Source organism: Saccharopolyspora rhizosphaerae (genome assembly GCF_003931915.1).
In the GTDB taxonomy this organism is placed as follows: domain Bacteria; phylum Actinomycetota; class Actinomycetes; order Mycobacteriales; family Pseudonocardiaceae; genus Saccharopolyspora; species Saccharopolyspora rhizosphaerae.
Genome location: NZ_RSAA01000009.1, coordinates 115344 through 173014, shown reverse-complemented (window position 1 = coordinate 173014; position 57671 = coordinate 115344). Strand labels below are relative to the sequence as shown.

The following is a 57671-nucleotide window of genomic DNA, read 5'->3' as shown; positions in this document are numbered from 1 at the left end:
TGGAACGCCGTGCGCTGCGGTGGCAGCCCTCGCAGGCGTCGGCGGACCAAGTTGTCGGAGGCTGACCAATGACCCGAACGAACACGATGCTGGACGTCTCCGGACTCGGTCACCGCTACGGCGGGGCGAACGGGCACCAGGCCATCTCTGACCTCACCTTCGAGGTCCGCACCGGTGAGCTCGCGTGCATCGTCGGTCCCTCCGGCTGCGGCAAGTCGACCATGCTCCGGGGCATCTCCGGCCTGATCAAGCCGACCAGCGGTGACGTGAAGCTGCACGGCGAGCCGGTCGACGGCGTGCCCAGCGACCTGGCCGTGGTGTTCCAGGACTACAGCCGCTCGCTGTTCCCGTGGAAGTCGGTCCGCGCCAACGTCGAGTTCCCGCTGCAAGCACGCGGCATCGGCCGCACCGAGCGCCGGGAGCGCGCCGACGAGGTGCTGGAGTGGGTCGGCCTGGCAGCCGCGGCGAAGAAGTACCCGTGGCAGCTCTCCGGCGGCATGCAGCAGCGGGTCTCGATCGCCCGAGCGCTGGCCTGCCGCCCAGCGCTGCTGCTGATGGACGAGCCGTTCGCCTCGGTCGACGCCCAGACCCGCTTCGAGCTCGAAGACCTGCTGCTGCGGGTGCGCAAGCAGTTCGAGAGCACGGTCCTGCTGGTCACCCACGACATCGACGAGAGCATCTACCTCGCCGACCGGGTCTTCGTGCTGTCGAAGTCCCCGGCGACGATCGTCAAGGACCTGGAGATCCCGCTGGGCCGCGACCGCGACCAGATCACCACCCGCGAGTCGAAGACGTTCGTGCACCTGCGCAGCGAGGTGGCCCGCCTCCTCGACGTCAAGAGCGCGAACCCCGCTCCCGCCTCAGCAGCGGAAACCACCCAGATCCTCTGATCTGACACCACGAAGGAGGGCGGCCCCGGAAAACCTCCGGAGCCGCCCTCCTTCGTGTTCACGCACCCATGCAGCCCCCGCCACCCGCCGCGCCAAGCAAGGTGCGTCGAGAACCCGTGTCCAGCGCCAACGGCGAAGCCGCGAGCTGGGAGCACCAGCATCGCAGCCGGAACCGCCGCGGGTTCGCAGACGACGTCTGGCGAGAACGCCGCGACGTGCATCGGCACACAGCAGGAGCCGCGCCCGGAGCCAGGCGGCTGAGGTTCCGCCACCCGCACCGCCCAGCAGGAAGGATCAGTACAAGAACCTCTGCCCAGGGTCGACCTTGACGTGGAGGAGACTGGGTCCCTGCTTCCCGGCGAACTCCTCCGGCAGGGCCTCGGAGAGCTCCTCCGGGGTCTGGATGAGCTTGGCCGGGCAGCCGAGGCTGGACGCCAGCGCCACGAAGTCGATGCCGCCGAGGTCCACGCCGGGCAGCTTGCTGCCGCCGGCGGCCTCGCCGAGCACCGCCACCGCCGCGTAGCGCGAGTTGTCCATGATCACGAAGGTGACCGGGGTCTGCTCGCGCACCGCCGTCCACAGCGACTGGATCCCGTACATGCTGGACCCGTCACCGAGCAGCGCCACCGTGCGCCGCGTCGGGTCGGCCATGCCGACCCCGACCGCGGCACCGACGCCGTAGCCCAGCGCGCCGGAGAAGCCGGTGAAGAACCCGCCGTCGGTGGAGCGGACGGGGAAGAACTCGTGCAGGTCGTTGCGGTGGCTCGGCGCCTCCTCGACGACCGCGGCGTCCGCGGGGAGCTGATCGACGATGGTGTCGAAGACGTAGGAGGCGGTCATCGGCGTGCTCGCGGCGGGCTTCTCCGGCCGCACCATCGTCGTCGGAGCCTGCCGCTCCACGTCCTCCAGCTGCGCGTTGACCTGGGGAACCGCGTGCGCCATCGTGCTCATCACGCCGCGCCCGGAACGGGCCCGCGCCAGCACGTCGGGGTCGTCGTTGACCAGGAACAACTCCGGCAGCGAGGCTTCCGCCTCACCCCGGTAGACGTGGAAGGTGAACGCCGGGGCGCCCCACACCACGACCAGGTCGTAGCCGGAGAGCTCCTGGCTGAGCAGCCGCTGCTCGGGCTGCAGGAACCCGGCGAAGCACGGGTGGTCCTCCGGGAAGGAGCAGCGCGGCGACATCGGCGGCGCGTACACGGCCGCCTTGGTCTTCTCCGCGAGCCGCACCATCTCGTCCACGACGCCGTCGGCGTCGACCGCCGGGCCGGCGACGAACGCCGGACGTGCACAGCCGCGCAGCGCTTCGGCGAGATCAGCGACCGCTTCCGGGTCGGGCGCGAAGCCCGGGGTGCGCGGGCGCGCGGGGACCTCGACGCCGGGCTCGTCCCAGTCGTCAGCCGGGATGGACACGAACACCGGACCGTACGGCGGGGTCGTCGCCATCTGGTAGGCGCGCACCAGCGCGGCCGGGACGTCCGCGGCGCGGGCCGGCTCGTAGCTCCACTTCACGTACGGCTTCGGGAAGTTCGCCGCCTCGGTGGCGCCGAGGAACGGCTCGCCGAACATCAAGCTGCGGGTCTGCTGACCAGCGGTGATGATCATCGGCGTGCGGTTGCGGTAGGCGGTGAACACCGCGCCCAGCGCGTGCCCGACCCCACCGGCCGAGTGCAGGTTGACCAGCACCGGCTGGCGGCGGGACTGCGCGTAGCCGTCGGCCATCGCGACCACCACGGACTCCTGCAGCCCGAGGACGTAGTGGAAGTCGTCGGGCCACCCCGTCAGGAACGGGACCTCGGTGGTGCCCGGGTTGCCGAACACCGTGGTCAGCCCGAGCTCACGCATCAGGCCCCGGGTGATGTCACGGACGGTGCGCTCGTCGCTAGCCATGTCGTAGTGCCTCCTCGCCGCCATGTCGGGTCCCATCACAGCAGACCGACTTCGTTAGCGGTAGTAATGATCAGGTGCCCTGGACGTCCCCGAAGCAGACGGTCTTGCGGCTGAAGACGTAGTAGCCCTCGTTCTCCTCGCAGGCCGCTCCCGGGTCCTGGCCGCCGACGACCCTGCTGACCTGGTCCTCCGACTTCGCGCACTCGATCTTCAGCGGCAGCACCGATTCGTCCTGCTGGAAGGGCGTCAGGCAGTCGCCCGCCTGGACGTCGAGCACGATGCAGTAGGTGGTGCCGTCGGCGTAGTTGACGTAGTCGTCGCCGCAGCCGGCGAGGTTGCGGCCCTCCTGGACGTCGACGACCTCGTAGTCGGACTCGGGCGTACCGCAGTCGGCGGCGGCCATCGGGCCGCCGCGCTCGTCGCGCAACGACATGCAGCCGCCCGCCTCGATCCGGTTGCTCGCGATCACGGCCAGCGAGATCGCGACGATGCCACCGACCAGCACCAGCGCGGCGCCCAGGGTGATGCCGATGATCAGGCCGGTGCGCTTCTTCTGCGGCGGGGGTGGCGGTGGCTGGTTGCTCGCGACCTGGCGCCAGAACGCGTCCGAACCCTGCTGCGGGTACTGGTAGTCCTGGGGACCGTGCACGCCACCGGTGCCCCAGCCTCCCGGGTACGGGCCGGACTGCGCACCGTGGGGATCCGGTCGCGGTGGGTAGGTCACTGGTCCTCCGTGGTCGAGTTCGCCTTGAGCAATCTACCCAGAGCGGGAAAACACCTGGTTAGGCGGCATCGCGGCGGAGGACGAACAGGAACGGCGCGTCGAGCCCCCGCAAGTCCATCGCGCACAGCAGGGTGTGGTCGTCGACCTTGCGGAACGGGTCGTAGATCGGCAGCGCGTCGTAGACCATCGCCGCCGAGGACACGCCCCGGTACTCGACCACCCGCAGTCGCGCGCGTGGCTTGTTCGTGGTCACCACGGGCACCAGCCGCCGGAACAGGGCCGCCACCACCGGGCTCTTCACCTTGTCGGCGACGCTGAGCAGGGTGCCGACCGGCATGAACGCCGGGTTGACGCTCACCACCCGGCCGCCGCTGGTCGAGAACAGCAGCGGGTGCGCGTCCTCCGGGCCGCCGAACCGCTTGCCGTACCAGCCGAAGCGCTCCAGCAGTCCGTCCAACGGGTTCCCGGTGTGGATGCCGTTCCCCCGCCAGGTCCCCACCAGCTCCTCGACCCGCACGGCGGGCAGCGAGTCGAAGAGTGCGAGCACTGCTTCAGGGGAAGCCCCGGCCTCCAACAGCCGCAGCCTCTCGCCTGCGTCCTGCGCGGTCATCGAACCTCCCCACACCCGACGAGATCACCAGCGAAAACGCTCCCACCGGACCCGCACCACCACAATCCCCCAAGCGCCCCACTCCGCACGGCGTCGTCACTCGTCAGCGCCTCGCGCGACCTGGTGATCGGTGGGCACGCGGGCGATGTGGGTCACTTCGGGCGCTTCCACGGCCCGCACCCGGCCGGGGCGGTTCCGGCTGGGTGGAATACTGGGCCGGGAGTCCGGCTGGTGACCACGAATCGTGCCGATCACCTGCGCAAACGCCGCCCGAACCCCGAGGGAGCGCTCACCTTGACCGACGGACCTCTCATCGTCCAGTCCGACAAGACGTTGCTGCTCGAGGTCGACCACGACCTCGCCGACGACGCGCGCACCGCCATCGCACCCTTCGCCGAGCTGGAGCGCGCGCCGGAGCACGTGCACACCTACCGGATCACGCCGCTGGCGCTGTGGAACGCCCGCGCCGCCGGGCACGACGCAGAGCAGGTGGTCGACGGGCTGGTCCGCTACTCCCGCTTCCCGGTGCCGCAGCCGCTGCTGGTCGACATCGTGGAGACGATGGGCCGGTTCGGCCGGCTGCAACTGGTCAACGACCCCGCGCACGGCCTCGTGCTCAACTCGGTGGACCGGGCAGTGCTGGAGGAGGTCCTGCGCAACAAGAAGATCGCCCCCATGCTGGGCGCCCGCATCGACGACGACACCGTCGTGGTGCACCCCAGCGAGCGCGGGCGGCTCAAGCAGGTGCTGCTGAAGGTCGGCTGGCCTGCTGAGGACCTCGCCGGCTACGTCGACGGCGAGGCCCACCCGATCGAGCTGGAGCAGGACGGCTGGAGCCTGCGCGACTACCAGCGCCAGGCCGTGCAGTCGTTCTGGGCCGGCGGTTCGGGCGTGGTCGTGCTGCCCTGCGGCGCGGGCAAGACCCTGGTCGGTGCGGCGGCCATGGCCGAGGCCGCGGCCACCACGTTGATCCTGGTCACCAACACCGTCGCGGGCCGGCAGTGGAAGCGGGAGCTGATCGAGCGGACCTCGCTGACCGAGGAGGAGATCGGCGAGTACTCCGGTGAGAAGAAGGAGATCCGGCCGGTCACCATCGCGACCTACCAGGTGATCACCCGCAAGTCCAAGGGCGAGTACAAGCACCTGGAGCTGTTCGACTCCCGCGACTGGGGTCTGGTCGTCTACGACGAGGTGCACCTGCTGCCCGCGCCGGTGTTCCGGATGACCGCCGACCTGCAGTCCCGCCGTCGCCTCGGGCTGACCGCCACGCTGGTCCGCGAGGACGGCCGGGAGGGCGACGTGTTCTCGCTGATCGGCCCGAAGCGCTACGACGCCCCGTGGAAGGACATCGAGTCGCAGGGCTGGATCGCCCCGGCCGAGTGCGTCGAGGTGCGGGTGACGCTCACCGACAACGAGCGCCTGCAGTACGCCACCTCCGAAGCCGAGGACCGCTACAAGCTCTGCGCGACCGCGCGCACCAAGGCTCCGGTGGTCAAGGCGATCCTCGACCAGCACCCGGACGAACCCGCCCTGGTCATCGGCGCCTACCTGGAGCAGCTGCACGAGCTCGGCGAGGCGTTGGACGCGCCGATCGTGGAGGGCTCGACGAAGAACAAGGAGCGCGAGGAGCTCTTCGACGCGTTCCGGCGGGGCGAGATCAACCGCCTCGTCGTGTCCAAAGTCGCCAACTTCTCGATCGACCTGCCGGAAGCCTCGGTAGCCGTGCAGGTTTCCGGTACTTTCGGGTCTCGGCAGGAGGAGGCGCAGCGGCTCGGCAGGCTGCTGCGGCCCAAGGCGGAACGCAAGCAGGCGCACTTCTACTCGGTGGTCTCGCGCGACACCTTGGACACCGACTACGCCGCACACCGTCAGCGGTTCCTCGCGGAGCAGGGGTACGCGTACCGGATCGTGGACGCCGACGACCTGCTTGGCCCGGCCCTGCCTGACGCTGGGTGAGGAGGAACTCCGGGTGATACCCGGACGGATGTCACTCAAAAGGGGTCCGCGTTCGGCTGCTCCACGGCTACCGTTGCGATGAACGAACGCAGCGTCCGGGCTGCAAGACACTGGAGATCGGATGGAAACCGAGCACGAACGGCCGGCGATGGGCGGTGCGCACCGCTTCGTCGGCCTCGCGGAGAACCTGGAACGCTACGCCGGCACGCCCACGGGCGCCGAGCCGCCCAACGTGCACGGCAGCAACCGCGGCTACGGTCTGGTGTTCTTCTACCTCGAGGAACTCCATCTGACGACGGTGATCAGCAGCGGCCTGCGGTTCCAGCCGCTGGGCGCGGAACCGGCCCAGGAGCTGGCCTGCACGGTCTACAAGGAGCAGGCCGAGGCGGCTCGCCACCTGGTGGACATGACCTCGGAACTGCTCGTGCAGCAGCGGACCTACCTGGTGCCCGACCAGATCATCCCGAACGAGCAGCCGCTGCTACCGGGCACGGAGTTCCACGGCGTCCTGGCCAGCGGTCACCCCATCTTCCCCTCGGAGTTCACCCGCTTCACCGACCCGGAGGGCAACGAGCAGCTCCAGGTCTACACCCTGCTCCCGGTGACCTTGGGCGAGCTCAACTACATCCTCGACCACGGCGTGACGTCGCTGCGCCAGCAGTGGGCCCGCTTCGAGGTCGACGTCTTCGACCTCGGCCGCCCCAGCATCGCCTGACGCACCCGGAACCCCCGCGGCACCGGTGACCGCACCGGCGCCCACCCCGCCACGCCCCACCCACGGGCGCCGGCGAACCACGCCCGCACCCAGCGCCCGGCCGCCCGACCACGCCTCCCGGCGCGACGACAGCCACGGCCACCGCTCCCGGCCCAGCGCACGACCACCCCTCCGGCAACCCCCTCCACGGCGAGGTCCCGCTCGCCGGCTGCTCACCCCAGACCTCACGAGAGCACCCGACTCGCCCGCACGGCCCTTGCGTGGACACCCGGACATTTCGCGCGACATGTCTCCTCCCCACGCGATCCCGACTACGAGCCGCGGCTCGCCCCGTGAGGTTGGTGGCCGGATCGCCGCGGTGAGCCGGGTCCGATCACGCCGAGGCTCTCCCATTCTGATCGCGGGTGAGCCCAGTTCCGATCACCGCGGCTTTCCGGGGTTCGGTCGCCCGGTCGTGGGGTGCGGGGCGCTGGCGGGGTGGGGTCGGCAGCGGCCCGTGGGGTGTGGTCACCCGGGGCGCGGGTGGTGGTCCGGGCTGAAAGGATTGGGGCATGGCGAGCTTCGATCCTGCGGCGTTGGACGCGGTCCGGGTCTACGCACTGCCGATGCGCAACCGCTTCCGCGGGATCACCGTGCGACGCGGCGTGCTGCTGTCGGGGCCCGCCGGCTGGGGGGAGTTCTGCCCGTTCGAGGACTACGACGACGCCGCGGCCGTGCCGTGGTTGCAGGCGGCGTTCGAGGCGTGCGAGGAAGGCTGGCCCGAGCCGGTGCGGGACCGGATCCCCGTCAACTGCACCGTGCCGGCGGTCCCGGCCGAGACGGCGGCGCAGATCGTGGCGAGGTCGGGCTGCCGGACCGCGAAGGTCAAGATCGCCGAGCCGGGCCAGTCGGCCGCCGACGACCTGGCACGGGTCGAGGCGGTGCGCGACGCGCTCGGACCCGGCGGCGCGATCCGGGTGGACGCCAACGCGGCGTGGGACGTCGACACCGCCGTGAGCCGCCTCCGCGAGCTCGACGGGGCGGCTGGAGGTCTGGAGTACGCCGAGCAGCCGTGCCCGAGCATCGAGGAGCTGGCGGCCGTGCGGCGCAGGGTCGAGGTGCGCATCGCCGCCGACGAGAGCATCCGCCGCGCCGAGGACCCGATGCGCGTGGCGGTGGCCGGCGCAGCCGACGTGGCGATCATCAAGGCGACCCCGCTGGGCGGGGTCCGCCGGGCGCTGCAGGTCGCGGAGGCCTCCGGGCTGCCGTGCGTGGTGTCCTCGGCGGTGGAGACGAGCGTGGGGCTGTCCGCCCAGCTGGCGCTGGCCGGTGCCCTGCCGGAACTGCCGTTCGCCTGCGGCCTGGGCACGGTGGCGCTGCTCGAGGGCGATGTCGTCGCGGAACCGCTGTTGCCCGAGCAGGGATTCCTGCCCGTGCCCTCGACGCCGCCGGAGCCCGACCCGGCGCGCGTCGCGGCCGCCACACCACCCGCCGACGTGCAGCGCTGGTGGCTCGACCGCATGGCCCGGGTCGGGAAGCTCCTGCGGCCCCGAGGTCCCTGGCTCCGTGCGCCGCGGTAGGACCGCGGCGCACCCGGAGGGAGGGTCAGCCGCGCTTGCGGGCGCGACGCTTCTTGAAGCGGCGCAGCACGATGAACGCCACCAGCAGGCCGATCGCGGCCGGTGCCGCGCGCTTGAGGACCGGGGTGCCCGCGGTGCCCAGCAGGTCGATGGCCTCGTCGTTGGCGGAAGGCTGAGCGACCGAGGGGCTGCTCGGCGTGTCCGCGCCGGCCGGGGTGACCCGCCAGCTGGTGTCCTTGCGCGCCGACCCCACGGTGGCGCCGCTCGCCGACGTGCCCGCCGCGGCGGCGGTGCCGTTGCCGGTGGAACCGCTCGCGGTCTCGGTGCTCGAGGACTCGGCCGCCGGCTTCGACTCCTGCGCGGCCGGGGCCTCCTGCTCGGACTCCAGCTTCTTGGCGAGGTTGTCGGCGAACTGGTTCAGGATCTTGCCGCCGACCTCGGAGATCAGCCCGCGGCCCAGCTGAGCGGGCTTGCCGGTGACCTTGAGGTCGGTGTCAACGGTGCCCGAGGTCGTGCCGCCCTCGTCCTTCAGGTTCACCACGACGGTCGCGGCAGCGGTGCCGCTGCCCCGCGAGTCCTTGCCGCTGGCATCGATGACCAGGCGGCGGTTCTTCTCGTCGACGTCCTTGAAGACACCGGTTCCCTTGTACAGCAGCGTCACTGGGCCGAGCTTCACCTTCACCGAGCCGGCGAACTCGTTGCCCTCGGCCTTGGTGAGCGTGGCGCCGGGCATGCACGGAGCGACCCGTTCGGGGTCGATCATCGCCTTCCAGGCCGCATCGATCGGCACCGGAACGCTGAACGTGTGCTGCATCTCCACTGGAAGGTCCTCCTGGTTGACCGTGCTCGGCTCAGGCGCAGAGCCGTCGTTGAGTCTGAAGCTATAACGCAGTCCGCCCACCAGCCTCCCAGGCCGGACGGCGCGCCGGTAGCCCGATCGGCTCAGCGTGGACGGGAACTCCTGCCCAACGAGAACGATTCGGGTCTGGTGGCGATTCCGGAGGAACGCCACCAGACCCGAACCAGACGAGCGCGATCAGGCTCCTGCTGCCGCCAGGACCGCCCGACCCGTCAGCACTTCGGCGAGGTGTTCGCGGTAGTCGACGTCCGCGCTGGCATCGCCGGCCGGGCTGGTGCCTTCGGTGGCGTGCCGGGCCGCCGCTCGGACGGCCTCGGCGGTGGCCTGCTGGCCGACCAGCGCCTGCTCGACTCCCGTGGCGCGGATGGGCGTGGCGCCCATGTTGGTCAGCGCGATGCGCGCTTCGGCGATCGCGCCGCCGGAGACCCGCACCGCCGCGGCGACGCCGACGATCGACCAGGCCTGGGCCACCCGGTTGAACTTCTCGTAGTGGGCGTTCCACCCGGTCCACTTCGGCATCCGCACCTCGACCAGCAGATCGGAAGGTTCCAGCGCGGTGGTGAAGTAGTCGACGAAGAACTCCGAGGCCGGGACCGTCCGCCTGCCCGAGGGGCCGGCGATGACCATCTCCGCGTCCAGCGCGAGCGCCGGGGCCGGCAGGTCACCGGCCGGGTCGGCGTGCGCCAGCGAGCCGCCGAAGGTGCCCCGGTGGCGCACCTGCGGGTCGGCCACGGTGCGGGTAGCCAGCGAGAGCAGCTCGGCGTGCTGCCGGATCAGCGGGTCCCGCTGCACCTCGTGGTGGGTGGTCATGGCACCGATGACGAGCTGGTCGCCGTCCTCGCGCACGCCCCGCATCTCGGGGATGCGGCCGACGTCGACGATCGTGCTCGGATCGGCCATCCGCATCCGCAGCACGGGCAGCAGGCTCTGCCCGCCGCCGAGCACCTTGGCGTCCTCGCCTGCCGACGCGAGCGCGGAGACCGCTTCGTCGACGCTCGACGGCGCGACGTACTCGAACTGGGCCGGGATCACTGGGCACCTCCCTCGGGCTTCATCGAACCGAGTCCGCCGCCTGCCTCCGGCGCGGTCTGACCGGACGCTCGGGCGCCGGTCATCGCCCGCCACACGCGCTGCGGCGAGCAGGGCATCTCGACGTCGTTGACGCCCATCGGCCGCAACGCGTCGACGATCGCGTTCACCACCGCCGGCGTGGAGGCGATGGTCCCCGCCTCGCCCACGCCCTTGACGCCCAACGCGTTCGAGGTCGCGCGGGTCTCGGTGCGGTCGGTCGTGAACTCGGGCAGGTCGGCGGCCGACGGCACCAGGTAGTCGGCGAGCGTGCCCGTGGTGAGCGTGCCGGTCTCGTCGTAGACGGCCTCCTCGAAGAGCGCTTGAGCGATGCCCTGCGCGAGCCCGCCGTGCACCTGGCCCTCGACGATCAGCGGGTTGATCACCGAGCCGATGTCGTCCACGCACACGTACTTGCGGATCTTGACCTCGCCGGTCTCGGTGTCCACCTCGGTCGCGCAGAGGTGGGTGCCGTGCGGGAAGGAGAAGTTCTCCGGGTCGAACGTGGCGTCGGAGTCGAGGTTCGGCTCGACCCCGTCGGGCAGGTCGTGCGCGGCGAAGACCGCGAGCGAGACCTCGGTGATGCCCACGCCCCGGTCGGTGCCGCGGACGCTGAACCGCCCGGAGGCGAACTCCAGGTCCTCCTCGGAGCACTCGAGCATGTGCGCGGCGACGGGCCGGGCCTTGTCGACGACCTTGTCGGCAGCCGCGACGACGGCCATGCCACCGACCGCCAGCGACCGGGACCCGTAGGTGTCCATGCCGCGCGGTGAGATCTGCGTGTCGCCGTGCAGCACTTCGACGTCCTCGAACGGGACGCCGAGCCGGTCGGCCACGATCTGGCTCCACGCCGTCACGTGCCCCTGGCCGTGCGGGGACGAGCCCGTGACGACCTCGACCTTGCCGGTGGGCAGCATCCGGATCGACGCGTGCTCCCAGCCGCCCGCGCCGTAGGACAGCGACCCCAGCACCCGCGAGGGCGCGAGCCCGCACATCTCGGTGAAGGTGGAGATGCCGATGCCCAGCTGGACCGGGTCGTTCTCGCGACGGCGGCGTTCCTGCTCCTCGCGCAGCGCGGTGTAGCCGAACAGGTCCACCGCCTTGTCGGTCGCCGCCTCGTAGTTGCCCGAGTCGTAGGTCAGTCCCGCCACCGTGGTGTACGGGAACTCGTCGTGGGCGATCCAGTTCTTCCGCCGCACCTCCATCGGGTCCACGCCCAGCTCGGCGGCCAGCTCGTCCATCATCCGCTCGATGGCGAAGGTGGCCTCCGGACGCCCGGCGCCGCGGTAGGCGTCGGTCGGCGTCTTGTTGGTGAACACGTTGGTGCAGCTGAAGTGGTACGCCGGGATCTTGTAGATCGAGTTGAACATCAGCGCGCCCAGGATCGGCACGCCCGGCGTGACCAGCCGCAGGTAGGCACCCATGTCCGCGAGCAGTTCGACCTTGAGCCCGGTGATCCGCCCGTCGCGGGTGGCCGCCAGCGACAGCTTCTGGATCTGGTCGCGGCCGTGGTGGCCGGACACCATCGTCTCCGAACGGGTCTCGGTCCACTTGACCGGACGCCCGAGCCGCTGCGCCATCAGGAAGGTGAGCACTTCCTCCGGCGTGACCTGCAGCTTGCCGCCGAAACCGCCGCCGACGTCGGGTGCGATGACCCGGATCTTGCTCTCGGACACGCCCAGCGTCATGGCGAGCATGACGCGCAGGATGTGCGGGACCTGGGTGGCCGACCAGACGGTGATCTGCTCACCGGTCGGGTCGACGACCACCGAGCGGGGCTCCATGAACGCCGGGATCAGCCGCTGCTGCCGGAAGGTCCGGTCGACGCGCACCTCCGCGTCGGCCAGCGCCTGCTCGACGTGCCCACCGGTGCCCGCTTCGGCCGAGTCGAAGGTCCACACCGCGTTGGTGTTGGTGCCGAGGTCCTGGTGGACCAGCGGTGATCCGTCCTCGATCGCCGAGGGCATGTCCAGCACGACCGGCAGGTCCTCGTAGTCGACGTCGATGGCGTCCATCGCGTCGCGCGCCTCGGCCGCCGAGCGGGCGGCGACCATCGCGACGGCCTCGCCGGCGAAGTGCACCTCGTCGACGGCCATCGGTGGCGCCGGCGGGGACTTCATGTCCTCGGTGATCGGCCACGCGCACGGCAGGCTGCCCTGGACGTCGGCGATGTCGCGGCCGGTGACGACCGCGATAACTCCCGGCATCTCCTCGGCCGCTCCGGTGTCGATCGAGGTGATCCGGGCGTGGGCCATGGGCGAGCGCAAGACCGCCATGTGGACCGTCCCGCTCGGGGCGAGGTTGTCGGTCCACCGCGTGCGGCCGGTGACCAGCCGCGCGTCCTCCTTGCGCTTGCGGGAACGCCCGAGTTCCGGTTCTGCCACTGCCGTCATGACTGGCGACCTCCCGTGGCCTCGGCGCCGGCCCGCTCGTCAGCCGGCATGCGCTGCATGGGCGTGTCCTCGGTGTGCTCGGCCGCGGGCCCGGCGCCCGGTTCCATGCGCTGGGCCGCGTCGCGCACCGCTCGGACGATGTTCTGGTAGCCGGTGCACCGGCAGAGGTTGCCCTCCATGCCTTCGCGCACCGCCTGCTCATCCGGTTCGGGATCGTCGGCGAGCAGGTCGAGCGCTTGCATGATCATGCCGGGCGTGCAGAAACCGCACTGCAACGCGTGGTTGTCGTGGAAGGCCTGCTGCAACGGGTGCAGCTTGCCGTCCTGGGCCAGACCTTCGATCGTGGTCACGTCGTGGCCGTCGGCCTGCACTGCCAGGACCGAACACGACTTGACGCTGTGCCCGTCCATGTGGACGGTGCAGGCACCGCAGTTGCTGGTGTCGCAACCCACGACGGTGCCCGTCTTGCCGAGCTGCTCGCGCAAGTACTGCACGAGCAGCGTCCTCGGTTCCACTTCGTCGGTGTACTTCGTGCCGTCTACGTTGACGGTGATGCGGGGCATGGAACGGCCTCCTCGCCAGGAGCGCGATCGTTCGGGAACACGACTCTCCGCCGAGTGACGGGTGTCACTCCGCTAGAGGGTCCTACTCCGTCCCGGCGAGAGCAAGAGCAACTCAGTCGTGGTGGTGGATCGGACCCTCCACATCGGAAAGCCTCACACCACGGCCGCCCCAGCGCAGCGCGATCAGCTCGGCCGCGATCGACACGGCGGTCTCCTCGGGAGTGCGGGCACCCAGGTCCAGGCCGATCGGCGAGGACACGCGGGCCAGCTCCTCCTCGGTGACGCCCTCCTCGCGCAGCCGGTCCAGGCGGTTCTCGTGCGTGCGCCGCGAGCCCATCGCACCGATGTAGCCGACGTCCATGCGCAGGGCTTCCTTGAGCACCGGGACGTCGAACTTCGGGTCGTGGGTGAGCACCATGACCGCGGTGCGCTCGTCGATCCGCCCCTGCTCCGCCTCGTTGGCGAGGTAGCGGTGCGGCCAGTCCACGACCACGTCGTCGACGCCGGGGAAGCGGCTGTTGGTCGCGAACACCGGGCGGGCGTCGCAGACCGTCACCCGGTAGCCCAGGAACGCACCCATCCGGGCCATCGCGGCGGCGAAGTCGATCGCGCCGAAGACCAGCATGCGGGGTGGCGGCTCGAAGGAGTTGACGAACACCCGCATGCCCTCGCCGCGGCGCTGGCCCTCCGGGCCGTACTCGATGACCCCGCTGCGGCCGCTGGCGAGCATGCCGCGCGCGTCGTCGACCACCGCGTCGTCCACCCGCGAGGCGCCGAGCGAGCCGCGCACCCGCTCGCGCCAGATCAGCAGGTGGGTGCCGACCTTCGCCGGGTCCGGGTGCTCGACGACGGTGGCCACCGCGACCGGCTCCTCGGCGCGCACCGAGGCCGCCACCTCGTCGAGGTCCGGGAAGGTCTCCCGGTCGATCCGCTCGACGAAGACGTCGAGGATGCCGCCGCAGGTCAGGCCCACCGCGAAGGCGTCGTCGTCGCTGACTCCGTACCGCCGCAGCACCGGCTCGGAGCCCTGCAGGACCGCCGTGCCCTCCTCGTAGACAGCGCCTTCCACGCAGCCGCCGGAGACGCTGCCGACAGCTTCACCCTCTTGGGTGACGAGCATCGAGGCGCCCGCCGGGCGGGGAGCGGAGCGGAAGGTGGCCACCACGGTGCCCAGTCCGACGGACTCGCCGGCCTCCCAGCGCTTGGTCAAGTCGTCCAACACGTCACGCACAGCGCACCTCCACGGGCCGTACCGGCCCTCCAAGCATCCACCAGGGCCGGTGTCAGGCGAAACCGACCGGTACGCCGGGGAGCTGCTCCCCGGACTGCGACAGCCTGCGAACCCATGACCAGATGTCCTCGAGCGACCTCAGACTGTGACCGGCCACCATCCGGTCAACGTGCGGGAGGGCCGCGATGATTCCGGATTGCACGGGTTGGTATCCGTCGTGCCCCGCGTGCGGGTTCGCCCAGATCACGCCGCGCGACAGGCGGTGCAGCCGGCGCATCTGGTCGGCCAGCTCGGAGGCGTCGCCGCGCTCCCACCCGTCGGAGAAGAGCACCACGACGGAACCGCGCGCCATGCCGCGCTGTCCCCACCTGTCCAAGAACACCCGGAGAGTGTCACCCAACCGGGTGCCTCCGGAGAAGTCGGGGACCGCTCGGGAGGCCGCCTGCAGCGCGCTCTCCGGGTCGCGCTGGCGCAACTGCCTGCTCACCCGCGTCATCCGGGTCCCGAGGGTGAAGACCTCGGTGCTCGCCGGAGCGCGGCGGACCACGACGTGCGCGAAGCGCAGCAGCGCGTCGGAGTACGGGCTCATCGAGCCCGAGACGTCGATCAGCAGCACCACGCGGCGGGCCCGCCGGGAGCGGTGCTGCCGCGGCAACCGCACCGGCTCTCCCCCGGAGCGCAGCATCGACCGCAGCGTCGCGCGGGGGCTCAGCGCCCCGCGCCTGCCCGGCTCGCGGCGCAGCGCCGGCCGCGTCGGCGGCTCCGGGCGCAGCACCGCCAGCATCCGGCGGAGGTGCTCGCGTTCAGCGGCGCTGAGCTCGGTGACGTCGCGGTTCCGCAGCACCTCCGCGTCGCTGGCGGCGGCCGCGAGCGGGTCGTCGCCCTCCCCGTCGCCCTCGCCGTCGGAGGCGTCGGCGCTGAGCGCCGCGATCCGCGCCGGACGCGACACCGGCCCGGCCGGCTGCTCCACCCGCATCGGCTCCGCGCTGAACCAGGTCTCGAAGGCCGCGTCGTACCGGGCGACGTCGTCCGGCTCGGAGCAGAGGGTCAACCGCCCTGCCCAGTACACGCCCTCGCGCTCGTCGAGCCCCACCTGCTCCACGGCCGCCAGGAAGCTCTGCACCCGGTTCGGTCCCACGGCCATCCCGGAGTGCCGCAACGCCCGCGCGAACCCCACGAGCCCGGTCACCGTCTCCGCCATCGCCGCACCTCCCTCCTGGTCACCTCGGGTCCGCCCGATCACTGCGCTTCCGTCCCCGGGTCGCCGTCATGGGGTGGCGATGCCTGCTGATTGGACTCGTTCGGCGTCCTCGCGGTACTTGAGGACGGCGCCGAGGGTGGTGGCCGCCGACTCGGTGTCCAGCGACGTCGCGCCCAGGGCCTGCAGGGCCTGGGTCCAGTCGATGGCTTCAGCCACGCCCGGGGGCTTGAGCAGCTCCATCTGGCGCATCCGCTGCAGAGCCGCCGCGACCTGCTCGGCCAGGCGGACGTCGACGCCCGGGAGCCGCCGGCGGAGGATGGCGACCTCGCGCTCCAGGCCCGGGTGCTCCAGCCAGTGGTAGAGGCAGCGCCGCTTCAGGGCGTCGTGGACCTCGCGGGTGCGGTTGGAGGTGAGGATGACGATCGGCGGCTCCTGAGCGCGGACCTCGCCGTACTCGGGAATGCTCACCGCGTACTCCGAGAGCACCTCCAGCAGGAAGGCCTCGAACTCGTCGTCGGCGCGGTCGACCTCGTCGACCAGCAGCACGCACGGCGCTTCCTGCAACGCCCGCAGCAGCGGCCTGGCCAGCAGGAACCGCGGGGTGTAGAGCGAGGACTCGGCGGCGTCGGCGTCGAGCTCACCGCCGGAGACGGCCTCCAGGGTGCGCAGGTGCAGGAGCTGGCGCGGGAAGTCCCAGTCGTAGAGCGCCTGCGCGGCGTCGATCCCCTCGTGGCACTGCAGGCGGATCAGGTCCACCCCGAGCGCCGAGGCCAAGGCCTGGGCGAGCGCGGTCTTGCCGGTGCCCGGTTCGCCTTCGGTCAGCAACGGGCGTCGCATCCGCATCGCCAGGAACGCTGCGGTCGCGATCCCGTCGTCGGGCAGGTAACCGGTCTCGTCCAGCGCCGCCGCGACCTCGGCCGGTGATTTCATCTCGGGAGCGTCAGCCACACCCCGAGCCTATTCGACCGCACGCCGTGACCCCATAGGATGCGCGTCGGTCGATCCAGAGGTGGGGCATGAGCAGGTTCCAGGGGTTCCCGGCGCACGTCGAGAAGCACGTCGGGAGGGTGCGGGGTGCCGACAGCCGCAGCGCGGGCGGACGGGAGCGGGCGTACAACCTCGTCTACTGCGATCACGCGGACGACGCGCACGTGACGGTGCTGACCAGCGGTCTCCGCGAGCACACGGCCGGGGCGCCGCTGCCGCAAGAGCTGCTGTGCACGCTGCGCAAGGAGCAGGAGGTCTACGCCAAGCACCTGGTCGGCGTGATCGCCGAGCTGCTCACCGAGTCGCAGGCGCGGGTCGGCTACGGCGCGCTGATCATGAACGACCGCGTCCTGCTGCCCGACACCGCGATCGCCGGTGCCCTGGCGGCGCCGCACCCCTACCTCGGCGACGAGTTCGACGTGCTGCTCGACGACGGGCAGCCGGTGCTGCAGCTGATCACGCTCGTCCCGATCACCCGCGCGGAGTCGCAGCTGGTCGCCCGGTACGGACGCGACGCGCTCTACGACCGGTGGGAGGCCCGGGAAACCGACCTCGTCGACATCTTCCGCGACGACGTCGGCGTCGAGCAGTCCTCCTGAGCCGTCACCGCATGCCGGGGGCCTGGGCGAGGAAGGTGTCGAGGACGCCGTCCGCCACCAGGACCTGGCCCGCCGGGCGGACCTCGGCGGTGGTGGAGCGGATCCGCTTCGCCGCGTCGACCGCCCAGCGCGCCTCGTCGAACCGCGCCCGGGCCAGGCTCTCGTCGCCCGCGGCGCGGGCCTCCAGTCCTGCGGTGGTGGCGAGCAGCGCTTGCCCCCACTGGTCCGTCGCGGCCAGCCAGTGGCTCGTGTCGGTGACGAAGTCCTGCGGCGCCCCGGAACGGATGCGCTCCGGCGCGTCGGCGATCAGCTGCGCGTAGGCGCGCAGGTCGCGGGCCGCCGCCTGGCGGTCGCCACCCGCCCAGGCCGCGTGGAACGCGTCCAGGCGACGGGAGAGCTCGGGGGCCGGTGGCAGCCAGGCCGAGCCGTTGGCGACCGGTGCCATGTGCTCCAGGTCGAAGAACACCAGCAGCGCTTCGACGGTCGCCGGATCGGCCTGCAGCCCCGGTTCGTCACCCGCGAGCCGCTCGCCGGCCAGGTACTCGGCGGCGGCCCGCCACGCCCGCTGCGGGTCGAAGTCCTCGTCGTTCCAGGCGAAGTCGGCCGCGCCGATCTCCACGACCTTGCTCGCCGCCGCCTGGTTCATCGGGTTGACCACGTCGCCGGCCAGCTGGTCGCTGAGCCCGCGCTCACGCTTGTCGTAGGAGCCGAGCATGATCCGCCCGCGTGACCCGTTGAAGTCGTTGACCGGGTAGTTGTCCCACAGGAAGACCTCACGACCCCACACCGCTGCGGCCTTCTGCGCGTCGGCCTTGGTGATCTGGCGCGGGATCACGCCGTCGCCGGTCCACATCACCAGCACGCGCGGGTCCAGCACCTCGCGGATCGCCGACTTGTACGCGGAGTCGTCGACGTCGGAGTACTCGGTCGGCACGAACTGCAGCGGCGCCACACCGGGGTGGGTGTCGACGAACTCGCGCTGCACCCGGTTGAGCAGGTCGGCCTGCGCACGCCCGGCCGCGCCCTCCGACGGGCGGCCGTAGACGCGCTCGTCGCCCGCGCAGTTCCAGCGGGTGTAGGAGATGTCGTCCAGAGGCAGCGAGAAGTCGCGGACGCCCTCGTCGTACATGGCCTGCAACTTCGCCTGCACCGCCTGGAAGTCGCGCGGATCGCTGTAGCAGATGGAGCCGCCCGGCGAGAGCGCGAAGGTGAACTTGACGTGGTGCGCACCGGCTTGGCGGATCAGGTCGCGCACCTCGCCGAGCTCCTGCTCCGGGTAGGGCTCGCGCCACTTCTCCCGGTGGTACGGGTCGTCCTTGGGCGCGTAGACGTAGGTGTTGAGCTTGACGTCGCCGTAGAAGGCCAGCTGGTCCATCCGCTCCTGGTGCGTCCACGGTGGACCGTAGAAGCCCTCGATCGCGCCGCGCAGCGGCATCGCGGGGCGGTCCAGCACGCCGACACCGGCGACGCGGCCGGGAGTGATCAGCTGCCGCAGCGTCTGCACGCCGTAGTAGGCCCCTGCCGGGTCGGAGGCACCGATGAACACCTCCGCGTCGGCGTCCGGCCGGACCGCGAGAACGTAGGCCTCGCGCTCCATCGGCACCGGGGCGCCCATGCGCGCCTCCTGCAGGCCCTTGACCACGGTCGGGGACGTGCGTTCGCCGATCCGCACGCGCAGCGCGGCGTCCCCGGCGGGCGCACCGGGCGGGCGGACGACGACCTCGTCGGCTCCGGCGAGGTCGAACACCCGCCTGGCCAGGTCCTGGGTCTGGCGGTCCACCAGCGGGTCCACCACGACCTCGACCTTGCCGCGCACCGCGACGTCGTCGCCGAGCCGGGTGATGTCCTCGGGCTGCGGGACCACGGACGGCACGCCCTCGCCGGCCAACGCGTCGGAGCTCTCCGGTGCGGGCTGCTGCGGCGCGGGTGCGGAGTTCGTGCAGCCGGCCAAGGCCATCACCCCGGCCACGAACACCACCAACGACCTGGCTGAACCGCGCATCGAGCTCCCCATCCCATCGACCGGTGACACCCCAGTCCAACACATCCGGGCGTGACCCGACCGGGGCACCTGCCGCCTGGCGCGAAGACGAAGGGCCGCCCCCGGGATCGGGAGCGGCCCTCGTCAGCTGCGGGTGGGACTCAGAAGCCCATGCCACCCATGCCACCGGTCGGGTCGGCCGCGGCAGCCGCGTCCCCACCCTTCTCCGGCTTGTCCGCGACCACGGCTTCGGTGGTCAGGAACAGAGCGGCGATCGACGCGGCGTTCTGCAGCGCCGAGCGGGTGACCTTGGCCGGGTCGATGACGCCGGCCTCGATCAGGTCCTCGTACTCGCCGGTCGCAGCGTTGAGGCCGTTGCCCGGGGTCAGGTTCTTGACCTTCTCCGCGACGACACCACCCTCGAGACCGGCGTTGACCGCGATCTGCTTGAGCGGAGCCTCGACGGCCAGCTTGACGCTGTTGGCACCGGTCGCCTCGTCGCCCTCGAGCTTGAGGCCGTCGAAGGCGATCTGCGCCGCCTGCAGCAGAGCCACGCCACCACCGGCGACGATGCCCTCCTCGACGGCGGCCTTGGCGTTGCGGACCGCGTCCTCGATGCGGTGCTTGCGCTCCTTGAGCTCGACCTCGGTGGCCGCACCCGCCTTGATGACGGCGACGCCACCGGCCAGCTTGGCCAGGCGCTCCTGCAGCTTCTCGCGGTCGTAGTCGGAGTCCGAACGCTCGATCTCAGCGCGGATCTCGTTGACCCGGCCGGCGATCTGCTCGTCGTCGCCGGCGCCCTCGACGATGGTGGTCTCGTCCTTGGTCACGACGACCTTGCGGGCCTGGCCCAGCAGGTTCAGGTCGGCGTTCTCCAGCTTGAGGCCGACCTCTTCGCTGATGACCTGACCACCGGTGAGGATGGCCATGTCCTGCAGCATCGCCTTGCGGCGGTCGCCGAAACCGGGGGCCTTGACCGCGACGGACTTGAAGGTGCCGCGGATCTTGTTGACCACCAGGGTGGACAGGGCCTCGCCCTCGACGTCCTCGGCGATGATCAGCAGCGGCTTGTTGGCCTGCATGACCTTCTCCAGCAGCGGGAGGAGGTCCTTGACGTTGGACACCTTGCCGCTCAGCAGCAGGATGTACGGGTCGTCGAGAACGGCCTCCATGCGCTCCGTGTCGGTCACGAAGTACATCGAGACGAGTCCCTTGTCGAAGCGCATGCCCTCGGTGAGCTCGAGCTCGAGCCCGAAGGTGTTGCTCTCCTCGACGGTGATGACGCCTTCCTTGCCGACCTTGTCCATCGCCTCGGCGATGAGCTCGCCGATCTGGCGGTCGCCGGCGGAGATCGCGGCCGTGGCGGCGATCTGGTCCTTGGTCTCGATTTCCTTGGCGTTCTTGAGCAGCTGCTCGGCGATCGCCTCGGTGGCCTTCTCGATGCCCCGCTTCAGGGCGATCGGGGAGGCGCCGGCCGCGACGTTGCGCAGGCCCTCGCGAACCAGGGCCTGGGCGAGCACGGTGGCGGTGGTGGTGCCGTCACCCGCGACGTCGTCGGTCTTCTTCGCGACCTCCTTGACCAGCTCGGCCCCGATCTTCTCCCACGGGTCTTCGAGCTCGATCTCCTTGGCGATCGAGACGCCGTCGTTGGTGATGGTCGGCGCGCCCCACTTCTTCTCGAGCACGACGTTGCGGCCCTTGGGGCCGAGCGTCACCTTGACGGCGTCGGCGAGGGTGTTCATGCCGCGCTCAAGACCGCGGCGGGCGTCCTCGTCGAACGCGATCATCTTGGCCATTGCGGTGTGGTCCTCCACCTATCAGGACGCCGCCGGTGCACGAGATGAGTGCATCGACGGCAGGACTCTGCTCGGCCAGGCTCGGTGCCCGCGACGGACGATCGTGCGACGACGCCGTCATGTGGCGCCGCCGGAACGACCTCACCGTCCCGACCTGGCACTCAACCTTGATGAGTGCCAGTACCGTGTTTAGCACTCACAGGTGGGGAGTGCAAGCAGCACCCACGCGGGTCACCCCGTCGGCGACCGGGCCGGGCGGCGCGGGAGCCCCTAGCTCCCCCCGGCCGAGGCCATCGCCACGAAGAGCAGCACGATCACCAGCAGCGCCACACCGATCAGCACCGGCACGATCCACTTCGCGGCACCGCCCGAGGACGTCCTCGCGAACGAGGAGGACCCGGCCGGCACCGGCGGCCGCAGCCGCACCGGCTGCTGGTGCCCGGCGTAGTTCTGAGCGTAGGGGCTCGGCGGCTGCGGCACCTGCTGCGGGAGGACCTGGGGCGGGGTGTGCGGGGCGACGGGCTGCTGCGCGAGCCGCGGCGGCGCGGGGGCCTCCCCCGCGGCCGGGCCGAGCGCGGCGCGGGCCGCGGCGATCAGGCCCTGGCAGCTCGCGTAGCGCTGGTCGGCGCGCTTGGCCATCCCCCGGCGCAGCACGTCGTCGATCGGGGGCGGCAGCAGCACCAGCGAGCCAGGCGCCGGCGGTTCGGCGGCCAGGTGCCCCTGGATGACCTCCTGCACCGAACCGCCGAACGGCGGGCGGCCGGTGAGGCAGGCGAAGAGCATGCAGGCCAGCGCGTACTGGTCGGTGCGGCCGTCCACCGGCTCACCGCGCAGGTGCTCGGGAGCCGCGTAGGTCGGCGATCCCAGGAAGTCTCCGGAGGACGTGCGGTGGCCGGTCGCCCCGCGCCGGGTCAGCCCGAAGTCGGCGAGGTAGACGTGCTCGTGCGCCGACTCGCGGGAGGTGACGAGCACGTTCGCCGGCTTGAGGTCGAGGTGGACCAGGCCCCGCTCGTGCAGCATGTCCAGCGCCTCGGCGATCTGCCCGAGCAGTTCCAGGGAGCGCTTCGGCGAGATCGGCCCCTCGGAGATCAGACCCGCCAGGTCGCTGCCCTCGACCAGCCGCATGGCGATGTAGAGCATGCCGTCGACCTCGCCGAAGTCGTACAGCGGCACGATGTTGGCGTGGTCGATGGCCGAGGTGTTGCGGGCCTCGTCGACGAAGCGCTCGCGGAACTCGGTGTCGCCGGTGATGTGCTCCCCCATCACCTTCAACGCGACCTTGCGGCCGAGCCGGACGTCGGTGGCGCGGTACATCACGCTCATCCCACCGCGACCGAGCACGCCGTCGATCTTGTAGTGGCCGAGCTTCCGACCGGTCAAGTCATCCGACACAGGGCGCAGCCTAACCGTCGCAGGTCGTGCTCGGGCGCAGGTTTCGACGACTCCGCGCGCTGCGGCCCGGCCCCCCGCAGCGGGAGGACCGGGCCGCACGACGACCTGGTGCGAAAGTTCTCTCAGACTTTGCGAACGCCGTCGGCTTGAGTTCGGCCGTCTCGGCCGGCTTTCACCTCGAATTCGACCCGATCTCCCTCGGAAAGGGTTCGGAAACCGGACATGTTGATCGCGGAGTAATGGACGAACACATCGGACCCACCATCCGTCGCGATGAATCCGTAGCCCTTCTCCGAGTTGAACCACTTGACCGTGCCGACCGCCACGGCGTCCTCCTCAAGAAACTGTGATGCACGGCGCGAGCGCCGCTGGAGCATCGGCCACACTACTCCGGAAAATCGGGCACGTCGCCGGTTCGGCAATACGACTTTCCCGTTAAACGCTGGGCCGAACGGGTGGCCGGCGCCGCCACGTTGCGTTATCAGCGCGACCTAATTCCCCCGAGTGTCGCAATCGAATTCCACTCCCCGCGGAAAACATCGGGAAGCCTCACCTCATGAAGGGCCGAACTGCATCGAACAAGTCCGAACAAGGTGCCCGAACTCCATTCACGCCATTCCGGAGAAGCGGCATCAGGAACGCGCACCGAGACCGTTCGCGCGCAACCAGCCGACCAAGCCGCGCGGGTTCCGGGTCTGGGTCAGCACCTGTCCGGGACCGGCGAAGTCGAAGACCAGCCCCTCGCCGCTCTTCAGCGACTGGGCCACGCCCGGGTTCATCTGCCGCAGCTGGCTCTGCACCGTGTCGGCGTAGGCGACCACGTGACCGGTGTCGATCGTGACGTACTCGCCGGGCTGCAGCGTCACCACGTCCAGCGCGCCGTAGCAGGCCACCACGGCCGCGCCCTGCCCGCTGAGCCGGGTGAGGAACCCGCCCTCACCGCCGAAGAGGTTCTGGAAGCCGCCCCACTGCGTCTCCACCTGCACCGTGCTCGCCGAAGCCAGCCAGCAGCCCTTGGTCACGCACCAACCGACCCGGCCGTCGAGCTCCAGGACGTTGAGATCACCGGGCAGCGTCGGGGCCACGTCGACCCAGCCGCCCTGCTGCGGAGCCGTGTAGGTCGAGACGTAGAACGACTCCCCGCCCAGCGCCGACCGGGCCAGCGACTTGAGGAACCCGCCCTGCGCGCGCGATTCGACGGTCACGCCGTAGCTGGTGGCCAGCATCGCCCCGGACTCCACCCGCACCGGCTCACCCGGTGCCAACACCAGCCGGGCGACCCCGTACGACGGCGTGTGTCGTGCACGGACCTGCACAGCAACCCCCTTCGCGCCCGCCGATCTGCTCGGGCACGGCGATTCTACGAAGACCCGGCCTCGCCGGCGGCGGGTCCGCGCCCCGCGGGGGCGGGGCATTGTGCCATCCGCTCGCGCGCGAACGATCCCGTGCCGATGGCGACACGGCGGGTGCCGATGACCGATGATGCGTGACGTGTCGTCCCACAACCCGCAACACGAGCTGACGTCGGTCGCCGACCACCGCGCGAAGGTCGCCTCGCTGCTGACCCGCACGCCGGTCGAGTCGCGGCCGCTGGAGAACTGCCTGGGCTTGGCGCTGGCCACCGACCTGGTCGCCCCGATCTCGTTGCCGCCGTTCAGCAACTCCGCGATGGACGGCTACGCGGTCCGCTCGGTCGACCTGACCGAGGCGACGCAGGAGGAGCCGGTCAAGCTCCCGGTGTCCGAGGACATCCCGGCCGGACGGGTCGACGTGCCGCCGCTGCAGCCGGGCACCGCGCACCGCATCATGACCGGCGCGCAGCTGCCGCCCGGAGCCGACGCGGTGGTCCCGGTGGAGCGCACCGACGGCGGCACCGGCACGGTGGCGCTGTTCAGCTCCGCGCAGCCGGGCGCCCACGTGCGCCGCGCCGGCGAGGACGTGACCGAGGGGACCGTGGTGCTCACCACGGGAACCCGGCTCGGCGCCGCACAGCTGGGCGTGGCCGCCGCCGTCGGCGTCGCCGAGCTGCCCGTGCACCGCCCGGTGCGCGTGCTGGTGCTGTCCACCGGGTCGGAGCTGGTCGAGCCCGGCCAGGAGCTGCGGCGCGGGCAGATCTACGAGTCGAACGGACTGATGCTGGCCGCCGCGGTCCGCGAGGCCGGGGGCGAGCCGACGCTGCTGCGGTTCGTGCCCGACGACGTCGACGCCTTCCACGCCGCCCTGCAGGAGCACTTGGACTCCGCCGACCTGCTGCTGACGTCGGGCGGGGTCAGCGCCGGGGCGTACGAGGTGGTCAAGGACGCCTTGGCCGGCAACGGCGTGGAGTTCACCAAGGTCGCGATGCAGCCGGGCATGCCGCAGGGCTGCGGCCGCTACCGGGACGCGTTCGCGGTGGTCACGCTGCCCGGCAACCCGGTGAGCTCGATGGTCTCCTTCGAGGTCTTCGTGCGCCCGGCGATGCTGGCCGCCGCCGGGCACGCCACGACCTCGCGGCACGTGCGCCAAGCCGTGCTCGCGGGGGAGCTGACCGCGCCGACGGGCAAGCGGCAGTTCCGGCGCGGCGTGTTCGACCCGGCGACCGGGGAGGTCACCCTGCAGGGAGCACCGGGCTCTCACCTGCTGGGCAGCCTGGCGAAGGCGAACTGCTTGCTGGCCATCCCGGAAGACGTGACGGACCTGCCCGCTGGGTCCACAGTGGACGTGGTGTTGCTGGACTAGATCGACTCGATATCGCTTGTCACACCGCCGTTGACTGTTCGACTCGCGGTCGCGAAGACTGCGAGCTCGACCTTCCACTTCCACTCCGGAGTTCTGCACGTGCGTGGCCCCTGGCGCGCCGCCTTGGCGCTGGCGTTGCACATAGGTTTCTTCGTCGTGTCGCTCGGCGTGATCGCCGGCCTGCTGCTGATGGCCGGCATGACGTTCCGACGCGACACCGTCGGAGGTTTGAAGGTCGCCTTCGCCGCGATCGTCGTCGGCGCGGTCTTGGTCATCGGATTGCGCGCGGTGCTGCGCAACCGGGTCCGGCCGCGCGGCGTCCCGGTCGACCGGGTGAACCAGCCCAACCTCTGGCGCACCGTCGACCAGCTCGTCGACGCCACCGACTCACCGCTGCCCGACGAGGTCCGCATCACCTCCGAGCCACGCGTCGACGTCCGCGAGGACACCGCGCTGCTCGGCCTGCGCACCCGCACCCGCTACCTGGAGATCGGGTTGCCGATGCTGGCGGCGCTGACCACTGCCGAGCTGGGCGCGACGCTCGCGCACTCCGTCGGCAGGCTCACCGGCCGCAGCAAGCTGACCGTGACCGCGCACCGGGTGCTGGCCAGCGTCCAGCGCACCGTCGACGGGCTCACGACCGGCCCGGTGCGGTGGCTGTTCGCCGGGTACGCGCGGGTGTTCACCGCGATCGCCGTGACCACCACCAAGGAGCTGGTGCTCGCCGGTGACGCGGCCGCGGCGCGCGTCGCCGGCAAGCGGGCGGCGGTGATGGCGTTGCGCAAGTCCGTCGCGGTGGAGCTGGCCTGGCGGGACTACACGGAGCAGTACCTGAGCCTGGCCGCCGACATCGGCCACGCGCCCGACGTGCTGCTGGGCTTCCGCAGCTTCGTGGACCACCCGGCGCGCAAGCCCGAGCTGGCCGAGCGCGCCAAGCAGGCCATCGCCGAGGAACGCGGCGAACTGCCGGTCCGCACCCGGGTCGAGCTGATGAAGCGGATCAAGGCCGGTGACAAGGAGGCCGACGACCGCCCGGCCTTCGCGGTCCTGCGCAAGCCGCGCAGCGCCGTGCCCGAGCTGGAGGACCGGCTGCTGGTCGACTCCCTCGGCCCGCGCATGCCGTGGCCGGAGGTCGTCCGGCTGGCCGGGGCCGCGCAGGTGGCGGAGAAGGCCGGGCGGCTCAGCGCCGCGGCCCACCAGTGCGGGCTGGGCGTGGACCCGACCATCCAGGGCGTCCTCGCCGCGATCCACCGCGGGTACGGCCGCGACCTGGTCAACCCGGTGCTCAACCCGGGACTGCACCCCTCGACGCTCGACCAGGCCGCCGAGGACACCCTCACCGAGCTGCTCGGGTGCACCGTTGTCGACGCGCTGATCTGCGCCGGCCGCGCCCACCACGAGCTGGACTGGGGCGGTCCGCCCGCGGTGCGGCTGGCCAACGGCCGCCCGCTGGACCCGGACCGGCTGGTGCGGCCGGCCGTCGCCGACCCGCGGCTGATCCCCGGCCTGCACCGGGTGCTGGTGGACCTCGGCGTCCCGCTGCACCACACCCGCGAGCCCGCCGAGGAGCCCGAGCCCACGCTGGCCGGCATCGTCAGCCCCGTGCAGTGCTCCGGCGAGGCCTACGACCTGCTGGTCACCGACCGCGGCCTGCTCCTGCTGCCCAGCGACGCCAGCGCGGCGAAGCGGCTGCTCGCGGGCACCTTGGCGATGCTCCGCGAAGCCGAGGAGGAGCAGCTCAGCGAGCTGGCTTCGCGCCCGGTCCTCGAACTGCGGGAGCGCTCCGGCGCGCAGTGGGTGGACAGCCGCGACATCGCCAGCGCCCGGCTCGACCAGGACAAGGCCGGGTGGTCGCTGGAGGTGGACCTCTACCTCGACGAGTACGCGATGTCGACGCTCGACGACCTGCGCGTGGTCACCGGCGGCCACGAGGGCGTCTCGGTGCTCACCCTGCGCAGCACGGCCGACGGCGTCGAGCACGGCGAGCCCTACAACGGGCTGGCGGAGCTGATGGGGGCGCGCATGGAGCTCGACGAGCCCGCGCTGTCCCTGGGCTGAACCGGAAGGCGAAGAGGCCGTTCGGCGCCTCCCCGTAGGCGCCGAACGGCCTCTTCGATATCGGGTCCGTGCGCCCCCCGACGGCGCACGGCCCTCTTCCCGCGGTCCGCGGCGCCTGGCAAGCGAAGGCGCCTCTGTGCGGACACGAAGGAGATGGACTGATCAACGGTTCGTGACGCGGTTTCTAGTGTAATTGAGTTCACAGCCTGGCCGTAGCCGCTATCGGAGGACGTTGGCAACGCATTTGGTGACTCCCAGTCAGCAAAACCGCTGTTCGCGCCACGGCAGGCTGCCGGTCACCACGACGACGCCGTCCGGGTGCGGGGAGGCGGAGGGAGACCCACCGCTTGCTCACCCGTACGGGTGACTCCCGGCTTTTCGAGCTGTAGCATCTCGGCGCGAGATACGTGCAGGTCAGGCAGGGTGTTCTTGATCGACTGCGGCCCCTGGCCACAGCGGAGATGGAGCGTCCGCGATGCTGTACGTCGGCGGCGCAGGCAGGGACTCCCGCGCCGCGCAGACATGACCTCCGACGCAGGGGCGCGACAACCTCCATGAGCAGCACCCACGAGAGCCCGCTGGCGCACCTGATCGCGCTGGCCAAGGACACCGTTCCGCCGATGCACCCGGCAGGCAGGCCGTTCGTCATCGGCGCCGCCGTCGCCACGCTGGTGCTGCGCCGCACCTGGCGCCCGCTCGGCGTGGTCGGTGCCGTCCTCACCGCCTGGTGCGCGTGGTTCTTCCGCGAGCCGGCGCGCACCACCCCCACCCGCAGTGACCTGGCCGTGGCCCCGGCCGACGGCGCCGTCGCGCACGTGGAAAGCGCCGTCCCACCGGCCGAGCTGGGCCTCGGCGAGCAGCCGATGACGCGCATCAGCACCTTCCTGACCATCTTCGACGTGCACGTCCAGCGCGTGCCCGTCAGCGGCACGGTCGAGAAGGTCGTCTACCGGCCCGGCAAGTTCCTCTCCGCCGACCTGGACAAGGCGAGCGAGGACAACGAGCGCAACTCGATGACCCTCCGCACCGACGACGGCACCCGCGTCGCGGTCGTGCAGATCGCCGGGCTCGTCGCCCGCCGCATCGTGTGCGAGGTCGCCGAGGGCGACACCACCTCCGCCGGGAGCACCTACGGCCTGATCCGGTTCGGGTCTCGCGTGGACCTGTACGTCCCCGCGGAGAGCCAGGTCCTCGTCGAACCGGGCCAGCGCACCATCGGCGGCGAAACGCCGCTGGCCGAACTGCCCAGGGGGAAGCGCGACCGATGAGCATGCGGACCACCCCCGGCGTCCGGTTGCTGCCCAACGCGATCACCGTGCTGGCGATGTGCGCCGGCCTGTCGGCGATCCAGTTCGCCCTCAACGGGCAGCTGGACTTCGCGATCGGGTCCGTCGCCGCCGCCGCGGTGCTCGACGGCCTCGACGGCCGGATCGCCCGCCTGCTCGACGCGACCTCCAAGATGGGCGCCGAGCTGGACTCGCTGGCCGACGCGATGTCCTTCGGCGTTGCGCCGGCGTTGACCCTCTACGCCTGGCACATGCAGGACAACCGGGCCGGCTGGGTGGTGTCGCTGATCTTCGCGGTCGCCATGGTGCTGCGGCTCGCGCGGTTCAACACGCTGCTCGAGGACGCCGAGCAGCCGCCGTTCGCCAAGGAGTTCTTCGTCGGCGTGCCCGCGCCCGCCGCTGGTCTGCTGGCGTTGCTGCCGCTCGCGCTGACCGCCCACTTCGAGTACCCGGGCTGGTGGGCGCAGCAGCCGGTGGTGATGCTGTGGATGGTGCTCATCGCCGCGCTGGCCGTCAGCCGGGTGCCCACGCTGTCGCTCAAGACCGTCAAGGTGCCGCCGAAGGTCGTGGCGCCGCTGCTGGTGGGCGTGGCGCTGCTGGCCGCGCTGGTGGTGGTGTTCCCGCTGCTCTCGCTGGTCATCGCGATGGTGCTCTACCTGCTGCACATCCCCTACGCGGTCTACCGCTACGAGTGGCTGTCGAAGCACCCCGAGGCCTGGCTCGCCGCGCCTCGCGAGCGCCGCGCCATCCGCCGCCGCAACCGGCGCCTGGGCATCCGCCCGCCGCTGCGGCGCAGCATGGCCGGCGCCGCGCGCCGGGTGCGGCTGCCGCGCCGGCCCACCACGCCCGGACATCCCCGGCGCAGCTGGCGCCGCCTGGAGCTGCGCCGCAACCGCGACGACTTCTGAGATCCGTCTCGTCGGCCCGGGTACGGCGGTGTTCACCGCCGTGCCCGGGCCGCAGCGGCTAAGGTCGGCGAGGTGGCTTCGATCAGCTTGACCGCGCGCGTGTCCACCTCCGCTCGGGACACCCGCCGCGGGGTCGTGCGGCTGCACCCGGAGGTGCTCGACGCGCTGGACCTGCGGCCGTGGAGCGCGGTGCGGCTCACCGGCGCGCGGGAGACGGTCGCGCTGGCAGCCGCCGCCGAGCGGACCTCCCCGACCGGGTTCCTGCTGCTCGACGACGTGGCGCTGCTCAACCTCGGGGTGAGCGAGGGCTCCTCCGTAGCGGTCGCCGCAGCGCAGGTGGAGGTCGCCAAGCGGGTCGGGGTCACCGGTTCGCGGATGGCGCGGGCGACGGTCTCGACCGACACCCTGCGGCTGGCGCTGACCGGCAAGGTCTTCTCCCGCGGTGACGCGGTGTCGCTGCTGCCGCAGGACCTCTCCCCCGCTTCCTCCTCGCGCGCCGGCGAGGTGCGGCGGCAGATGTCCGCCGCGATCGGCCTGACCTGGACCAACGAGCTCATCACCATCGCCGCCACCGAGCCCGGCGGAGCCGTGGCCGTCCAACCGTCCACAGTGGTCGAGTGGCAGGACTCCGCACCCGCGCCGGAGACCCCTCCCGCACCAGCGGCCCCCGCGTCCGTGGCGCCCGCCGTCGAGCAGCACCCCGAGGTGCCGGTCGCCGACCTGGTGGGCTCCCGCGACACCGCCCGGCGGCTGACGGAGTGGCTGCGCCTGGCTTTCGACCAACCCGACCTGCTGCGCAGGCTCGGCGCCGAACCGCGCCTCGGCGCGCTCATCAGCGGCCCGCCGGGCGTGGGCAAGGCGACGTTGGTGCGGGCGGTGTGCGCCGAGGTCGGCGCCGAGCTCGTCGAGGTCGCCGCCCCGAGCCTCGCCGCGCTGGAGGCCCGCACCGCCGCGTCCCGGCTGCAGCAGGCCGTCGACCGCGCCACGGCCTCTTCCGGCAACCGGGTCCTGCTGATCACCGACGTCGAAGCGCTGCTGCCGGAGTCCGACCCCCCGCCGCTGGCCACCGTCGCGCTCGACGCGATCCGCGACGCCGTCGGCCAGGAACGCCTGGCGGTGGTCGTCACCAGCGCGAACCCGCAGTCGGTCGACCCGCGGCTGCGCGAACCGGGGCTGGTCGACCGCGAGCTCACCCTCGGCCTGCCCGACGACACCACCCGCGCCGACCTGCTCGGCGTGCTGCTGCGCGGAGCCCCGCTCGACGACGACGTCCGGCTCGCCGAGATCGCCGAGCGCACACCCGGGTTCGTCGTCGCCGACCTGCTCGCGCTGTGCCGGGAGGCCGCGCTCGGCGCCGCGCTGCGGCACCACGACGACCCCACCGACCCGCGGATCCGGCGGCAGGACCTGCTCGACGCCCTCTCGTCGGTCCGCCCGATCTCGATGTCCACTTCGGACAACCTGCAGACCGGCGGGCTCAGCCTCGACGACGTGGGCGACATGACCGAGGTCAAGCAGGCCCTCACCGAGACGGTGCTGTGGCCGCTGCAGTACCCGGACTCGTTCACCCGCCTGGGAGTCGACCCGCCGCGCGGCGTGCTGCTCTACGGCCCTCCCGGTTGCGGCAAGACCTACCTGGTGCGCGCGCTCGCCGGGAGCGGACGGCTCAACGTGCTCACGGTCAAAGGCGCCGAGCTGATGGACAAGTGGGTCGGTGAGTCCGAGCGCGCGGTCCGGGAGCTGTTCCTGCGAGCGAGGGGCGCTGCGCCTGCGCTGGTGTTCCTCGACGAGGTGGACGCGCTGGCGCCGCGGCGCGGCCAGTCGTCCGACTCCGGTGTCGCCGACCGCGTGGTGGCGGCCCTGCTCACCGAGCTGGACGGCGTCGAGCCGATGCGCGACGTGGTCGTGCTCGCCGCGACGAACCGGCCGGAGCTCATCGACCCGGCCCTGCTGCGTCCCGGTCGGCTGGAACGGCTGGTGTACGTCCCGCCGCCGGACGCGGAGGCCCGCCGGGCGATCCTCGAAGCGGCGGCGCAGAACACCCCGCTCGCCGACGACGTCGACCTCGCGGTCCTCGCCGGGTCCCTCGACGGCTTCTCCGCCGCGGACTGCACGGCGCTGGTCCGGGAGGCGGCGCTCACGGCCATGCGGGAATCGCTCACCGCAGCGGAAGTCACCGCCGACCACCTCGCGACCGCGCGGAAGTCGGTGCGCCCGTCACTGGACCCGGCGCAGCTCGAGACCCTCGCCGCCTACGCCGAGAACCACCGGCCCTGAGTCACTTGCCGACCGAGGGACCCTTGTAGTCGTTGGTGATGATGGCGATCAACCCGGGCGTGGCGTCCTGTATCCCGTCGAAGCGGGCCTCGGCGCGGGCGCCGATCCGCGCGGCGAGCTGCCTGGCCTGCCGCTCCTCGTCGGTCCCGGGGCGGAAGAAGACCGTGGTGGTCGGGATCTTGCCCGCGGAGTAGTTGCCGACCTCCGGTACCTGGTACCCGGCCTTGCGGAGGTCCTCAGCAGCGCGGTGCGCCAGCCCGGAGATCGTCGAGTTGTTGTAGACCCGCACGATGATCTGCTCGGTGCCCTTGCCGGAACCGACCGGGACGTCCTGACCCTGACCGGGGCCGGGGGCAGGCTCCGAACCCGGGGCTGGCTGGGTGGTCTGCGGCGGCACCGGGGGCGGCGGCAGGACCGCCGAGGGCTGCTCCGCGGGCGGCTGCTCGGGCGGGAGGACCGGCGGCGGTGCGGGTTCCGGCGGCGACTGGACCTGCGAGGTGGGGTCCGGCGGCAGCGGCTGGGCGGTGTCCGTGGACTCGTCGGACATCAGGGTCACGGACCCGAACACGGCCGCGAGCACGCCGACCCCGATCAGGCCCAGACCGATCAGCTTGGCCCCGCCAGGCCCGCCGGACGGTTCCCCAACACTCATCAGTGCAACTCGATTCCCAGTCGTTGAGCGGCCCTCGCGCGCTGCCGTGCCGCCCGTGCCTTGCGCAGTCTCTTGATCAGCATAGGGTCCGCGCGGAACGCGGCGGGAGAGTCCAGCAGAGTGTTCAGCAGTTGGTAGTACCGCGACGCGGACATGTCGAAGAGTTCCCGGATCGCGACGTCCTTCTTGCCCGAGCGCTTCCACCACTGCGCCTCGAAGGCGAGGATGCTGCGTTCGCGATCGGTCAACTCGCGATCGACGGGGGCCGGTTCTTCGTCCGCCTCCTCCGGCGGGTCGACGACCCGCTCGATGGGCTCGGTGATCGGATCGGCCAGGTGCAACCGGCGGCGCTCCGGCGCCTGGTCCTGCCCGTGCGTGCGCGCGAGTTGTTCGCACTGACGGGCGATCTCCTGCGCGGTCAGCATCTGGGCGGCGTCCATCCGGCTCCTCGCCTCGCGATCGGTCGCGGAGAATCACACGGCTGTCATTCCCGGACCAATTGAACCACGTCCCGATCTAGGCGGTGAGCGGATCACACGCCGTGTTCCACGCGCAAGAGCGCACCCGAGTGGCTGACCTGGGGAACCGATAGAGTCCGCGCATGGTTGTTCACCCCATCCGCGTCTACGGCGATCCCGTGCTGCACCACCCGACCCGACGGGTGGAGCACTTCGACGAGGAGCTGCGAACCCTCGTCGGGGACATGTTCGAGACGATGGCCGCGGCGAACGGGGTGGGTCTGGCGGCCAACCAGATCGGTGTCGACCTGCGGCTGTTCGTCTACGACTGCCCGGACGACGAAGGCGTGCAGCACCGCGGCGTGGTGATCAACCCGGAGCTGACCACCTCGGAGGTCCCGGAGACGATGCCGGACCCCGACGAGGACTGGGAAGGCTGCCTGTCCGTCCCGGGTGAGTCGTACCCGACCGGGCGCGCGAGCTGGGCGAAGGTCATCGGGTCCGATGTGGACGGCAAGCCGCTGGAGGTCGAGGGCACCGGGTTCTTCGCGCGCTGCCTGCAGCACGAGACCGACCACCTCGACGGCTACGTCTACCTGGACCGGCTCATCGGCAGGCACTCCCGTGCGGCGAAGAAGATGGTCAAGCGCAACGGCTGGGGCGTTCCCGGCCTGAGCTGGGACCCGGCCGAACTGGGTGACCCCTTCGCCGAGTGAGCCGCGGTGCGCCGTGCGGAGGACATCCCGTCCGCACTGTTGTCCTCCGCCGCGCCGACGCCGTAGCCTCGGCCACTGCACCAATCGAATCCGCGGGAGCTCGCACCGACAGCGGGCTGAGAGGGCGGCTGGAGAACTCCGGGGCCGCCGACCGCACGAACCTGACCGGGTAATGCCGGCGTAGGGAGTGAACGGCAGTGGCCGACGTGTGTCCGAAGAACGCTTCCGGGATCACCACGGGACCCGTTGAAGGGTCCCGGAAAGTTTACAGCAGCACCGGATCCGGGCTGCGCGTACCGTTCCGCCGCATCGAGCTGACCAACGGTGAGCACCTCGACGTCTACGACACCTCGGGGCCGTACACCGATGACGATGCCACTGTGGACGTCCACAGTGGCCTTCCTCGAACGCGCGCGGGATGGCGTGGCGATCGCGAGCACCGCACCCAGCTGGGCTGGGCGAGGTCGGGCGTGATCACCCCCGAGGTGGAGTACGTCGCCCACCGCGAGGGGGTTTCCGCGGAGTTCGTCCGCGCCGAGGTCGCCTCCGGGCGAGCGGTGATCCCCGCGAACCGGTGCCACCCGGAGAGCGAGCCGATGATCATCGGGAAGAACTTCCTGGTCAAGGTCAACGCCAACATCGGCAATTCCGCGGTCACCTCTTCGATCGAGGAGGAGGTGGAGAAGATGGTGTGGGCGACCCGCTGGGGCGCCGACACCGTGATGGACCTGTCCACCGGCAAGCGGATCCACGAGACCCGCGAGCGCATCCTGCGCAACTCGCCGGTGCCCATCGGCACCGTCCCGATCTACCAGGCGCTGGAGAAGGTCGACGGCGACCCGGCCTCGCTGACCTGGGAGATCTACCGCGACACCGTGATCGAGCAGTGCGAGCAGGGCGTGGACTACATGACCGTGCACGCCGGCGTGCTGCTGCGGTACGTGCCGCTGACCGCCCAGCGCGTCACCGGCATCGTCTCGCGCGGCGGGTCGATCATGGCCGCCTGGTGCCTGGCGCACCACCGGGAGAGCTTCCTGTACACGCACTTCGGCGAGCTGTGCGAGATCCTGCGCGCCTACGACGTGACCTTCTCGCTGGGCGACGGCCTGCGGCCGGGATCGATCGCCGACGCCAACGACCGCGCCCAGTTCGCCGAGCTGGAAACGCTCGGCGAGCTCACGCACATCGCCCGCGAGCACGCCGTGCAGGTGATGATCGAGGGGCCGGGCCACGTGCCCCTGGACAAGGTCGTGGAGAACGTGCGGCGGGAGGAGGAGCTGTGCGGTGAGGCCCCGTTCTACACGCTCGGCCCGCTGACCACCGACATCGCGCCCGCCTACGACCACATCACCTCCGGCATCGGCGCGGCGGTGATCGCCCAGGCCGGGACCGCGATGCTCTGCTACGTCACCCCGAAGGAACACCTCGGCCTGCCGAACCGGGACGACGTCAAGACCGGCGTGATCACCTACAAGATCGCCGCCCACGCCGCCGACCTGGCCAAGGGGCACCCGCGTGCGCAGGAGCGCGACGACGCGCTGTCGCGCGCCCGCTTCGAGTTCCGCTGGACCGACCAGTTCACCCTGTCGCTGGACCCCGACACGGCCCGCGCCTTCCACGACGAGACGCTGCCGGCCGAGCCGGCCAAGACGGCCCACTTCTGCTCCATGTGCGGCCCGAAGTTCTGCTCGATGAAGATCACCCAGGACGTCCGCGCGTACGCCGAAGAGCACGGCCTGACCAGCGTCGAAGCCATCGAAGCCGGCATGGCCGAGAAGGCCGAGGAGTTCACCCGCGCAGGAGGCGAGGTCTACCTCCCCCTCACGACCAAGCCCTGGTGAGACGTTCCTCCGCGTGGCGGTGCGGTGGCAGGACCTGAGCGGCTTCGTGGACTCCGTGCACCGCTGCTCGAGCACTCGAGCACACAGCGTCCCGGCGTGCTCGCCACGAAGCCGCTCAGCGCCTGCGGCGGTGCCAGCTGAGTCCCACACCTGAAGACTGCGGCTCCGCCGCATCGGCGTGGGGGCGGTTCGATCGGAGTCGCCCCCAGCGGCTTCAGAAGTCGTTGAGGGGAGGGTTCAGGGTGAACGGCTCCGGGAGGTCGACCGGCTTGCCGAAGGGGAAGCCGTTCGCGGACCCGGTAGGAGCCGTCCTCCGGCTTGGAGTGCCAGGAGGGCGCCGGGCCCTCTTCGGCGCACCGGTACATCAGCAGGTACAGCGGGACTCGGTGGGCGCGTACGCCCACTGCTTCTGCCTGCGGTCGACCTGGCCGTTCCGCTCCGAGGTGACCTCGGCGACGAGCAGCGCGCGCTCAGCCGGGACGGGCTCGTCGTCGCTCGGCGGCTCGTCGAACCGGAGCACCGCGATGTCCGGGACGCGCACCGACCTCCGCGCGGGTATCGCCACGCTCGTGGCGTGCAGGGCTCCTCGTGCTTCCGGGAACACCCGCTCCAGTGCGCGCTGCACGTGGTCGACGATGGCGTGGTGCGCGGTCTCCGGTGGAGGGGTCATGGTGATCGACTCCTCGACGACCTCCACGCGCCACGCCGTGCTCGGCGGGCTCAGCTTCCGCCACGTCCGCACCAACTCCTCCCAGCTGGTGCGCGGCGGCGCCGGGACTGCGGTCAGGTGCGATCGCCTCTTGTCACAACGCCGTCGCGCACGGTGCTCATCGGCACCGACAACCCGACGAACCCGCTGGTCACGGGCAACCTCCGCGGCCAGCGGTCAGGCGGTTCAGGCCCGTCGGGGGCACGTAGCATCTGGGGAATGCACGACAGCACTGCTCCGCCCACCGCGCTGACCATCGCCGGTTCGGATTCCGGTGGGAGCGCCGGGTTGCACGCGGACCTGCGGACCTTCTTCGCGTGCGGAGTGCACGGCACGACCGCGGTGACGGCGGTGACCGTGCAGAACACCACGGGCGTGTCCGGCGTCGTGGAGGTCCCGCCGGAGACCGTCGCCGCGCAGGTCGACGCGGTGGCCTCGGACATCGGGGTGGGCGCGGCCAAGACCGGCATGCTGGCCTCGGCTGCCACCATCGACGCCGTCCTCGACGCCTGCGACCGGCACGGCATCGGCCGAGGTGGGACGACGCCGTTCGTCGTCGACCCGGTCGCCGCGGCGCGCAGCGGAGAACCGCTGCTGCACCCCGACGCGCTGGACGCGCTGCGCCACCGCGCCTTCCCGCGGGCCACGCTGGTGACCCCGAACCTCGACGAAGTCCGGTTGCTCACCGGCATCGACGCGCGCACCCGCGACGACCTGCTCGACGCGGCCAAAGCCGTCTACGACTTCGGCCCGCAGTGGGTGCTGATCAAGAGCGGTCACCTGCCCGACGACGCGGAGTGCGTGGACCTGCTCTTCGACGGCACCGAAGCGGTGCAGCTCCCCGGACCGCGCTACGCGACCGAGCACACCCACGGCGCCGGCGACGTGTTCGCCTCGGCGATCACCGCGGCGCTGGCCAAGGGAGCCTCGATGCCGGACGCGGTGCGCGGCGGCAAGCGGTTCGTCACCCGGAGCGTCGCCGACGCCTATCCGCTCGGCTCCGGCGTCGGCCCGGTCTCGACGTTCTGGCGGATCAGCCCTCGGTCCTACTGACCAGATCAATCGGGTGATCCTCACCCCCAACCTGTAACCCGATAGGTGCTGCTCGTCGACATAGTGTCGAGAGAGGCGTAATCCCAGGGCGCGGAAACCTGGATCGCGGCGAGGGACGACAGGGTGCGAGAGCGTGGCTAGAGCGGTGTTGACACGGGCGCGGAGTTGGATGGCCACCGAAGCGGGAGCGCCGGACCCCCGGCAACGCCAGTACGTGACGCTGGTGGTGCTCGCCGTCCTCGCCGGGACCGTCGCGGCCTGGTTCTTCGAGTTGCAGACGCCCGTGCTGCTGGGCGCGCTGACCACCGTGCTCGCGCTGATCGCCACCAGCGGTCAAGCCCTGCGCTCGGACCTGCGCCGGTTCATGTGGATGGCGCCCGCGCTGGTGCTGATGATGGCCATCGGGCCGATGTTGACCAAGGTCCCGGTGCTGGCCGGGCTGGCCGTCGCGATCGTGGTGTTCGGCACCGGCATGCTGCCCGCGCTCGGTGAGCACTACCGGGTCGGCGGGCAGATCTTCGCGGCCGCGACGCTGGTCACCACGACTACCGGCATCGGCAACGACCAGCCCTTCCTGGTCCTGCTCGCCTCCACGACCGCGGGCGGCCTCTTCGCGTTGCTGCTGCGGGTGATCGTCGGGGTCGGCGACCCCGGCCACGCGACCCGCGTCGCCGTCGCGCGCACGCTGCTCGTCCCGGGGCCGGGAGTGCTGGAGTCGGCCGCCGCCGCGTGGCGGGCCGACGGTTCGAGCACCTGGCTGGGTCAAGTGCTGGCGGGTGTGGCCCGGTTCCGGGCCGCCCGCGAGACGCTGCTCGCGCAGGCCCAGCAAGGCGACCGGATCGAGGCCGAACGGCTCCGCGAGATCGTCGTCGAGGCCGATGCGGTCGCCGCCGAGCTCGCCCGCGCGATCCGCTCCCGCGCCTGCACCGGACTGCCGGTGGCGGCCCGCCGCGACCCGGCTCAGATGGTCGTCGCCCGGGGCGGCCGGCAGGACCTGCCCGACGCCGTCGACGGCGTGAACCAGGGCTTGGACCGGATCCGCGCGGCCGTGGTCAACCGCGACGAGACCCCCGTCCCGCCCGCCGAGGACGGGGCGCTGGAGGAACGGCTGAGGGGCGCGGTGCGCGCGCACCTGTCGTTCCGGTCGTCGCTGTTCCGGCACGCGCTGCGCTGCACGCTCGCCGTCGCGGTCGGCATGGTGATCGTGCTGCTGCTGCGCGACCCGTCGGCGTCGAGCCTGCTGCTCGGGCTCTACGTGGTGCTCGCCCCCGCCGCGCGCGACAGCATGACCGGCGCCTTGGAGCGCACCGGTGGTGCCGTGCTCGGCGTGACGGGGCTGGCCATCCTGATCACCCTGCTGCCGGGGGCGTACCTGCTGGTTCCGCTGGTCATCGGCGGGATGTTGCTGAACATGCCGCGGCTGCGCGCCGAGTACCAGGCGGTGCTGGGCTGCCTGATCGTGATCACCGTCGTGGACCAGGCGATGGCGCTGGACCGGCCGCTGGTCAACGTCGGCATCAGCTTCGCCGCCAACACCGCGGTGGGCGCGGCGATCGCGCTGATCGTCGGCTACGTGAGCTACCTGGTGCTGCCGAGCAGCATCCTCCCGGACGTGCGCGGCGCGGTCCGCTCCACGGTGTGGGCGGTTTCGGAGCTGCTGCGCAGCGTCCGCGCCACCGGCCAGGGCGCCGACCTGCCGAAGGCCCTGGAGGCCGCCAACGTCCTGGCGCTGCGCCGCACCCAGGACCTGCTGGGCATGCCCGCGCTGCTGGACGGCACCGGCGAGGAGACCGACGACAACCACGCCACCCGCGCCGCGGCGATCGCCCTGGACGCGCTGCGCCAGGACGTCTCCACGCTGGCCTTCCGCCCCGCGGAGGAGCGCAAGGTCGCGGTCCCGGCGCTGCGTGCGGTGGACGACCTGCTCGGCGGCAAGGCGACGGCCAAGATCCCGGACATCCCGGCCGGCGGCGCACCTGCCTCCGAGCTGCTGGCGAGCTCGCTGGTCGAGAACGCCCTGCACGCCCGCCAGGCGATCGACCGCACCTTCGGCTACGACAACCCGTGGAAGAGCTACACGATCAGCTTCGTCCGCCCAGAACGCCTCCACATCCGCTGACCCGGCGAGCTCGACGCTGGGCGGAGCTGCGCGAGGCCGGCGCGGACCCGCAGAGCCCCCGGAGCACGGAACACCGCCGCGACACGCTCCCGGCCGCCCCCACGGTCCGGAGTCGAGGTCGCGCGGGTGCTCACCACCTGATCAGCCACCGGCGGAGCCACCCTCCCAGGCCACCCCACCAAGCAGCCCCCGTCGAACTTCGCGCGAAATCCGACGTGGGACTTCCGCCGACACACTTCGCGCGATGGTCGACCAGCAACCCTCCGACCAGGCGCAACACGCGGAAGCGCCCGAAACACCCGCGCACGTCGGGCCGAGGCACCACAACCCTTCGCAGCGAAAAGACACGCAGCCCGTCAGTTCCTCCGCGCGAAGCTGCACCCGACGTCTGTTCCAATTTCGCGCGAAGTTCGACCAGCAACCCTCTGAGCAGCTCAGACACACCGGGGCTCCCGCAGCTCCCCCACGTGTCGGGCTGAGGAAGTCAGGAACTCCTCGCGCCGAACTGCACCAGATCCCCGGTCGACATTCGCGCGAAGTTCGAAATGCAGCCAGCTGAGCAGCTCAGACACGTCGAAGCTCACGCAGCGCCCCCGTGTCGGGCGTGGAGGAAGTGATGACCTCCTCGCGCCACGCCTCACCCGGCCCCCCGTTCGAAGTTCGCGCGAAGTGTGAACGGGGGACCCGGCTGGTAGCGCGCTGCGGGTTCTGAGTGGCTGCTCGGCGGGTACGCCGCGGCGCCGCGTTCGACAGGGTCGAGGTGCGGCGCACCGGGCTGCGGAGCCGGTCGGGTTCTGCTGCCGGCAGCGGCTGGTGAGGTGACCAGAACCGGACCTCAGCCCATGGGGGTTCCTGGGCTTGAGGCTTGGGCCCAGAACCGCTGCGGGATCCTGCCCGCCTGGGAGGCCAGGCGGCCGGCTTCGACGGCGGATCGCATCGCGGTGGCCATGCGTTCCGGGTCCTGCGCCTTGGTCACGGCGGTGGCCAGCAGGACCGCGGAACAGCCGAGCTCCATCGCCAGAGCGGCGTCGGAGGCCGTGCCGATGCCCGCGTCGAGGACGATCGGAACCGTGGCGCGGGAAACGATCATCTCGATGTTGTGCGGGTTGCGGATGCCGAGTCCGGTGCCGATCGGCGAACCCAGCGGCATGACCGCCGCGCAGCCGACCTCCTCCAGCTTCAACGCCAGCACCGGGTCGTCGTTGGTGTAGGCGAGGACGACGAAGCCCTGGTCCACCAGTTGCTCGGCCGCGTCCAAGAGCTCGACCGGGTCGGGCAGCAGGGTGTCCTCGTCGGCCACCACTTCGAGCTTGACCCAGTTCGTCCCCAGGGCCTCGCGGGCCAGTTGCGCGGTGAGCACCGCTTCGGCCGCGGTGCGGCAGCCCGCGGTGTTGGGCAGGGCTTCGATGCCGAGCTTGCCCAGCAGGTCGAGCACGCCGGTCCCGCCGCCTGCGTCGGCCCGGCGCATCGCGACGGTGGTCAACTCGGTGCCGGACGCGATCAGCGCGCGTTCCAGGACCGAGAGGTTGGTCGCCCCTCCGGTCCCGGTGATCAGACGCGAACCGAACTCGCGACCGGCGATCACCAGTGGATCGTCCACGGTCACCCTCCTTGGACTGCGGTGAGGACTTCGATGGTGGCGTCGGCGTGCAGCGCCGTGCCCTGCCACGACACGCGCGGCACCACTGCGCCGTCCACGGCCACGGCGACGCCTCGTTCCGGCACGCCGAAGTCGTCCACCACCGACGCCAGCGTGGCGCCGGTGGCGACTTCGCGCGCCTCCCCGTTGATCATGACGTTCATTGCTGTCCTCCCAAGCGGCTCGGGTCGGTGGCCTTGATGAGCGCCTCGGGTTGCTCGCGGCGCAGCAACGCCAGCACCGCGTCGGCGGTGATCGGCGTGAGCAGGAACCCGCCTCGGTGGTGGCCGGTGGCCGCGAGCACGCCCGGTTCCAACCAGCCGATGACCGGCAGGTTGTCGGCGGTGCTCGGGCGCAGCCCGGCGGTGGCTTCGAGCAGGGTGTACTCGGCGATGCCGGGCATCACGGTCTCGGCGTCGGCGAGCAGGTCGCGTACGCCGGCGACGGTGACCTCGGTGTCGAAGCCGACCTCGTGCTGGGTGGCGCCGAGCACCACTCCCCCGTCGTCGCGCGGCACCAGGTAGCAAGGCCTGCCGTGCACCGGGCCGCGCACGGTGCGGGTCGGCGGCGGCAGCGCGGTGGCGCGCTTGCGCAGCCGCAGGATCTCGCCCTTGACCGGACGGATCTTCTGGGCCAGGGCCGGGTGCAGCGAACCGGAGTGCGCGCCCGCCGAGATCACCACGACATCGCAGGACACAGTGGACCCGGCGAGCTCCACGGCACCCGGCCGGACCTGCTCGGCCCGCTCCGCGACGAACTCCACGCCCGCGGCCTCCGCGGCAGCGCGCAGCGCGACCAGCGCCTTCCGGTTGTCCACCGCGAGGTCGCCCGGGACTTCCAGCCCGCCGCGCACCGACGGGCCCAGCGCGGGTTCCAGCTTGCGGAGCTCCCGGCCGGTCAGCCGGGTCACGGTGCGGCCGAGGCGGGCCAGGTGGCCGGCGACGTTGTCGAGCTCTTCGCGGTCGGCGCCGTCGACGCCGATCACCAGCGTGCCCTCGGTGCGCAGCCCGGACGGCGACCCGGACGCCTGGCTGAGCTCCTCGGCGAACTCGGGCCAGCGGCCCAGCGACGCCGAGCCCAGCTCCAGCAGCTCCTCCTCGCCGGGCCACGCCTCGGCGAGCGGTGCGAGCATCCCGCCCGCGACGTGCGAGGCCCCGGAGGCGGGTGCGGGGTCGACCAGGCTCACCCGGTACCCGGACGCAGCAGCCCGCCAGGCCACCGACAGGCCGACGACTCCGCCGCCCACGACGACCACGTGTTCAGTGCGTTCTTCAGACAACTCCACGCTCCCTGCGCCGGCATGACCCGGATCAGGTTCGACGGTCGGAGCCCTGTGCTCCCTCTCAGCCCGGTCTGCCGGGCTCCCGTGCTCACCACGCTCCACCGTACCCGTCCGCAGATCACGACGTCAGCGGTTGGTCGACCGAACTCCGGACTAGTCTGGAGACATGCCTGGATTGGACGGCTTCGGCATTCGCGCCCGGCTCGCCGAGGCGAAGTTGTACCTGTGCACCGACGCCCGGAGTGAGCGAGGTGACCTCGCGGAGTTCGCCGACGCCGCCCTCGACGGCGGAGTCGACATCATCCAGCTGCGCGACAAGAGCCCGCACGGCGCTCCGCTGGAGGCCCGCCACGAGCTCGCCGCGCTGGAGGTGCTGGCCGAGGCGTGCGTGCGGCACGGGGCCCTGCTGGCGGTCAACGACCGCGCGGACGTCGCACTGGCGGCCGATGCCGACGTGCTGCACCTCGGCCAGGACGACCTGCCGGTGGAGGACGCCCGCCGCGTCCTCGGTGACCAGGTGGTGATCGGTCGCTCCACGCACGACGTCGCGCAGGCCGACGCGGCCGCCACCGAACCGGGCGTCGACTACTTCTGCACCGGGCCGGTGTGGACCACGCCGACCAAGCCCGGTCGTGCGGCTGCGGGCTTGGAGCTGGTCGAGCACGCCGCCGAGCACCGCGGCCACGGGCGTCCGTGGTTCGCCATCGGTGGCATCGGGGTGGACAACGTCGACGAGGCCGTCAAGGCCGGTGCCGAGCGGATCGTGGTGGTCCGCGCGATCACCGATGCCGAGGACCCCGCGGCGGCGGCCCGCGAGCTGCGCTCCCGGCTGCCCTGACCTGGAACGCGAACGTCCCCCGGGAACAGGTCCCGGGGGACGTCGCGCGGTGCGGCCGGAGCCGTCAGCTGCCGGTCACTGGGTCAGCAGGGAGACACCGTAGGCGGACAGCGCTTCACCGACGGGCTGGAAGTAGGTCGTGCCACCGCTGGAGCAGTCGCCCGAACCACCCGAGGTCATGCCCTGGGCCTGGTCACCGGAGATGAACGAGCCACCGGAGTCACCCGGCTCGGCGCAGACGTCGGTGCGGGTCAAGCCCTCGACCGTGCCCTCCTGGTACTGCACGGTCTGGTTCTTGGCCTCGACCGTGCCGCAGTGCCACCCGGTGGTGGAGCCGGAGCGGCAGATCGACGCGCCCTCGGAGGCCTCGGAGGAACCGGCCACCGCCTGGGTGCCACCGCTGTAGTCGTTCACCGCGGGCTTCGGGGTGTCGTCGGAACCGACGGAGATGTACGAGTAGTCGTCACCGGGGAAGGACGAGCCCTCGAAGGTGCCGCTGGGCTCGCTCGTGCTGTCACCGGCGTTGCCGCAGTGGCCGGCCGAGACGAACCCGCCGTCGACGGCGAAGCCGACGGAGCAGCGGGCACCGCTGCCGATGTAGTAGGCGTTGCCGCCGATGACGTCCATCAGCGTCTTGGGCTGCTCCTGCGACTCGACGACCCGCACCGCGTCGGTGAGCGCACCGGCGGCCTGCGCGAACTGCGCGGCTTCGGCGGCGGCACCGGGCTTGACGGTGACGACGACGGCGTTCTGCTTGCTGCTGGCGTACCAGCCGGTGACGCCCTCAGGCGCCAACGCCTTGCCCGCGTTGAGACCGTCGACGACACCGTTGAGCTGCGCCGCGCTGAAGGCCACCTGCCTGGCTTCCGCACCGGCGGCGCGGACCTGCTCGGCACGGGCCGCGTCGGTCACGCCGACCACGAGCTTGCCGGTCGCGGAGTCGAAGTAGGCGCCGCCGAAGGCGTCGGACAGCGCGCCGCGCAAAGTGCTCTCGGTGCGCTGAGCGGCGGATTCGAGCGCGAGCCGGTCGAGGGCCTGCTGTTCGGTGAGGCCGAGGTCGCGCTGCATCGCTTCCAGCAAGGTTCCCGCCACCGGGACGGCGGTGGGCGCGGTAGCGGTGGCCGGCACGGTCAGCGCGGCGACCGTGCCCGCGGTGACCAGGACGGTCCCGGCAATGCGAGCCGCGAGTCTACGTTTCATCTCGTGTCTCCCTCGTAGTGACCTGATCTCTCAAGGCCCCGTCGCCGCCCCAGTATCAGATCCCGGCGGAGGAAAAACATCCGGCTTTTAGCGCAATGTGCGCGAATCGCGTCGTTTCCGCGCTGACCAGCAGCGAATGCGGAAGGATTCACAGTTTTTCGCGCTTATCCGAGCGGCAGTCCCGGGAGCGTCGACTCGGACGCCGGTGGCGTGGTCGTGGAAGACGTTGTGGGAGGACCGGTTTCGGTCGGACCCGTCGTCGGCGGAGCGCTCGGCCCGCTCGGCGCGAGCTGTTCGGTGGTGCGCGGCGGCGCGGAGGGCTGCACCGGCGGCGGCACCTCGCTCGTCGGCGTCGGAGCGCTGGGCGTCGGCTCCGGTGCCTCGGTCCTGTCGGGGGCCTCCGGAGCCCGCGGCGCGGGCTGCAGCACCTGGCCGAGGGTGGTTCCGTCCCCACCGGAGAGCGGACGACCGGTGAGGCCTTCGAAACCGGTGACCGCCAGCATGCTCACCACGAACGCCACCGCGCAGGTCGCGCCGACCAGCGCCCAGCGTCCCCACCTGCGGCGCGGAACCGGCGGCGAGACCAGCTCGGTGGCCGGTTCCTCGACCTCGTCGCGACCCTGCTCCTCGACGGCTTCACCGCCCGGCCACTGCATGCCGGTGACGTCCAGCTTCCGGGTCGGCCCCTCTTCGCCGAGGTCCTCACCGGACACCGGACGTCCCAGCTGCGTACGGCGTTTCCGCAGCTCGGCGGCCTTGGCGGCGGCGGTCGACGCCTTCTCCTTGGTCTTCTCGATGGACCGCTGGTACAGCGCACCGCCGACGGTGATGACCACGCTGGTCAGGCCCGCGCCCACGACAGTTCCGGCAACGCCCAGCCGCGAGCCCAGGAACGCGGCCGTCACCGAGGCCAGCGCCGCACCGCAGACCTGCGCCGGGGACACCTGCGTCTTCTTCTCGCTCTGCTTCTCCGGCTGGTCGTCAGCCGGATCCGCTCCGCCCCTCGCCATGTTCCTCACAACGCAATCGGAGGCACTCGTCCTGCACCACCCAACGCGTGCGCCGAACCGGTTTTCTCCCCGGGCCGGTCTTTCGTGAGGACTCCCACGACGTGTAACGAAAAACGGTGCCGCTGAGCGAGAACGCCGTCGCGGACCGTCACGTCCATCAGTCGGGCGGGTTCAACCGCGCCACGAACTTGTAGCGGTCACCGCGGTAGATGGAGCGGACCCACTCGACCGGGCGTCCCTCGGTGTCGAAGGAGTGCCGGGACAGCAGCAGCATCGGCAGACCGACGTCGGAGCCCAGCAGTTCCGCCTCTTCCGGGCTGGCCAGCGCGGTCTCGATGGTCTCCTCGGCGTGCCCGAGCTCGACGTCGTAGGTCTCGCGCAGCACCTGGTACAACGAGCCGCCGGACTCGAGCTTCGCGGTTAGACCGCGGAAGCGGGTCAGCGGCAGGTGCGTGGTCTCGATGGCCATCGGCTCGGCGTCGGCCAGGCGCAGGCGGCGCAGCCGCAGCACGGCGGAACCGGCCTTGGTGCCCAGCAGGACCGCGAGCTCCTCGTCGGCCGCTTCCTCGACGACCTCCAGCAGCCGCGAGGTGGGCTGCCTGCCCTGGGCGCGCATGTCCTCGGTGTAGGAGGACAGCTGGAGCCGCTGGGCGACCTTGGGCTTGGCGGCGAAGGTGCCCTTGCCCTGCACGCGCAGCAGCCGCCCCTCCACGGTCAGCTCGGCCAGGGCTTGGCGGACCGTCGTGCGCGAGACGTCGAACTCCGATGCCAACGAGCGCTCGGTCGGGATCGGCGAGCCGGGCGGCATCGACCGCAGCAGGTCGAGCAGGTGCTGCTTGAGCCCCCAGTACTTCGGTTCCCGTGGCGCGCGACCCTGCGAGTCCGCCCCGCCGGACACGGTCGTGTCGAGCATCGTTCCTCCTACCCGCCGCAGCCTGACCATCGAGCATGCCCGACAGCACGGCCACGCGGAACGCGTCTCCGGCAGTTCGTGCCTGCTGATCAACCCAGTCTTCGGTGTCCGAGCACACTAACGCCGATTCCTGTTGACAATGAGTGTCGCTCACCACAATCCGCGACGCGCTTGCGGCGGTGGTGAAGCCGACCATCGGACGAACGAACGTGCCGTCCGGTTCCGGACCGGGTAGAATTGGTCTGGACCTCTAGGAAGGAATGGGCCGATGTCCGCCACCCCCGGCACCCACATGAAGGACGAGATCGAGCAGCAGCCCGCGGTCTTCGCGGACCTGCTGGCCGCCCGCGAGCAGTTCGCCGAGGTCGCGCGGATCGTCGCCGATCGGCGACCGCGGTTCGCGCTGCTCGCCGCGCGCGGCTCCAGCGATCACGCCGCGCTCTACGCCAAGTACCTGATCGAGGTGCTGCTGCAGCTGCCCGTCGGCCTGACCTCGCCGTCGACCACCACCCTCTACGGCGCTCAGCCCGACCTCACCGACGTGCTGCTGGTCACCGTCAGCCAGAGCGGCGGCTCGCCCGACCTCATCGCGGTCACCGAGTCCGGCCGGGCGCGCGGCGCGCTGACCGTCGCGGTCACCAACACCACCGACTCGCCGCTGGCCTCGGTCGCCGAGCTGTCGCTGAACATCCGGGCCGGTGCGGAGCAGGCGGTGGCCGCGACCAAGACCTACAGCGCCACGCTGCTGGCGTTGTACCTGCTCGTCGACGCCGTTCGCGGCGGTGACGGCGCGCAGGCCCGAGCCCTGCCGGACCTGGCGGCCTCCGCGCTCGAGGGCGCCCGCGACTCGGTCGAGGAGGCTGTCCAGCGGTACCGCTTCGCCGGTCGCCTGGTGACCACCGGGCGCGGGTACTCGCTGGCCACCGCGCACGAGGCCGCGCTGAAGCTCGCCGAGACCAGCTACCTGTCCGCCCGCTCCTACAGCGGTGCCGACCTGCTGCACGGGCCGGTCGCGGCCATCGACGCCGAGACCGCCGTGCTCGCGGCGTGCAGCGCGGGGCTCGGCGGCGAGTCGACGCGCGAGGTCGTCGAAGCGGTGCACCAGCGCGGCGCCGACGTCTGCGCGATCGGCTCGGCGGCAGCGAAAGCCCCTGCCGCGCACCGAATCCTCCTCCCGGAGTGCGCCGAAGAAGTCGCCCCGGTCCTGGAGATCCTGCCCGCGCAGCAGCTCGCCCTCGGCCTCGCCCTGGCCAGGGGGATCGACCCGGACAACCCGCGGGGGCTGCAGAAGGTCACCAAGACGACCTGACGGTCAGAGGTTGTAGACCTCGCGGGCGGTGGTGTCGAACACCGCCGTCCGTTCGCTCTCGGAGAGGCTCGCGGTGAGCTCCTTCGCCACGCCCAGCACCTCGCCGTAGGAAGCGGCGAGGAGGCAGACCGGCCAGTCGGAGCCGAACATGACCCGGCTCGGGCCGAACGCCTCCAGGACCACGTCGGCCCACGCGCGCAGCCGCGACGGGTCCGGCTGCTCCGCCCAGTCGTCCTGGGTGACCAGGCCGGACAGCTTGCAGACCACGTTGGGGTGCGCCGCCAGCGCGCGGATGCGGCTCGCCCACGGTTCGAGCTCGCCGTCGGCGACCGGGGGTTTCGCGCAGTGGTCCAGCACGAACGTCAGCTGCGGGAACTGGCCGACGGCCTTGATCGCCGCCGGGAGCTGGTGCGGGCGGATGAGCAGCTCGTAGAGCAGCCCGGCGTCCTCCACCGCGGCCAGACCGGCCAGCACCTCCGGGCGCACCAGCCAGTCCGGATCGGGCTCGTCCTCGACCTGGTGCCGGATCCCCCGCAGCCAGCCGCCGGACGGGTGGGTGTGCAACCGGCCGATCTGCTCGCGGGTGTCCTTGGCGGTCAGGTCGACCCAGCCGACGACGGCGGCGATCCTGTCCACGGTCTCGGCCAGCACCAGCATCTCGGGCGTCTCGTCGGGATCGGAGACCGTCTGCACCAGCACGGTCGCGTCCACCGAGGTGCCCCGCACCGCGACCTGCAGATCGGCCGGGCGGAAGTCGCAGCGCAGCGGGTCCATCTCCTCGCCGGTCATCCAAGGCTGATCGCGGACGTCGAGGTCCCACAGGTGGTGGTGGGTGTCCACGGTCATCGAGCGCCTCCGCTGGTGTCCACATCAGACCGCACGCGGCAGGCGCTCGTGCAGGCGTCGCCCATTGCTTCCTTCTCCCCGACCGGTGCTCACGACGCCTCGATGTATAGCCGTTCACCCCGCCGGAAGCCAGGCCCCCTGCTGACCACTTCCGGTCGTCACGTCCACTCGCCGAGCCGCGCGAGGGTAGAAAGAGTTCATGCACGGTGAAGACACGGCACTCGTCCTCGGCCTGGACGTCGGCGGCACCAGCAGCCGCGCCCTGGTCTCCGACCTGACGGGGCGGGTGCTGGGCACCGGCAGCGCTGCCGGCGGCAACCCGAACTCGCACCCCCCGGCCAAGGCCGTCGCGCAGATGGCGAGCGCGGCCCGCGAGGCGCTCGGCGCGCACGACCCGTCCCGGGTGCGCGGCTGCGTGCTGGGCATGGCGGGTGTGAGCAAGATGACCGACCCCGACTTCGGCGAGTTCTTCCGCCTCGAGTGGTCCCGGTTGGGGCTGGCCTGCGAAACGACCCCGGTCAGCGATGGGGTGGTGGCCTTCGCCGCAGGAACACCGGAACCCACGGGGACCGCGCTCATCGCCGGTACCGGCGCGGTCGCGGAACGCGTCGAGGACCACCGCACCGCAGTCACCGTCGGCGGCTGGGGGTGGCTGCTGGGCGACGAGGGCTCCGCGTACTGGCTGGGTCGCGAAGCCGTGCGCGCCACGCTGCGGTCGCTGGAGCGCCACGCCCCGGTCGAGGGCCTGGCCGAGGCGGTCTGCGCACACCTGGGCGTGCCGGCGGAGCGGAAGGCCCTGATCACCGCGGCCAACGCGGGCGACCCGATCCGGCTCGCCGAGCTCGCACCGCTGGTCACCGCCGCCGAGGACGACGTGGCCGAGGACATCGTCCACCGCGCCGCGGTGCTGCTCGCGGACACGGCCGCGACGGCACGGCCGGACCAGCACTCGTCGGTCGTGCTCGCCGGCGGTCTCCTCGACCCGGACAACCGCGTCGGCCTAGCCCTCCGGGCCGAGCTCGAAGCCCGGTCCTGGCCCGAACCCCTCACCGCAGGCCCGGGCGCGGCGGCCGCCGCCTGGCTCGCCGCCTTCCCTCTGGCCCCGGACCCGATCACCCTCCACAAAACGCTCCTCGGCTGAACCCCAGCGACCCCGAGCGCCACAGCACCGGCCTGGAGGAACTCGGTGGTCAGCCCCCGATCACCGGGGTGGTTCGAGGCTCGCCCACAGCGATCACCCGATCACCGGTCACACGACGAGGGGCGACTCCGGAGGCCCCACACCTGGTCACCGGTGCACCCCGGGCCCACGAAGAACCGCTCCGAGGGCTCCCCACCTGCGCACGCGACCACCTGGCGAAGCACGGTCACCAGCCTCGGAAGCGTGGGACCGGCACGACAACTCCGGTGATCGGGAGTCCGATCACCGGAGTGAGCCGGTCATCCGCACGGGGGCGGCCGGAGGCGGGCTGCTGCCCGGCACCGCGACTCCGGACGGGCGTTAGAGGAGGTTGAGTTCGGTGAGGGCGTCCCGGACCGCCCGGAGCTCGGACTCGTCCGCTTCGACCAGGGGGAGGCGGGGGGCTCCGACGTGGTGACCGAGGAGGTTGAGCGCGGCCTTGACCGGGATCGGGTTGGTCGTGACGCCCAGGGCCGAGTAGAGCGGCTTGAGGGTCGCGTTGATCTCGGAGCGGCGCGCGGGGTCGGTGACCATCTGCTTCATCTGCGGGCCGACGACGTGGCTGGCCACCAGGATGCCGCCAACCGCACCCAGGTCGAGCGCCTGGGTGAAGCCGTCGTCGTTGCCCGCGTAAAGGCCGAGGCCGTCGATCTGGGCGAGGGCGGCGTTGTCGGCCTGCTTGACGTAGTCGAGGTTCTCGACCTGGCCGAGCTCGGTGAGCAGGTCGTGGTCCAGCGACAGCCCGATGCGCGACGGGACGTTGTAGAGCACCACCGGCTTGTCGGTGGCCTTGCCGATCTCGGTGAAGTGGCGGACGAGTCCGCGCCGGTTCGGCTTGTTGTAGTACGGGGTCACCGACAGGATGCCGTCGGCGCCGATCTCGGTGGCGCGCTCCGTCATCCAGCAGGCGTGCGCGGTGTTGTTGGAGCCGGTCGAGGCGATCACCGTGGTGCCCTCGGGCCGCTCACCGACGGCCAGCTCGACCAACCGCAGGTGCTCGGCGTCCGAGAGCGTCGGCGCTTCACCGGTGGTGCCGCACACCACCACGCCGTCGGAGCCGTGGGCCAGCAAGTGGCGGTAGAGGGCCAGGAACGCTTCTTCGTCGACCTTCTGCCGGTCGTCGAACGGGGTCACGATCGCGGTGATCACGCTGCCGAGAGACATGAGCGCATTGTGCGCCCACGCTCGGGAGGTGTCACGTCGCGGGTTCCCGCGGATGGCGCATGCCCGGGTGGTCCTCGGGCAACGACCGGCGCAGCACCCACCAGCTCACCGCGACGCACACCGCCACCAGCGGCCAGGTCAGCACCACCTGGGCGATGGTCAGCGCGCCGGTTGCCCCGGCCAGCCACAGCGGGATGAACACCAGCAGGCGCACCACGTACTGCCCGACCCACACCCAGCTGGCCCGGCTGTAGGCCCGCAGCAGGTCGGGATCGTGCCGCCAGCTGCGGCCCTGGCCCAAGGCGACGCCGACGACCACGCCCAGCAGCGGCCAGCGGACCGCGATGCTGGTCATCCAGGCCAGCGCGCTGAGCGCGTTGCTGGCCAGCCGCGGCAGGAAGAAGTCGGCGGCGTCACCGGTGCGCAGGGCGATCAGCGCCCCCAGCATCACCGCCAGCAAGCTCACCAGGACCGCGAGCGGGCGGGCGCCTGCGCGGAGGCGGTAGGCACTGATGGCGGCGCCGACGACCACAGCGGCCGCACCGCCGATGACGATCGACTCGCCGCCGAAGAACCAGCCCGCGCCGAAGGCGATGGGCGGCAGGCTCGCGTCGATCGCGCTGCCTCGGCCGCCGAGCACGCGCATGAACGAATCGCGATCGTCCCGCTCGATGTCCATCTCCTGCGTCACGCCAGCAAGCCTGCCCCAAGCATCCGGCCGGACCCAAATGCCCGTGCCCGAGCTCCACCTCTACCCGAGACGGCGTGCTCGTTCCACCAAGGTGGCGAGCTCAGCAGCGATCGTGGGCTTGTCGGCGGGCTGGCAGGCCACGACGTCCTGGACGTCGACCCGCTCACCCTGCATCGCGTAGCGGCCCTGGTCGTTGTCGAACCAGATGAGGTTGGGCACACGCGCGCTCCGGGCGCCCGCGACGACGAAGTGGCCGAAGCGGAACGTGGGCCTCGACGTCACCGCGCGCAGCTCCGGCAGGCCCTCGATGTCGGCATCAGCGGGCATCCCGCCGCGCCGGTCGGCGACCGCGCGCAGCGCGGGCCCAGCACCCACCGGGGCGTCGGGCAGCAGCTCAGCGGCGGTGCGCGGGAGGTTCTGGGGCGGCAGGAACGTCATCCGCATCCCCCTGCCGTCGAAGACGCCGAGCACGCCCACCTCGCCGGTGGCCACCACGCGCGCCGCGAGCCGGTGCCCGGCGCGGACGTCGAGCAGGCCGGACGCCGCGATCGACACCTCGGAACTGCACAGCAGGTAGAGCGCGTCCTCGACCTCCGGCTCAGGACGGCCGTTGCGGGCCAGGCCGGCGGACTCCAGCTCCTGCCAGACCCGCTGGACGACCTGGTCGCGGTCCTCCGGCAGCTGGGCGAGGCGCGGCGGCTCGAACGGGTACTGCCGGACGGTGAGGTTCAGCTGCTCACCGAGCAGGTCGACCGCCGGGGCCGACAAGGTGATCGTCTCGACCATCACAGCTCACATTTCGCGTTGGCGGTACCCGGTGTTATCAGTGCGTCGTTGCGGCGGCTCCGGACAGCACGCGGCCCGGCGGCCGTCCACCAGCGGGAGCACCGGCTCAGAAGTCCCGGAAGCTCGACGGGGACTCGCCGAGCACCGGCGGGGCGACGAGCCGACCGCCGTCATCGTCGTCCCACAGCTCGTCGGCTTCGATGAGGAACTGCGGCACCGCCCCGCTGCCGGCTTCGCCCGGCTTGTACTCGGACCCGGCGCGCAGTTCGTCGCCGTGGTCGCGACGCTCCTCCTTGAAGTCGTCGGCGGACCACGACGTGTTGCGCCCGTACCCGGCGCGGCTGGACCCGCCCGACCAGGCACCGGCCGAACCCATCGGGCCGAACCCGCCGTCGGCGCGCTCGGTGACCTTCGGCTGGCGCACCGTCTTCGTCTTCGGGCGCTGCTGGTCCTGTTGCTGCTGGGCCGGTTCCGGCGGGCGCGGAGGCTCAGGCGGACGCGGCGGGTGCTGCGCAGCAGGCGGTTCCACCGGCCGCTCGACCGGCGGTGGCGGCGGCGGTGGTCCCGCCGGGCGCGGTGGAGGTGGCGCCACCGGGGGCGGTCCCGGCGGGCGCGGCGGACCGCCGTGCGGCGGCGCGGGGGTGCCCGCGGGCGATGAGGGGTGCGGCGGCTGCTGCCGCGCAAGGGAGGGCGGTGCCGGTGGACCCGCTTGTGGCAGCGGACCGCTGGGTGGGCTCGGCGGAGGGCCCATCGGGCGCGGTCCCGACGCGGGACCAGCAGGGTGCCCGCCGGGCGCGGCTTCGCCCGGAGCCGAGCCGTCGTGACGCGGGGCGTCGGGTCGCGGACCGGCAGGCGGGCCCTGCGGCGGTGGCGTGGTCTCCACCCGAGGCTCGCCTCCCGGGGGCGGCCCGTCGGGACGCGGGGGGGCCGACGGCCGCTCGGCTGCCGGTGGTTCGGGCGCGAGCGGCCGCGACGGCTCCTCGCCCGGCTGAGCAGCGGGGACAGGGGGCACCAGTCCGCTCGGCGGACCGTCGGCCAGCGGACCGCGCAGCACACCGTCACGCACCTGCGGACCTGCCTCCGGAGCGGGTGCCGGAGCAGCGGGGCTGTGGTTGTCGGGCGGGAGCAGCGAGCCGCTGAGGCTGGCGCTCTCCGGCCGCGCGTGGCCTTGCTCCTCGGGTTCCGCGAGCGATCCGGACATCTCGGCGGGTCGCTCCGAGGCACCACCGAGGTCGCCCGACAGCGACGGCAGTCCGCCGGTGGACGGGCGGGAGGGTTCCGCGGCGGGGCGGGGCACCGGGCCCGAGCCCCGCTGTTCCTGCTCGAAGCGGTCCGGTAAGTGCTCGACGCGCTGCCAGAGGGCGAACGGGTGCGGTTCTGCCGCGAGCGCGGCCAGTTCGGCGCGCACGTCGACGTGCCCCGGGCGCTGCGCGGGCGGGGCCGGGCGCGCGGGCGGGGCGGGTGCGGGTGGCGGACCTGCCGGTCCGGCGTCGTTCAGCGATCCGCGCATCGGCGGTTCCGCCCGACGCCGGCCTCCCGGCTCGGGACCGCCTCGCCGGCTCGGCGGCTCGAAGGCCGCCGGCCCCGGCGCGGACGCCGGGTTCTGCGGTGCCGTCACGATTCCCCCAGGTGTGCAGGACGGTTGCGGAGACCGACGATCAGAGTCGCGGCCACCACGGAATCGACGCAACGCCCCATGTCGTCGTTCCCCATCAACCGGTCACGACGGCGGGAGCGCGCAACACCTGCTCCGGCGTCCTGCGAGCGGACGCGCGTCGAGCTGTGACCTGCAGCGATCGCGTCATCGTGAGCCCCCTTGTCACTTCTGCTACCGCCGAAGGACAGTAGCAGCTGACCTTCACCCGCATCGGTGTTTCCCGGCAAGATCCACCTCCTCGGCCTCGTGACGAGCGGCGACCGCGCACCTCGGGAGGAGCGGCGGTCCCGCGCGAGCTACCGACCAACCGGACATAATTACTAGACTGGCCAGTGCCGTTTGTCACGTGCCGGGAACCTTCGGTGGCGTAGGTACGTCTCCGAAGGCCACTGTTGATCCCGCACCATCACGCTGGTGGGACGAGCAGGAGGGACGAGCAATGGGTTCGGGGCGCTGGGACAGCTTCGTCGCGCTGGGAGACAGCTTCACCGAGGGGCTGGCCGATGCCACTGAGGAGGCCGACGTCTACCGCGGCTGGGCCGACCGGTTGGCCGCGCACCTCGCCGAGCACAACCCGGAACTGCGCTACGCCAACCTCGCCGTGCGCGGCAAGCTGATCCGCCAGGTCGTCACCGACCAGGTCCCGCACGCCATCGCGCTCAAGCCCTCGCTGGTCGCGCTGACCGCGGGCGGCAACGACATCATCCGACCCGGCAGCGACCCCGACCTGGTCGCGGCGCTGTTCGACGACGCCGTGAGCCGGATCCGCGCGACCGGGGCCGACGTGCTGATCGGCACCGGGTTCGACACCGCGAGCACCCCGGTCCTCAAGCGGGTGCGCGGCAAGGTCGGCACCTACAACTCGCACCTGCGCTCCATCGCCGACGAGCACGGCTGCTACGTGGTGGACCTCTGGTCGATGCGGGTCCTCCAGGACCCGCGCGCGTGGTGCGAGGACCGCCTGCACCTGTCCTCCGAGGGGCACCGCCGAGTGGCGCTGCGCGCCTGCGAAGCCCTCGGTCTGCCGACCGCTCAGGACTGGAACGAGCCCTGGCCGGACCAGGAGGAGCGCAGCTGGCAGGAGCAGGCCGCCGAGGACATCCGCTGGGCCCGCGAGCACCTGGCCCCCTGGATCGGCCGCCGCCTGCGCGGCGTTTCCAGCGGCGACGGCCGGACCGCCAAGCGTCCCTGCCTGGAGAAGCTCCCGACGAACTGCGGGTGAGCCGGAGCGCCGAGGAGCGCTCCCCCTCTCCACAGCACCTCGGCCGCTGGGGGTGCTGAGGTGCTGTGGAGAGCGAGGTCTGCCGGTGGCACGCTGCGCAGCTGCACGGCAGGGCTGAAGACGAACGAGCGCCCGGGCGGCTCCCCCGAACCGTCCGAGCGCTCGTCACACCCCCACACCCGGACGTCCCCGGATGCCTCACCCCCTTCGTGGTCGTCCCGACCGCAGAACGGCCGGGACGACCGGGGCGGCAATCCCCCCTTGGATCCACCCCCAGAGCCGCCCGTGCGGATCGACGTAGATCGATCCGCACGCTCGAAGTTCGCAGCCTGGCCTACACGCCCGCTAAACGCGCACTAAACGATCCTCAACCGGCCTGCCGCCCGACCTCGTCCAGCCGCTGCTTGACCTCCCTGACCTGCGGAGATCCTTCCGCTTCGAAGATCGCCAAGGCCGTTTCCCAGCGACGTTGGGCGACCGGCACGTCTCCGCGCAACCGGGCGACGTCGCCCAGACCGACGTGCGCCGCGGCCTGGCGCACCGCCGATCCGCACTGCCGGGCGACGTCGAGAGCCTCGAGGTGGCAGCGCTCGCCGTCGTCGAGGCGGCCGAGCTCGATGCTGACCTCGCCGCAGTTGTTGAGCACCATGGCCAGGGTTTCCAGGTCGTCGGCCTCGCGGTAGAGCTCCTCGGCCTCCCGCAGGTGCTCCAGCGCCGCCTCCAGCTCGCCGTTGACCTGCTCGACCATCGCGAGGTTGTTCAGCGCACCGGCCACGAAGTAGCGGTCGCCGAGCGAGCGGTAGACCTGCAGCGCGTCCTTGGAGTGCACCTTGGCCTCTTCGTAGCGGCGCAGCCGGAACAGCACGCTGGAGAGGTTGACCTGCGTCATCGCCAACCGCTCGGAATCGCCGGTGTGCACGGCGACCCGGTAGGACTCCTCGTAGTGCGCGAGGGCCGCGTCGAGCTGCCCCGATCGGGCGCAGGCGACCCCGAGGCCGGCCGACATCAGCACCTCACCGACGGGATCGCCCACCGCGCGCGCGGATTCGGCTCCGTCGGTGTAGATGCGGATCCAGTCCTCCCACGGGCAGCGGACCATCAGGTAGTTGAACTGCAGCCGGGCCAGCGGCCAGGCCATGTCGTGCAGTCCGGCGAGCTTGGCGGCGCGGACCGCGGCGACCAGGTTCGGCCACTCGGCGTCGAACCACTCCAGGGCCTGCGCGCGGGAGTGGACCTCCGGGCGGTGGTCGGCGGCGGCGGAGTAGTCGAGCTCGTCACGGGCCGGGCGCAGGAAGCGGCGGGCGTGGTCGGCGGCGCACAGGTAGTGCAACAGCAACCGGCGCAGCGCCTCCGGATCGTCGGAGCCGGCGGGCAGTTCGCGGGCGTAGGCGCGCAGCAGGTCGTGCATGCCGAAGCGGTCCGGTTCCGGTTCGGTGACCAGGTGCGCGAGCGCCAACGCCCGCAGCCTGCGCTGCGCCGAGGCGGTGTCGGTGCCGCACAGGGCGGCCACGGCGTTGGCGGTGAAGGTCTGCCCCGGGACCAGGCCGAGCACCCGGAAGGTCTCGGCGTGCGCCGGGGGCAGGCTGCGGTAGGAGATGTCGAAGGCGCGGCGCACGCTGGTGGACGCGTCGTCGTCGATGTCCAGGGCGTGCAACCGGTTCCGCTCGTCGGTGAGCTCGTGCACCAGGTCGGAGACACCGCGCGCCGGGTTGGCGGCCAGCCGGGCGGCGGCGATGCGCAGCGCCAGCGGGAGCCCGCCGCACAGCTCGGCGAGTTCGGCTGCCGCATCGGGTTCGGCTGCGGACTTGCCCGGAACGCCCGCGCGGTCGAGCAGTTCGATGGCGGTCTCGGTGGGCAGCGTCTCCAGCGGCAGCACGCGCGCGCCGGACCGCACCACGAGCCCGTCCAGCCGGCGCCTGCTGGTGACCACGACCAGCGAGGCGGCGCTGCCCGGCAGCAGCGGCAGCACCTGCTCGGAGTCGCGCGCGTTGTCCAGCAGCACCAGCACCTTCCGCTTGGCCAGCAGCGAGCGGTAGAGCGCGGTCCGGTCGTCGACCTCCACCGGGATCGCCTCGGCCGCCACCCCGAGCGCCTTGAGCATGCTGGTCAGCGCCTCGCCGGGGGTGAGCGGCTGGTGCTCGGAGTCGAAACCGCGCAGCGAGGCGTGGAGCTGACCGTCGGGGAACTCGTCGGCGACGCGGTGCGCCCAGGTCAGCGCGAGCGCGCTCTTGCCGACCCCCGCGGTGCCGGTGAGCACGGTGATCAGGCTGGACCCCTTCTCGCGGCTCGCAAGCATTCCGTCCAGGGTCTCCACTTCGCGCATCCGGCCGACGAAACCCGCTGGTGCGGGCGGCAGTTCGGCCGGAACCGGGCGCCGGATGCCCAGCCCGGGCTCGACGCGGGTCGGGTGGTTGCGCAGCACGGGGTCGTCGCGCAGCAGCTTCTCGTAGAGCTCGCGCAGTTCAGGGCCGGGGTCGATGCCGAGCTCGTGGGACAACCGGTGCCGCAGCTCGTGGTAGCGGGCCTGCGCTTCGGCGCGGTGCCCTGCGCGGTAGTTGGCCAGCATGAGCTGACCGGTCAGCCGCTCCCGGACCGGGTGCTGGTCGACCAGTGTGGACAGTTCGGCGATGAGCTGGTGGTGCCTGCCCAGTTCCAGGTCGGCGGCGATGCGCTCCTCGAGCGCGAGCAACCGGAGCTCGTCGAGGTTGGGCGCGACCATCCGGTG

General features: G+C 71.8%; 49 protein-coding genes and 1 riboswitch (2 of these 50 cut by a window edge). Of the genes, 19 read left to right on the top strand and 30 right to left on the bottom strand.

Translation table 11 applies throughout. The annotated features are described in order from the left end of the window. A protein-coding gene (locus EIL87_RS11145; RefSeq protein WP_125090158.1) for an ABC transporter permease crosses the window boundary here: on the top strand, positions 1-65 show its 3' portion. The gene continues 742 nt to the left of window position 1, outside the view; 65 of the gene's 807 nt are visible here — the last part of the coding sequence; its start codon lies off the left edge, out of view; the stop codon is at positions 63-65. 3 nt (positions 66-68) lie between these two features. Next, positions 69-890 carry an ABC transporter ATP-binding protein gene (locus EIL87_RS11140; protein WP_125090157.1) on the top strand — a complete coding sequence of 274 codons (822 nt, stop codon included), beginning with the start codon at positions 69-71 and terminating at the stop codon, positions 888-890. Positions 891-1184: 294 nt separating this feature from the next. On the opposite strand, the gene mdlC is transcribed toward EIL87_RS11140, so the two are convergent. The 3 genes from mdlC to EIL87_RS11125 all read right to left on the bottom strand — a co-directional run bounded on the left by mdlC (position 1185) and on the right by EIL87_RS11125 (position 4114). Further along, positions 1185-2780, bottom strand: a complete 1596-nt coding sequence (gene mdlC, locus EIL87_RS11135) for a benzoylformate decarboxylase (protein ID WP_125090156.1) — start codon at positions 2778-2780, stop codon at positions 1185-1187. Positions 2781-2850: 70 nt separating this feature from the next. Beyond that, the gene (locus EIL87_RS11130) at positions 2851-3504 is read right to left on the bottom strand and encodes a hypothetical protein (RefSeq protein WP_125090155.1); all 654 of its coding nucleotides are present in this window, start codon (positions 3502-3504) and stop codon (positions 2851-2853) included. A gap of 58 nt (positions 3505-3562) precedes the next feature. Then, positions 3563-4114, bottom strand: a complete 552-nt coding sequence (locus tag EIL87_RS11125; RefSeq protein WP_125090154.1) for a DUF4334 domain-containing protein — start codon at positions 4112-4114, stop codon at positions 3563-3565. Between the two features lie 294 nt (positions 4115-4408). On the opposite strand from EIL87_RS11125, the gene EIL87_RS11120 reads away from it, so the two are divergent. The 3 genes from EIL87_RS11120 to EIL87_RS11110 all read left to right on the top strand — a co-directional run bounded on the left by EIL87_RS11120 (position 4409) and on the right by EIL87_RS11110 (position 8344). Further along, positions 4409-6070 (top strand): DNA repair helicase XPB, encoded by a 1662-nt coding sequence (locus EIL87_RS11120; protein ID WP_125090153.1) that lies wholly within the window; start codon positions 4409-4411, stop codon positions 6068-6070. 121 nt (positions 6071-6191) lie between these two features. After that, a complete protein-coding gene (locus EIL87_RS11115; protein ID WP_125090152.1) occupies positions 6192-6785 on the top strand; it encodes a suppressor of fused domain protein in 594 nt (197 codons plus the stop codon). A 551-nt stretch (positions 6786-7336) separates the two neighbouring features. Further along, positions 7337-8344, top strand: a complete 1008-nt coding sequence (locus EIL87_RS11110; RefSeq protein WP_125090151.1) for an o-succinylbenzoate synthase — start codon at positions 7337-7339, stop codon at positions 8342-8344. Positions 8345-8369: 25 nt separating this feature from the next. Here EIL87_RS11110 and EIL87_RS11105 read toward each other — a convergent pair whose 3' ends face one another. From EIL87_RS11105 to EIL87_RS11075, 7 genes are all read right to left on the bottom strand, one after another. Continuing rightward, complete coding sequence (locus EIL87_RS11105; protein WP_407690536.1) at positions 8370-9158, bottom strand: SRPBCC family protein; 789 nt, start codon at positions 9156-9158, stop codon at positions 8370-8372. Positions 9159-9380: 222 nt separating this feature from the next. After that, positions 9381-10235 carry an FAD binding domain-containing protein gene (locus EIL87_RS11100; protein WP_125090149.1) on the bottom strand — a complete coding sequence of 285 codons (855 nt, stop codon included), beginning with the start codon at positions 10233-10235 and terminating at the stop codon, positions 9381-9383. Next, entirely contained in the window at positions 10232-12664 is a 2433-nt protein-coding gene (locus EIL87_RS11095; protein WP_125090148.1) for a xanthine dehydrogenase family protein molybdopterin-binding subunit, read from the bottom strand. The genes EIL87_RS11100 and EIL87_RS11095 overlap by 4 nt, the downstream gene beginning before the upstream one ends. Next, positions 12661-13227, bottom strand: a complete 567-nt coding sequence (locus tag EIL87_RS11090) for a (2Fe-2S)-binding protein (protein ID WP_125090147.1) — start codon at positions 13225-13227, stop codon at positions 12661-12663. The genes EIL87_RS11095 and EIL87_RS11090 overlap by 4 nt, the downstream gene beginning before the upstream one ends. Positions 13228-13339: 112 nt before the next feature. Next, the gene (locus EIL87_RS11085) at positions 13340-14458 is read right to left on the bottom strand and encodes an XdhC family protein (protein ID WP_125090146.1); all 1119 of its coding nucleotides are present in this window, start codon (positions 14456-14458) and stop codon (positions 13340-13342) included. A 52-nt stretch (positions 14459-14510) separates the two neighbouring features. Beyond that, the gene (locus EIL87_RS11080; RefSeq protein ID WP_125090145.1) at positions 14511-15659 is read right to left on the bottom strand and encodes a vWA domain-containing protein; all 1149 of its coding nucleotides are present in this window, start codon (positions 15657-15659) and stop codon (positions 14511-14513) included. A gap of 66 nt (positions 15660-15725) precedes the next feature. Next, positions 15726-16589, bottom strand: coding sequence for an AAA family ATPase (locus tag EIL87_RS11075; RefSeq protein ID WP_125090191.1), 864 nt, complete (start codon positions 16587-16589; stop codon positions 15726-15728). An 86-nt stretch (positions 16590-16675) separates the two neighbouring features. Here EIL87_RS11075 and EIL87_RS11070 point away from each other — a divergent pair, with 86 nt between their 5' ends. Beyond that, positions 16676-17245 (top strand): suppressor of fused domain protein, encoded by a 570-nt coding sequence (locus EIL87_RS11070; protein ID WP_125090144.1) that lies wholly within the window; start codon positions 16676-16678, stop codon positions 17243-17245. A gap of 4 nt (positions 17246-17249) precedes the next feature. On the opposite strand, the gene EIL87_RS11065 is transcribed toward EIL87_RS11070, so the two are convergent. The 5 genes from EIL87_RS11065 to EIL87_RS11045 form a co-directional block, all read right to left on the bottom strand. After that, positions 17250-19247 carry a beta-N-acetylhexosaminidase family protein gene (locus tag EIL87_RS11065; protein ID WP_233576176.1) on the bottom strand — a complete coding sequence of 666 codons (1998 nt, stop codon included), beginning with the start codon at positions 19245-19247 and terminating at the stop codon, positions 17250-17252. A 140-nt stretch (positions 19248-19387) separates the two neighbouring features. Further along, positions 19388-21022 (bottom strand): chaperonin GroEL, encoded by a 1635-nt coding sequence (groL, locus tag EIL87_RS11060; protein ID WP_125090142.1) that lies wholly within the window; start codon positions 21020-21022, stop codon positions 19388-19390. 270 nt (positions 21023-21292) lie between these two features. After that, positions 21293-22414, bottom strand: coding sequence for a serine/threonine-protein kinase (locus EIL87_RS11055; protein ID WP_125090141.1), 1122 nt, complete (start codon positions 22412-22414; stop codon positions 21293-21295). A 122-nt stretch (positions 22415-22536) separates the two neighbouring features. Then, entirely contained in the window at positions 22537-22740 is a 204-nt protein-coding gene (locus EIL87_RS11050) for a cold-shock protein (protein ID WP_093268692.1), read from the bottom strand. 306 nt (positions 22741-23046) lie between these two features. Continuing rightward, complete coding sequence (locus tag EIL87_RS11045) at positions 23047-23730, bottom strand: TIGR00266 family protein (RefSeq protein ID WP_125090140.1); 684 nt, start codon at positions 23728-23730, stop codon at positions 23047-23049. Positions 23731-23905: 175 nt separating this feature from the next. Between EIL87_RS11045 and moeA the strand changes: the two genes are divergently transcribed. The 5 genes from moeA to EIL87_RS11020 all read left to right on the top strand — a co-directional run bounded on the left by moeA (position 23906) and on the right by EIL87_RS11020 (position 31661). Continuing rightward, on the top strand, positions 23906-25132 hold the full coding sequence (gene moeA / locus EIL87_RS11040) for a molybdopterin molybdotransferase MoeA (RefSeq protein ID WP_233576175.1): 1227 nt from the start codon (positions 23906-23908) through the stop codon (positions 25130-25132). A gap of 99 nt (positions 25133-25231) precedes the next feature. Beyond that, entirely contained in the window at positions 25232-27190 is a 1959-nt protein-coding gene (locus tag EIL87_RS11035) for a M48 family metallopeptidase (RefSeq protein WP_125090139.1), read from the top strand. A gap of 554 nt (positions 27191-27744) precedes the next feature. Further along, positions 27745-28458: a phosphatidylserine decarboxylase gene (locus EIL87_RS11030; protein ID WP_125090138.1), complete on the top strand. Its 714-nt coding sequence runs from the start codon at positions 27745-27747 to the stop codon at positions 28456-28458. Further along, on the top strand, positions 28455-29384 hold the full coding sequence (pssA, locus tag EIL87_RS11025; RefSeq protein ID WP_125090137.1) for a CDP-diacylglycerol--serine O-phosphatidyltransferase: 930 nt from the start codon (positions 28455-28457) through the stop codon (positions 29382-29384). Before EIL87_RS11030 ends, pssA begins: the two co-directional genes overlap by 4 nt. Before the next feature lie 72 nt (positions 29385-29456). Further along, positions 29457-31661, top strand: a complete 2205-nt coding sequence (locus EIL87_RS11020; protein ID WP_125090136.1) for an AAA family ATPase — start codon at positions 29457-29459, stop codon at positions 31659-31661. 1 nt (position 31662) lies between these two features. Here the strand turns inward: EIL87_RS11020 and EIL87_RS11015 are convergent, their stop codons facing one another. Beyond that, complete coding sequence (locus EIL87_RS11015) at positions 31663-32313, bottom strand: LytR C-terminal domain-containing protein (RefSeq protein ID WP_125090135.1); 651 nt, start codon at positions 32311-32313, stop codon at positions 31663-31665. Continuing rightward, positions 32313-32561 carry a DUF3263 domain-containing protein gene (locus EIL87_RS27420; protein ID WP_233576180.1) on the bottom strand — a complete coding sequence of 83 codons (249 nt, stop codon included), beginning with the start codon at positions 32559-32561 and terminating at the stop codon, positions 32313-32315. The genes EIL87_RS11015 and EIL87_RS27420 overlap by 1 nt, the downstream gene beginning before the upstream one ends. A gap of 353 nt (positions 32562-32914) precedes the next feature. Between EIL87_RS27420 and EIL87_RS11005 the strand changes: the two genes are divergently transcribed. Continuing rightward, positions 32915-33487, top strand: a complete 573-nt coding sequence (locus EIL87_RS11005; RefSeq protein WP_125090133.1) for a peptide deformylase — start codon at positions 32915-32917, stop codon at positions 33485-33487. 197 nt (positions 33488-33684) lie between these two features. Next, positions 33685-35328, top strand: a complete 1644-nt coding sequence (gene thiC, locus EIL87_RS11000) for a phosphomethylpyrimidine synthase ThiC (protein ID WP_125090132.1) — start codon at positions 33685-33687, stop codon at positions 35326-35328. 364 nt (positions 35329-35692) lie between these two features. Here thiC and EIL87_RS10995 read toward each other — a convergent pair whose 3' ends face one another. After that, positions 35693-36070, bottom strand: coding sequence for a Uma2 family endonuclease (locus EIL87_RS10995; RefSeq protein WP_125090131.1), 378 nt, complete (start codon positions 36068-36070; stop codon positions 35693-35695). Positions 36071-36256: 186 nt separating this feature from the next. Between EIL87_RS10995 and thiD the strand changes: the two genes are divergently transcribed. Together thiD and EIL87_RS10985 are read left to right on the top strand one after the other, a co-directional pair. After that, positions 36257-37090 (top strand): bifunctional hydroxymethylpyrimidine kinase/phosphomethylpyrimidine kinase, encoded by an 834-nt coding sequence (gene thiD / locus EIL87_RS10990; protein ID WP_125090130.1) that lies wholly within the window; start codon positions 36257-36259, stop codon positions 37088-37090. Between the two features lie 169 nt (positions 37091-37259). After that, on the top strand, positions 37260-39209 hold the full coding sequence (locus tag EIL87_RS10985) for an FUSC family protein (protein ID WP_233576174.1): 1950 nt from the start codon (positions 37260-37262) through the stop codon (positions 39207-39209). 835 nt (positions 39210-40044) lie between these two features. On the opposite strand, the gene thiG is transcribed toward EIL87_RS10985, so the two are convergent. The 3 genes from thiG to thiO form a co-directional block, all read right to left on the bottom strand. Further along, entirely contained in the window at positions 40045-40809 is a 765-nt protein-coding gene (gene thiG, locus EIL87_RS10980; RefSeq protein ID WP_125090128.1) for a thiazole synthase, read from the bottom strand. A 2-nt stretch (positions 40810-40811) separates the two neighbouring features. Next, positions 40812-41012 (bottom strand): sulfur carrier protein ThiS, encoded by a 201-nt coding sequence (gene thiS / locus EIL87_RS10975; RefSeq protein ID WP_125090127.1) that lies wholly within the window; start codon positions 41010-41012, stop codon positions 40812-40814. Beyond that, complete coding sequence (gene thiO, locus EIL87_RS10970; protein ID WP_125090126.1) at positions 41009-42127, bottom strand: glycine oxidase ThiO; 1119 nt, start codon at positions 42125-42127, stop codon at positions 41009-41011. Before thiO ends, thiS begins: the two co-directional genes overlap by 4 nt. Beyond that, positions 42119-42226: riboswitch (TPP riboswitch) on the bottom strand. Its footprint overlaps the gene before it by 9 nt. 70 nt (positions 42227-42296) lie before the next feature. On the opposite strand from thiO, the gene thiE reads away from it, so the two are divergent. Then, complete coding sequence (gene thiE / locus EIL87_RS10965) at positions 42297-42968, top strand: thiamine phosphate synthase (RefSeq protein ID WP_125090125.1); 672 nt, start codon at positions 42297-42299, stop codon at positions 42966-42968. A 75-nt stretch (positions 42969-43043) separates the two neighbouring features. On the opposite strand, the gene EIL87_RS10960 is transcribed toward thiE, so the two are convergent. The 3 genes from EIL87_RS10960 to EIL87_RS10950 all read right to left on the bottom strand — a co-directional run bounded on the left by EIL87_RS10960 (position 43044) and on the right by EIL87_RS10950 (position 46091). Next, entirely contained in the window at positions 43044-44168 is a 1125-nt protein-coding gene (locus EIL87_RS10960; protein WP_125090124.1) for a S1 family peptidase, read from the bottom strand. Between the two features lie 164 nt (positions 44169-44332). Beyond that, positions 44333-45178 (bottom strand): hypothetical protein, encoded by an 846-nt coding sequence (locus EIL87_RS10955; protein WP_125090123.1) that lies wholly within the window; start codon positions 45176-45178, stop codon positions 44333-44335. 157 nt (positions 45179-45335) lie between these two features. Beyond that, complete coding sequence (locus EIL87_RS10950; protein ID WP_125090122.1) at positions 45336-46091, bottom strand: GntR family transcriptional regulator; 756 nt, start codon at positions 46089-46091, stop codon at positions 45336-45338. A gap of 268 nt (positions 46092-46359) precedes the next feature. Between EIL87_RS10950 and EIL87_RS10945 the strand changes: the two genes are divergently transcribed. Next, positions 46360-47400, top strand: coding sequence for an SIS domain-containing protein (locus EIL87_RS10945; RefSeq protein WP_125090121.1), 1041 nt, complete (start codon positions 46360-46362; stop codon positions 47398-47400). A gap of 3 nt (positions 47401-47403) precedes the next feature. Here EIL87_RS10945 and EIL87_RS10940 read toward each other — a convergent pair whose 3' ends face one another. Beyond that, positions 47404-48246: an amidohydrolase family protein gene (locus EIL87_RS10940; RefSeq protein ID WP_125090120.1), complete on the bottom strand. Its 843-nt coding sequence runs from the start codon at positions 48244-48246 to the stop codon at positions 47404-47406. 199 nt (positions 48247-48445) lie between these two features. Between EIL87_RS10940 and EIL87_RS10935 the strand changes: the two genes are divergently transcribed. Then, positions 48446-49387 carry an N-acetylglucosamine kinase gene (locus EIL87_RS10935; protein WP_125090119.1) on the top strand — a complete coding sequence of 314 codons (942 nt, stop codon included), beginning with the start codon at positions 48446-48448 and terminating at the stop codon, positions 49385-49387. Positions 49388-49747: 360 nt separating this feature from the next. Here EIL87_RS10935 and dapA read toward each other — a convergent pair whose 3' ends face one another. The 4 genes from dapA to EIL87_RS10915 form a co-directional block, all read right to left on the bottom strand. Then, the gene (dapA, locus tag EIL87_RS10930; RefSeq protein WP_125090118.1) at positions 49748-50590 is read right to left on the bottom strand and encodes a 4-hydroxy-tetrahydrodipicolinate synthase; all 843 of its coding nucleotides are present in this window, start codon (positions 50588-50590) and stop codon (positions 49748-49750) included. A gap of 31 nt (positions 50591-50621) precedes the next feature. Beyond that, the gene (locus EIL87_RS10925) at positions 50622-51236 is read right to left on the bottom strand and encodes a DUF3159 domain-containing protein (RefSeq protein ID WP_125090189.1); all 615 of its coding nucleotides are present in this window, start codon (positions 51234-51236) and stop codon (positions 50622-50624) included. 105 nt (positions 51237-51341) lie between these two features. Further along, the gene (locus EIL87_RS10920) at positions 51342-52067 is read right to left on the bottom strand and encodes an ESX secretion-associated protein EspG (RefSeq protein ID WP_125090117.1); all 726 of its coding nucleotides are present in this window, start codon (positions 52065-52067) and stop codon (positions 51342-51344) included. Between the two features lie 106 nt (positions 52068-52173). Then, positions 52174-53577 (bottom strand): hypothetical protein, encoded by a 1404-nt coding sequence (locus EIL87_RS10915; protein ID WP_125090116.1) that lies wholly within the window; start codon positions 53575-53577, stop codon positions 52174-52176. 586 nt (positions 53578-54163) lie between these two features. Here EIL87_RS10915 and EIL87_RS10910 point away from each other — a divergent pair. Beyond that, positions 54164-54946, top strand: a complete 783-nt coding sequence (locus tag EIL87_RS10910; protein WP_125090115.1) for an SGNH/GDSL hydrolase family protein — start codon at positions 54164-54166, stop codon at positions 54944-54946. A gap of 367 nt (positions 54947-55313) precedes the next feature. Here the strand turns inward: EIL87_RS10910 and EIL87_RS10905 are convergent, their stop codons facing one another. After that, positions 55314-57671: the 3' portion of an AfsR/SARP family transcriptional regulator gene (locus tag EIL87_RS10905; protein WP_125090114.1), read on the bottom strand. Its footprint extends 456 nt past the window's final position; only the last 2358 of its 2814 coding nucleotides appear in the window; its start codon lies off the right edge, out of view — the gene reads right to left on this strand; it ends in the stop codon at positions 55314-55316.

What these genes read in the sequence shown, in the direction of transcription:
- EIL87_RS11140 (WP_125090157.1), top strand. Translation starts at nt 69, where the DNA reads ATGACCCGAACGAACACGATGCTGGACGTCTCCGGACTCGGTCACCGC.
- mdlC (WP_125090156.1), bottom strand. Translation starts at nt 2,780, where the DNA reads ATGGCTAGCGACGAGCGCACCGTCCGTGACATCACCCGGGGCCTGATG.
- EIL87_RS11125 (WP_125090154.1), bottom strand. Translation starts at nt 4,114, where the DNA reads ATGACCGCGCAGGACGCAGGCGAGAGGCTGCGGCTGTTGGAGGCCGGG.
- EIL87_RS11115 (WP_125090152.1), top strand. Translation starts at nt 6,192, where the DNA reads ATGGAAACCGAGCACGAACGGCCGGCGATGGGCGGTGCGCACCGCTTC.
- EIL87_RS11110 (WP_125090151.1), top strand. Translation starts at nt 7,337, where the DNA reads ATGGCGAGCTTCGATCCTGCGGCGTTGGACGCGGTCCGGGTCTACGCA.
- EIL87_RS11105 (WP_407690536.1), bottom strand. Translation starts at nt 9,158, where the DNA reads ATGCAGCACACGTTCAGCGTTCCGGTGCCGATCGATGCGGCCTGGAAG.
- EIL87_RS11095 (WP_125090148.1), bottom strand. Translation starts at nt 12,664, where the DNA reads ATGACGGCAGTGGCAGAACCGGAACTCGGGCGTTCCCGCAAGCGCAAG.
- EIL87_RS11090 (WP_125090147.1), bottom strand. Translation starts at nt 13,227, where the DNA reads ATGCCCCGCATCACCGTCAACGTAGACGGCACGAAGTACACCGACGAA.
- EIL87_RS11080 (WP_125090145.1), bottom strand. Translation starts at nt 15,659, where the DNA reads ATGGCGGAGACGGTGACCGGGCTCGTGGGGTTCGCGCGGGCGTTGCGG.
- EIL87_RS11075 (WP_125090191.1), bottom strand. Translation starts at nt 16,589, where the DNA reads ATGAAATCACCGGCCGAGGTCGCGGCGGCGCTGGACGAGACCGGTTAC.
- EIL87_RS11070 (WP_125090144.1), top strand. Translation starts at nt 16,676, where the DNA reads ATGAGCAGGTTCCAGGGGTTCCCGGCGCACGTCGAGAAGCACGTCGGG.
- EIL87_RS11065 (WP_233576176.1), bottom strand. Translation starts at nt 19,247, where the DNA reads ATGCGCGGTTCAGCCAGGTCGTTGGTGGTGTTCGTGGCCGGGGTGATG.
- groL (WP_125090142.1), bottom strand. Translation starts at nt 21,022, where the DNA reads ATGGCCAAGATGATCGCGTTCGACGAGGACGCCCGCCGCGGTCTTGAG.
- EIL87_RS11030 (WP_125090138.1), top strand. Translation starts at nt 27,745, where the DNA reads ATGAGCAGCACCCACGAGAGCCCGCTGGCGCACCTGATCGCGCTGGCC.
- pssA (WP_125090137.1), top strand. Translation starts at nt 28,455, where the DNA reads ATGAGCATGCGGACCACCCCCGGCGTCCGGTTGCTGCCCAACGCGATC.
- EIL87_RS11015 (WP_125090135.1), bottom strand. Translation starts at nt 32,313, where the DNA reads ATGAGTGTTGGGGAACCGTCCGGCGGGCCTGGCGGGGCCAAGCTGATC.
- EIL87_RS11005 (WP_125090133.1), top strand. Translation starts at nt 32,915, where the DNA reads ATGGTTGTTCACCCCATCCGCGTCTACGGCGATCCCGTGCTGCACCAC.
- thiD (WP_125090130.1), top strand. Translation starts at nt 36,257, where the DNA reads ATGCACGACAGCACTGCTCCGCCCACCGCGCTGACCATCGCCGGTTCG.
- EIL87_RS10985 (WP_233576174.1), top strand. Translation starts at nt 37,260, where the DNA reads ATGGCCACCGAAGCGGGAGCGCCGGACCCCCGGCAACGCCAGTACGTG.
- thiS (WP_125090127.1), bottom strand. Translation starts at nt 41,012, where the DNA reads ATGAACGTCATGATCAACGGGGAGGCGCGCGAAGTCGCCACCGGCGCC.
- thiE (WP_125090125.1), top strand. Translation starts at nt 42,297, where the DNA reads ATGCCTGGATTGGACGGCTTCGGCATTCGCGCCCGGCTCGCCGAGGCG.
- EIL87_RS10960 (WP_125090124.1), bottom strand. Translation starts at nt 44,168, where the DNA reads ATGAAACGTAGACTCGCGGCTCGCATTGCCGGGACCGTCCTGGTCACC.
- EIL87_RS10955 (WP_125090123.1), bottom strand. Translation starts at nt 45,178, where the DNA reads ATGGCGAGGGGCGGAGCGGATCCGGCTGACGACCAGCCGGAGAAGCAG.
- EIL87_RS10950 (WP_125090122.1), bottom strand. Translation starts at nt 46,091, where the DNA reads ATGCTCGACACGACCGTGTCCGGCGGGGCGGACTCGCAGGGTCGCGCG.
- EIL87_RS10945 (WP_125090121.1), top strand. Translation starts at nt 46,360, where the DNA reads ATGTCCGCCACCCCCGGCACCCACATGAAGGACGAGATCGAGCAGCAG.
- EIL87_RS10940 (WP_125090120.1), bottom strand. Translation starts at nt 48,246, where the DNA reads ATGACCGTGGACACCCACCACCACCTGTGGGACCTCGACGTCCGCGAT.
- EIL87_RS10935 (WP_125090119.1), top strand. Translation starts at nt 48,446, where the DNA reads ATGCACGGTGAAGACACGGCACTCGTCCTCGGCCTGGACGTCGGCGGC.
- dapA (WP_125090118.1), bottom strand. Translation starts at nt 50,590, where the DNA reads ATGTCTCTCGGCAGCGTGATCACCGCGATCGTGACCCCGTTCGACGAC.
- EIL87_RS10925 (WP_125090189.1), bottom strand. Translation starts at nt 51,236, where the DNA reads ATGCGCGTGCTCGGCGGCCGAGGCAGCGCGATCGACGCGAGCCTGCCG.
- EIL87_RS10920 (WP_125090117.1), bottom strand. Translation starts at nt 52,067, where the DNA reads ATGGTCGAGACGATCACCTTGTCGGCCCCGGCGGTCGACCTGCTCGGT.
- EIL87_RS10915 (WP_125090116.1), bottom strand. Translation starts at nt 53,577, where the DNA reads ATGCGCGGATCGCTGAACGACGCCGGACCGGCAGGTCCGCCACCCGCA.
- EIL87_RS10910 (WP_125090115.1), top strand. Translation starts at nt 54,164, where the DNA reads ATGGGTTCGGGGCGCTGGGACAGCTTCGTCGCGCTGGGAGACAGCTTC.